The 56196-nt window shown below is 63.1% G+C and carries 51 protein-coding genes, 2 tRNA genes and 1 riboswitch (2 of these 54 only partly in view); of the genes, 37 read left to right on the forward strand and 16 right to left on the reverse strand.

The window, feature by feature from the left end:
• Positions 1 to 997: the 5' portion of an ROK family transcriptional regulator gene (locus FA04_RS00525; protein WP_034797247.1), read on the reverse strand. It extends 236 nt beyond the left edge of the window; 997 of the gene's 1233 nt are visible here — the first part of the coding sequence; the start codon lies at positions 995 to 997; its stop codon lies off the left edge, out of view.
• Positions 998 to 1339: 342 nt separating this feature from the next.
• Here FA04_RS00525 and FA04_RS00530 point away from each other — a divergent pair, with 342 nt between their 5' ends.
• The 7 genes from FA04_RS00530 to FA04_RS00560 all read left to right on the forward strand — a co-directional run bounded on the left by FA04_RS00530 (position 1340) and on the right by FA04_RS00560 (position 8011).
• Entirely contained in the window at positions 1340 to 2365 is a 1026-nt protein-coding gene (locus tag FA04_RS00530; RefSeq protein ID WP_034797243.1) for a sugar ABC transporter substrate-binding protein, read from the forward strand.
• A 198-nt stretch (positions 2366 to 2563) separates the two neighbouring features.
• Positions 2564 to 3649 (forward strand): ABC transporter permease, encoded by a 1086-nt coding sequence (locus FA04_RS00535; RefSeq protein WP_034797242.1) that lies wholly within the window; start codon positions 2564 to 2566, stop codon positions 3647 to 3649.
• Positions 3649 to 4431 (forward strand): ATP-binding cassette domain-containing protein, encoded by a 783-nt coding sequence (locus FA04_RS00540; protein WP_034797240.1) that lies wholly within the window; start codon positions 3649 to 3651, stop codon positions 4429 to 4431. The genes FA04_RS00535 and FA04_RS00540 overlap by 1 nt, the downstream gene beginning before the upstream one ends.
• Complete coding sequence (locus FA04_RS00545) at positions 4428 to 5048, forward strand: nucleoside triphosphate hydrolase (RefSeq protein ID WP_034797237.1); 621 nt, start codon at positions 4428 to 4430, stop codon at positions 5046 to 5048. Before FA04_RS00540 ends, FA04_RS00545 begins: the two co-directional genes overlap by 4 nt.
• A gap of 186 nt (positions 5049 to 5234) precedes the next feature.
• The gene (gene pyrC, locus FA04_RS00550; protein ID WP_034797236.1) at positions 5235 to 6272 is read left to right on the forward strand and encodes a dihydroorotase; all 1038 of its coding nucleotides are present in this window, start codon (positions 5235 to 5237) and stop codon (positions 6270 to 6272) included.
• Between the two features lie 27 nt (positions 6273 to 6299).
• Positions 6300 to 6992: an orotate phosphoribosyltransferase gene (locus tag FA04_RS00555; protein ID WP_034797234.1), complete on the forward strand. Its 693-nt coding sequence runs from the start codon at positions 6300 to 6302 to the stop codon at positions 6990 to 6992.
• Between the two features lie 92 nt (positions 6993 to 7084).
• Positions 7085 to 8011 (forward strand): carbohydrate kinase family protein, encoded by a 927-nt coding sequence (locus FA04_RS00560; protein ID WP_034797231.1) that lies wholly within the window; start codon positions 7085 to 7087, stop codon positions 8009 to 8011.
• A gap of 3 nt (positions 8012 to 8014) precedes the next feature.
• Here FA04_RS00560 and FA04_RS00565 read toward each other — a convergent pair whose 3' ends face one another.
• The 4 genes from FA04_RS00565 to FA04_RS00585 all read right to left on the reverse strand — a co-directional run bounded on the left by FA04_RS00565 (position 8015) and on the right by FA04_RS00585 (position 12773).
• Entirely contained in the window at positions 8015 to 8227 is a 213-nt protein-coding gene (locus FA04_RS00565) for a helix-turn-helix domain-containing protein (RefSeq protein ID WP_034797229.1), read from the reverse strand.
• Positions 8228 to 8230: 3 nt separating this feature from the next.
• The gene (locus FA04_RS00570; RefSeq protein WP_034797227.1) at positions 8231 to 8785 is read right to left on the reverse strand and encodes a DUF2975 domain-containing protein; all 555 of its coding nucleotides are present in this window, start codon (positions 8783 to 8785) and stop codon (positions 8231 to 8233) included.
• Between the two features lie 535 nt (positions 8786 to 9320).
• Entirely contained in the window at positions 9321 to 10946 is a 1626-nt protein-coding gene (gene pgi / locus FA04_RS00580; RefSeq protein ID WP_034797225.1) for a glucose-6-phosphate isomerase, read from the reverse strand.
• A gap of 126 nt (positions 10947 to 11072) precedes the next feature.
• Positions 11073 to 12773 (reverse strand): long-chain fatty acid--CoA ligase, encoded by a 1701-nt coding sequence (locus FA04_RS00585; protein ID WP_034797224.1) that lies wholly within the window; start codon positions 12771 to 12773, stop codon positions 11073 to 11075.
• Positions 12774 to 13109: 336 nt separating this feature from the next.
• Here FA04_RS00585 and FA04_RS00595 point away from each other — a divergent pair, with 336 nt between their 5' ends.
• The 8 genes from FA04_RS00595 (at position 13110) to FA04_RS00635 (ending at position 24075) form a co-directional block, all read left to right on the forward strand.
• Complete coding sequence (locus FA04_RS00595) at positions 13110 to 14345, forward strand: MFS transporter (RefSeq protein WP_156552923.1); 1236 nt, start codon at positions 13110 to 13112, stop codon at positions 14343 to 14345.
• 188 nt (positions 14346 to 14533) lie between these two features.
• Positions 14534 to 15694, forward strand: a complete 1161-nt coding sequence (locus FA04_RS00600; RefSeq protein WP_034797607.1) for an AI-2E family transporter — start codon at positions 14534 to 14536, stop codon at positions 15692 to 15694.
• 327 nt (positions 15695 to 16021) lie between these two features.
• The gene (kdpF, locus tag FA04_RS36655) at positions 16022 to 16108 is read left to right on the forward strand and encodes a K(+)-transporting ATPase subunit F (protein ID WP_034797217.1); all 87 of its coding nucleotides are present in this window, start codon (positions 16022 to 16024) and stop codon (positions 16106 to 16108) included.
• Between the two features lie 86 nt (positions 16109 to 16194).
• Entirely contained in the window at positions 16195 to 17904 is a 1710-nt protein-coding gene (gene kdpA, locus FA04_RS00615; RefSeq protein ID WP_034797214.1) for a potassium-transporting ATPase subunit KdpA, read from the forward strand.
• Between the two features lie 13 nt (positions 17905 to 17917).
• Positions 17918 to 20035, forward strand: a complete 2118-nt coding sequence (gene kdpB / locus FA04_RS00620) for a potassium-transporting ATPase subunit KdpB (RefSeq protein ID WP_034797212.1) — start codon at positions 17918 to 17920, stop codon at positions 20033 to 20035.
• Between the two features lie 2 nt (positions 20036 to 20037).
• Entirely contained in the window at positions 20038 to 20607 is a 570-nt protein-coding gene (gene kdpC / locus FA04_RS00625; RefSeq protein WP_034797210.1) for a potassium-transporting ATPase subunit KdpC, read from the forward strand.
• A gap of 82 nt (positions 20608 to 20689) precedes the next feature.
• The gene (locus FA04_RS00630; RefSeq protein ID WP_034797208.1) at positions 20690 to 23386 is read left to right on the forward strand and encodes a sensor histidine kinase; all 2697 of its coding nucleotides are present in this window, start codon (positions 20690 to 20692) and stop codon (positions 23384 to 23386) included.
• On the forward strand, positions 23383 to 24075 hold the full coding sequence (locus FA04_RS00635; protein WP_034797205.1) for a response regulator: 693 nt from the start codon (positions 23383 to 23385) through the stop codon (positions 24073 to 24075). Before FA04_RS00630 ends, FA04_RS00635 begins: the two co-directional genes overlap by 4 nt.
• Before the next feature lie 21 nt (positions 24076 to 24096).
• Here FA04_RS00635 and FA04_RS00640 read toward each other — a convergent pair whose 3' ends face one another.
• Together FA04_RS00640 and ampC are read right to left on the reverse strand one after the other, a co-directional pair.
• Positions 24097 to 25311 carry an alpha/beta hydrolase gene (locus FA04_RS00640; protein ID WP_051659371.1) on the reverse strand — a complete coding sequence of 405 codons (1215 nt, stop codon included), beginning with the start codon at positions 25309 to 25311 and terminating at the stop codon, positions 24097 to 24099.
• Positions 25312 to 25559: 248 nt separating this feature from the next.
• The gene (ampC, locus tag FA04_RS00645; protein ID WP_034797203.1) at positions 25560 to 26732 is read right to left on the reverse strand and encodes a class C beta-lactamase; all 1173 of its coding nucleotides are present in this window, start codon (positions 26730 to 26732) and stop codon (positions 25560 to 25562) included.
• Between the two features lie 539 nt (positions 26733 to 27271).
• Here ampC and FA04_RS00650 point away from each other — a divergent pair.
• From FA04_RS00650 to FA04_RS00680, 6 genes are all read left to right on the forward strand, one after another.
• Positions 27272 to 27523, forward strand: coding sequence for a glycine zipper 2TM domain-containing protein (locus FA04_RS00650; protein WP_034797201.1), 252 nt, complete (start codon positions 27272 to 27274; stop codon positions 27521 to 27523).
• 17 nt (positions 27524 to 27540) lie between these two features.
• Positions 27541 to 27891, forward strand: coding sequence for an EF-hand domain-containing protein (locus tag FA04_RS00655; RefSeq protein WP_034797198.1), 351 nt, complete (start codon positions 27541 to 27543; stop codon positions 27889 to 27891).
• Between the two features lie 396 nt (positions 27892 to 28287).
• Complete coding sequence (locus FA04_RS00665; protein WP_051659370.1) at positions 28288 to 29646, forward strand: DUF3300 domain-containing protein; 1359 nt, start codon at positions 28288 to 28290, stop codon at positions 29644 to 29646.
• Between the two features lie 20 nt (positions 29647 to 29666).
• Positions 29667 to 30623 carry a DUF2950 domain-containing protein gene (locus FA04_RS00670; RefSeq protein ID WP_034797196.1) on the forward strand — a complete coding sequence of 319 codons (957 nt, stop codon included), beginning with the start codon at positions 29667 to 29669 and terminating at the stop codon, positions 30621 to 30623.
• A 5-nt stretch (positions 30624 to 30628) separates the two neighbouring features.
• A complete protein-coding gene (locus FA04_RS00675) occupies positions 30629 to 31861 on the forward strand; it encodes a hypothetical protein (RefSeq protein WP_034797195.1) in 1233 nt (410 codons plus the stop codon).
• A gap of 194 nt (positions 31862 to 32055) precedes the next feature.
• A complete protein-coding gene (locus FA04_RS00680; protein ID WP_034797183.1) occupies positions 32056 to 32727 on the forward strand; it encodes a VOC family protein in 672 nt (223 codons plus the stop codon).
• 80 nt (positions 32728 to 32807) lie between these two features.
• Here the strand turns inward: FA04_RS00680 and FA04_RS00685 are convergent.
• Together FA04_RS00685 and FA04_RS00690 are read right to left on the reverse strand one after the other, a co-directional pair.
• A tRNA-Thr gene (locus FA04_RS00685) sits at positions 32808 to 32883 on the reverse strand.
• Positions 32884 to 32959: 76 nt separating this feature from the next.
• On the reverse strand, positions 32960 to 33970 hold the full coding sequence (locus FA04_RS00690) for an NAD(P)H-dependent flavin oxidoreductase (protein ID WP_034797180.1): 1011 nt from the start codon (positions 33968 to 33970) through the stop codon (positions 32960 to 32962).
• A 342-nt stretch (positions 33971 to 34312) separates the two neighbouring features.
• Here FA04_RS00690 and FA04_RS00695 point away from each other — a divergent pair, with 342 nt between their 5' ends.
• Positions 34313 to 35539 (forward strand): hypothetical protein, encoded by a 1227-nt coding sequence (locus FA04_RS00695; protein ID WP_034797177.1) that lies wholly within the window; start codon positions 34313 to 34315, stop codon positions 35537 to 35539.
• Between the two features lie 85 nt (positions 35540 to 35624).
• Here the strand turns inward: FA04_RS00695 and ppk2 are convergent, their stop codons facing one another.
• Positions 35625 to 36521: a polyphosphate kinase 2 gene (gene ppk2 / locus FA04_RS00700; RefSeq protein WP_034797604.1), complete on the reverse strand. Its 897-nt coding sequence runs from the start codon at positions 36519 to 36521 to the stop codon at positions 35625 to 35627.
• Between the two features lie 232 nt (positions 36522 to 36753).
• Here ppk2 and phoR point away from each other — a divergent pair, with 232 nt between their 5' ends.
• The 7 genes from phoR (at position 36754) to phoB (ending at position 44626) form a co-directional block, all read left to right on the forward strand.
• Positions 36754 to 38019, forward strand: a complete 1266-nt coding sequence (phoR, locus tag FA04_RS00705) for a phosphate regulon sensor histidine kinase PhoR (protein ID WP_034797603.1) — start codon at positions 36754 to 36756, stop codon at positions 38017 to 38019.
• Between the two features lie 195 nt (positions 38020 to 38214).
• Complete coding sequence (locus FA04_RS00710) at positions 38215 to 39249, forward strand: substrate-binding domain-containing protein (protein ID WP_034797176.1); 1035 nt, start codon at positions 38215 to 38217, stop codon at positions 39247 to 39249.
• A gap of 94 nt (positions 39250 to 39343) precedes the next feature.
• On the forward strand, positions 39344 to 40828 hold the full coding sequence (gene pstC / locus FA04_RS00715) for a phosphate ABC transporter permease subunit PstC (protein WP_034797175.1): 1485 nt from the start codon (positions 39344 to 39346) through the stop codon (positions 40826 to 40828).
• The gene (pstA, locus tag FA04_RS00720) at positions 40825 to 42147 is read left to right on the forward strand and encodes a phosphate ABC transporter permease PstA (RefSeq protein ID WP_034797174.1); all 1323 of its coding nucleotides are present in this window, start codon (positions 40825 to 40827) and stop codon (positions 42145 to 42147) included. Before pstC ends, pstA begins: the two co-directional genes overlap by 4 nt.
• 13 nt (positions 42148 to 42160) lie before the next feature.
• Positions 42161 to 42976 (forward strand): phosphate ABC transporter ATP-binding protein PstB, encoded by an 816-nt coding sequence (pstB, locus tag FA04_RS00725; protein ID WP_034797173.1) that lies wholly within the window; start codon positions 42161 to 42163, stop codon positions 42974 to 42976.
• A gap of 50 nt (positions 42977 to 43026) precedes the next feature.
• Positions 43027 to 43740 (forward strand): phosphate signaling complex protein PhoU, encoded by a 714-nt coding sequence (gene phoU / locus FA04_RS00730; protein WP_089043230.1) that lies wholly within the window; start codon positions 43027 to 43029, stop codon positions 43738 to 43740.
• 202 nt (positions 43741 to 43942) lie between these two features.
• A complete protein-coding gene (gene phoB, locus FA04_RS00735; RefSeq protein ID WP_034797168.1) occupies positions 43943 to 44626 on the forward strand; it encodes a phosphate regulon transcriptional regulator PhoB in 684 nt (227 codons plus the stop codon).
• A gap of 69 nt (positions 44627 to 44695) precedes the next feature.
• On the opposite strand, the gene FA04_RS00740 is transcribed toward phoB, so the two are convergent.
• The gene (locus FA04_RS00740; protein ID WP_034797167.1) at positions 44696 to 45217 is read right to left on the reverse strand and encodes a GcrA family cell cycle regulator; all 522 of its coding nucleotides are present in this window, start codon (positions 45215 to 45217) and stop codon (positions 44696 to 44698) included.
• A gap of 421 nt (positions 45218 to 45638) precedes the next feature.
• Between FA04_RS00740 and FA04_RS00745 the strand changes: the two genes are divergently transcribed.
• From FA04_RS00745 to FA04_RS00755, 3 genes are all read left to right on the forward strand, one after another.
• Positions 45639 to 46838 (forward strand): aspartate aminotransferase family protein, encoded by a 1200-nt coding sequence (locus FA04_RS00745; RefSeq protein WP_034797165.1) that lies wholly within the window; start codon positions 45639 to 45641, stop codon positions 46836 to 46838.
• 104 nt (positions 46839 to 46942) lie between these two features.
• Positions 46943 to 47860 carry an ornithine carbamoyltransferase gene (gene argF / locus FA04_RS00750; protein WP_034797163.1) on the forward strand — a complete coding sequence of 306 codons (918 nt, stop codon included), beginning with the start codon at positions 46943 to 46945 and terminating at the stop codon, positions 47858 to 47860.
• A gap of 300 nt (positions 47861 to 48160) precedes the next feature.
• Positions 48161 to 49150: an Hsp33 family molecular chaperone gene (locus FA04_RS00755; RefSeq protein ID WP_034797161.1), complete on the forward strand. Its 990-nt coding sequence runs from the start codon at positions 48161 to 48163 to the stop codon at positions 49148 to 49150.
• Between the two features lie 58 nt (positions 49151 to 49208).
• Here the strand turns inward: FA04_RS00755 and apaG are convergent, their stop codons facing one another.
• On the reverse strand, positions 49209 to 49601 hold the full coding sequence (gene apaG, locus FA04_RS00760; RefSeq protein WP_034797159.1) for a Co2+/Mg2+ efflux protein ApaG: 393 nt from the start codon (positions 49599 to 49601) through the stop codon (positions 49209 to 49211).
• Here apaG and FA04_RS34950 point away from each other — a divergent pair.
• On the forward strand, positions 49600 to 49773 hold the full coding sequence (locus FA04_RS34950) for a hypothetical protein (RefSeq protein ID WP_156552925.1): 174 nt from the start codon (positions 49600 to 49602) through the stop codon (positions 49771 to 49773). The genes apaG and FA04_RS34950 overlap by 2 nt on opposite strands.
• Positions 49774 to 49828: 55 nt before the next feature.
• Here the strand turns inward: FA04_RS34950 and FA04_RS00765 are convergent, their stop codons facing one another.
• A complete protein-coding gene (locus FA04_RS00765; protein WP_034797156.1) occupies positions 49829 to 51013 on the reverse strand; it encodes an O-succinylhomoserine sulfhydrylase in 1185 nt (394 codons plus the stop codon).
• A 44-nt stretch (positions 51014 to 51057) separates the two neighbouring features.
• A riboswitch (SAM riboswitch) is annotated at positions 51058 to 51136 on the reverse strand.
• 74 nt (positions 51137 to 51210) lie between these two features.
• Here FA04_RS00765 and FA04_RS00770 point away from each other — a divergent pair.
• The 3 genes from FA04_RS00770 to FA04_RS00780 all read left to right on the forward strand — a co-directional run bounded on the left by FA04_RS00770 (position 51211) and on the right by FA04_RS00780 (position 53442).
• Entirely contained in the window at positions 51211 to 52308 is a 1098-nt protein-coding gene (locus tag FA04_RS00770) for a 2'-deoxycytidine 5'-triphosphate deaminase (protein ID WP_034797155.1), read from the forward strand.
• Positions 52309 to 52389: 81 nt separating this feature from the next.
• A tRNA-Gly gene (locus tag FA04_RS00775) sits at positions 52390 to 52464 on the forward strand.
• Between the two features lie 144 nt (positions 52465 to 52608).
• Positions 52609 to 53442, forward strand: a complete 834-nt coding sequence (locus tag FA04_RS00780) for a transporter substrate-binding domain-containing protein (protein ID WP_034797152.1) — start codon at positions 52609 to 52611, stop codon at positions 53440 to 53442.
• 34 nt (positions 53443 to 53476) lie between these two features.
• Here FA04_RS00780 and FA04_RS00785 read toward each other — a convergent pair whose 3' ends face one another.
• The 3 genes from FA04_RS00785 to FA04_RS00795 form a co-directional block, all read right to left on the reverse strand.
• Positions 53477 to 53887, reverse strand: coding sequence for a tellurite resistance TerB family protein (locus FA04_RS00785; protein WP_034797150.1), 411 nt, complete (start codon positions 53885 to 53887; stop codon positions 53477 to 53479).
• Between the two features lie 127 nt (positions 53888 to 54014).
• A complete protein-coding gene (locus FA04_RS00790; protein ID WP_034797148.1) occupies positions 54015 to 54827 on the reverse strand; it encodes a thermonuclease family protein in 813 nt (270 codons plus the stop codon).
• A 13-nt stretch (positions 54828 to 54840) separates the two neighbouring features.
• Positions 54841 to 55494: a S24 family peptidase gene (locus tag FA04_RS00795; protein ID WP_034797146.1), complete on the reverse strand. Its 654-nt coding sequence runs from the start codon at positions 55492 to 55494 to the stop codon at positions 54841 to 54843.
• Positions 55495 to 55681: 187 nt separating this feature from the next.
• On the opposite strand from FA04_RS00795, the gene FA04_RS00800 reads away from it, so the two are divergent.
• Positions 55682 to 56196, forward strand: the start of a protein-coding gene (locus FA04_RS00800) for a calcium:cation antiporter (protein WP_034797145.1). It continues 568 nt past the right edge of the window; the window shows 515 of its 1083 coding nt (coding positions 1-515); the start codon lies at positions 55682 to 55684; its stop codon lies off the right edge, out of view.

Raw genomic sequence — 56196 nt, forward strand, 5'->3', positions numbered from 1 at the left:
AAACGGCGGAGACGACGGCCTGGGCGAGGGCTGCGCCGCAGTCGTCGATCCAGATGTCGAGCGGTTCGCCGAAGTCGATCCAGTCGTCGGCCGAGTACCAGAGCGGCCGCGGATCGATGCCGCGTTCGCGCAAGAGGTTTTCGAGCACGAAGACCGAGGCGATCTTGAGCAGCTGGATGGTCTTGCCGTCCTTGCCCGAGACCGGCAGCGGACCGACGGCGCCAGCCGTTCCTGTTCGCCCGGAGAAGAGTGCGGAGTTCAGCACAACACCGCCGCCGATGAACGAGCCGATATAGAAATAGACGAAATCCGGATAGCTGGCGCCGACGCCGAAGGCGAGCTCGGCACCGCAGGCGCTGGTGCCGTCGTTCTGCAGAAACACCGGATAGGTGGTACGGGCAGCGACCGCCGCCTGCAGGTCGACGTCGCGCCACCTGTTCATCTCTTCGCGCGGCGCGCCCACTTCTTCGGCCCAGTTCCAGAGCTCGAAGGGGGTGGCGATGCCGATGCCGGCGATGCGCTTGCGCTGGTCGGGGCCAAGCTGCTGTTCGAGCTTCGCCATGCCGGAAATGATGAAATCGACGAGGTCGCCGGGCAGTGGGTAGGCATGCACGTGGTGCAGATGCAGCCGGATGTTGCCGACGAAATCCATCAGCACCAGATCGGCGCTGCGCCGGCCGATCTTGACGCCAAAGGAATAGACCGCGTCTGGGTTGAGCCGCATCGGCGTCGAGGGCTGGCCGACCTTGCCTCTGACGGGATCGCCTTTGACCAGAAGGCCGTCGCTTTCGAGCGCGCGCATGATCACCGAAACGGTCTGCGCCGACAGGCCGGAGCGCCGGGCAATGTCGGCCTTGGAGAGGCCGCCGTGGCGCCGGACCAGCGACATGACCAGCCGTTCGTTGTAGGCGCGCACGCGCGTCTGGTTGGCGCCGCCGCTCGGATCGATGACTTCAGGTTGCGTCGGTCCCCGGTCGGGGCCGTCTGTCAGTGACATGCCACCGTCTCCTCCCGTTGGCATTGGATTATGTGAGCGGGATGCGGGCGCAAACCGCCTGCATAGTTCCTCACCCCGTTCTGCCGCCCGCTTGGCGCAGGTCTCTTGTTTCCACTTGTCGCGGCTCTGTCAATTTGGTCGGCGCGCCAATCCTCCGGTGGAGCGCTATCATCCCAAGAATGCCACATCGAAATAATAATTCAATTTGATTTATTTATTGACACTCCGGAAATTTAGTGTTTGTTTTTGTCTCGGAAGCGCCAGTTGCAGCGGAGGAGAATGCTGCGGTGGTGTAGCCAGGGCCGGTCCGCCGGCACGATTTTCAATCCTTGGGAGGATTTCATGAAGAAGACTGTTCTTTCCGCTGCTTTTGGCGCGCTGTCGCTTGGCGTTGTCTTCGCCATGCCCGCGCAAGCCGCCGATGTCGGCGCCTGCCTGATTACCAAGACCGACACCAATCCCTTCTTCGTCAAGATGAAGGAGGGCGCGACTGCCAAGGCCAAGGAACTCGGCGTGACGCTGAAGTCCTATGCCGGCAAGATCGACGGCGACCATGACAGCCAGGTGGCTGCGGTCGAATCCTGCATTGCAGACGGTGCCAAAGGCATCCTGATCGCCGCCTCCGACACCAAGGCGATCGTCGATCAGGTCAAGAAGGCGCAGGAAGCCGGTCTGCTCGTGATCGCGCTCGACACGCCGCTCGATCCGGCAACCGCCGCCGACGCGACCTTTGCCACCGACAACCTGCTCGCCGGCAAGCTGATCGGCCAGTGGGCAGCCGCCACCATGGGTGATGGTGCCAAGACCGCCAAGATCGGCTTCCTCGACCTGACGCCGTCGCAGCCGACAGTCGACGTTCTGCGCGACCAGGGCTTCATGATGGGCTTCGGCATCGACACGAAGGATCCGAACAAGATCGGCGACGAGGACGATCCGCGCATCGTCGGCCACGACGTCACCAACGGCAACGAGGAAGGCGGCCGCAAGGCGATGGAGAACCTTCTGCAGAAGGATCCTGATATCAACGTCATCCACACCATCAACGAGCCGGCCGCCGTCGGCGCTTATCAGGCGCTGAAGGCCGTCGGCAAGGAAAAGGACGTGCTGATCGTTTCGGTCGACGGCGGTTGCCCGGGCGTCAAGTCGGTCGCCGAAGGTGTCATCGGCGCAACCTCGCAGCAGTACCCGCTGATGATGGCGGCTCTCGGCATCGAGGCGATCAAGAAGTTCGCCGATACCGGTGAGAAGCCGAAGCCGACGGAAGGCAAGGACTTCTTCGATACCGGCGTCTCGCTCGTCACCGACAAGCCGGCAGCCGGCGTCGAATCGATCGATACCAAGGTCGGCACGGAGAAGTGCTGGGGCTGATTGCCCGCCTTCTACCGTCACCATGTAAAGGCAACGGAAGGGCGGCCCCGGCCGCCCTTCGCGTAAGCGCCGATGTCTTTGACAAGGCGACGAAAACCGCGCAGCTTTTAAAGAGTGCTATTGCCCGCGTCATTGTGGGCGGGCTGTGCACGACACCATCGCAACCCCTTGGGAGTGGGGTTCACGGGAGGAAGGTCCATGGGCGAGCCCAACACAGCCGCGCAGCCATCCCAGGAATTCGAGAAAGTCCTGGTCAACAGTTCGACGCAGGTCGCGTCGTTCGATACGCATGACAAGACAGCGGTCCAGAAGATCCAGCATTTCCTGCATTCGACGCCGGCCGCCGTGCCGTTCATCGTGCTGATTGCAGCGATCCTGATCTTCGGCATCGCCATCGGGGGTAAGTTCTTCTCGTCCTACACCCTGACCCTGATCCTTCAGCAGATCGCCATCGTCGGCATTCTTGGTGCCGCACAGACGCTGGTGATCCTGACCGCCGGCATCGATCTTTCGATCGGTGTCATCATGGTGCTGTCGGCTGTGATCATGGGCAATTGCGCCGTCACCTACGGCCTTCCGGCACCGATCGCGATCTTCATCGGCTTCGTCGTCGGCGGCGCCTGCGGCTTCCTCAACGGCTTCCTCGTCTCCAGGGTCAAGCTTCCGCCGTTCATCGTCACGCTCGGCACCTGGTATGTCATCATGTCGACGAACTTCATCTATTCGGCCAACGCGACGATCCGCGAGGCCGACGTGACGGCCGTCACCCAGATGCTCCACCTCTTCGGCGTCAGCTTCAAGGTGGGCTCCGCCGTCTTCACGCTCGGCGTGGTGATGATGGTCGTGCTGGTCTTCGGCCTCTGGTACGCGCTGAACCACACCGCCTGGGGCCGCCACCTCTATGCCGTTGGCGACGATCCGGAGGCGGCGAAGCTCTCGGGTATCCGCACCAGCCGCGTGCTTCTGAGTGCCTATACGCTTGCCGGCCTGATCGCGGCACTTGCCGCCTGGGTCTCGATCGGCCGCAATGGCTCGATCTCGCCGTCCGCCGCCGTCACCGACTACAATCTGCAGGCCATCACCGCAGCCGTGATCGGCGGCATCTCGCTCTTCGGCGGCCGCGGGTCGATCCTCGGCACACTGATCGGCGCGATGATCGTCGGCGTCGTCTCCATGGGGCTCAACATGCTCGGCGCCGATCCGCAGTGGAAAGTCTTCCTCACCGGCGTCTTGATCATCACCGCCGTCGCAATCGACCAATGGATCAGAAAGGTAGCAGGCTGATGGCTCAGGAACCCATTCTCACCGCGCGCGGCCTGGTCAAGCGTTACGGTCGCGTCACCGCCCTCGATCATGCCGATTTCGATCTCTATCCCGGCGAGATCCTCGCCGTGATTGGCGACAACGGTGCCGGCAAGTCCTCGATGATCAAGGCGATCTCCGGCGCTATCACGCCGGATGAGGGCGAGATCCGGCTTGAGGGCCAACTGATCAACTTCCGTTCGCCGATGGAAGCGCGAACGGCCGGCATCGAAACGGTCTATCAGAACCTGGCGCTGTCGCCGGCGCTGTCGATCGCCGACAACATGTTCCTCGGCCGCGAAATCCGCAAACCTGGCATCATGGGCAAGCTTTTCCGCACCCTCGATCGCGCGGAAATGGAAAAGCGGGCGCGGGCGAAACTGTCCGAACTCGGGCTGATGACGATCCAGAACATCAACCAGGCGGTGGAAACGCTCTCGGGCGGCCAGCGCCAGGGCGTGGCCGTGGCGCGGGCCGCGGCCTTCGGCTCCAAGGTGGTGATCATGGACGAGCCGACGGCGGCACTCGGCGTCAAGGAAAGCCGGCGGGTGCTGGAGTTGATCCTCGACGTGCGCTCGCGCGGCCTGCCGATCGTCTTGATCTCGCACAACATGCCGCATGTGTTCGAGGTGGCCGACCGCATCCACGTTCACCGTCTCGGCAAGCGTCTCTGCGTCATCAATCCGAAGGAGCATACGATGTCGGATGCGGTTGCCTTCATGACCGGGGCGAAGGAGCCGCCGCGCGAGGCGCTTGCGGCATGAATGTCGAGCCGATTGCAAACGAAATCCTGAAACGGGCGGCCGGTGCCGCCCGCTTCGTCGTCGCCATCGCCGGGCCGCCCGGTGCCGGGAAGTCGACGCTGGCCGAGGCGCTGGCCGAAACCCTGGTTGCCGGCGGCGAAAGGGCGGCGGTTCTGCCGATGGACGGCTTTCACATGGACAATGCCGTTCTTGAGGAAAAAGGTCTCCTCCCACGGAAGGGGTCGCCGGAGACATTCGACGTCAGGGCTTTTCTTTCGACGGTCGCCGCGGTGCGCGCCAATGACGGCGAGGTGCTGGTTCCGGTCTTCGACCGCTCGCGCGAGATCGCGATCGCCTCTGCCAGGATCGTTGCGCCCGAGACCCGCATCATCCTGGTCGAGGGCAACTACCTGCTGCTCGACGAGGCGCCGTGGGACAGGCTCGAAGGCGCCTTCGATTTCTCGATCTTCATCAATCCCGGCGTGGCAGAACTGGAGCGGCGGCTTTTGCAGCGCTGGTTCGATCACGGCTATGACGAGGAAGCGGCGAAGCGCAAGGCTCTCGGTAACGACATCCCGAACGCGCATCGCGTGGTCGACCATCAGCGGGCGGCGGATCTGGTGCTTGCGGATTTCTGAGCGATGGTCGGATTGCGGATTGTGTTTGCGGGCGCATTGGTGATATCGAGACGCGGTTCCACCACATGAGAAACCGCCCGCCACCCGCGTACCCGCCGGCTCGCAAAGCTGCGCGCGCGGATCGGGCGCGAGCCCGGGGCTGCGGTTTTCCGTCTGCGCCTGCTCTGACCTAGGAGAACGCTGACCATGCAAGACCTCGTTATCCGCCGCCCGGATGATTGGCACCTTCATTTGCGCGACGGCGACATGCTGAAGGGCGTTATCGCCGATACCAGCCGCCATTTCGCCCGCGCGATCATCATGCCCAACCTGGTGCCGCCTGTCGTCACGACCGCAGACGCCTCCGCCTATCGCGAACGTATCGTCTCAGCGATCCCGGCCGGGGACCGGTTCGAGCCGCTGATGACGCTCTACCTGACCGCAGGCACCAATCCCGACGACGTCGAAGCCGGCCACAAGAGCGGTCTCGTCAAGGCGGTCAAGCTCTACCCGGCAGGTGCGACGACCAACTCGCACAGCGGCGTGCGCAACATCGACGAGGCGATGCCGGTGCTGGAGCGCATGGCAAAGATCGGCCTGCCGCTCTGCGTGCATGGCGAAGTCACCAGCTCTGATGTCGACATCTTCGACCGCGAGGCCGTGTTCATCGAGACCGTGCTCGATCCCTTGCGCAAGCGCCTGCCGGAACTGAAGGTGACGATGGAGCACGTCACCACCAAGGACGGCATCGACTACATCAAGGCGTCGAAGGCGAACCTCGCGGGTTCGATCACCACCCATCACCTGATCATCAACCGCAACGCCATTCTCGTCGGTGGGATCAAGCCACACTATTACTGCCTGCCGGTCGCCAAGCGCGAGAACCACCGCCTGGCATTGCGCGCGGCTGCCGTCTCCGGCGACAAGCGCTTCTTCCTCGGCACGGACTCCGCACCGCACGTCGATCCGCTGAAGGAATGCGCCTGCGGCTGCGCCGGCATCTACACCTCGATCAACACCATGAGCTGCCTGGCGCATGTGTTCGAAGAGGAGGGCGCGCTCGACAAGCTCGAAACTTTCGCCTCGCTGAACGGTCCCGCCTGGTACGGGCTGCCGGTGAACGAGGAAACGATCACGCTCAGGAAACAGGCAGAGGCTGTCACCTATCCCAAGAAGATCGAGACCGGTGCCGGTCCGGTCACCGTTTTCGATCCGATGTTCCCGCTGCACTGGGCCGTCGTTTGATCGCTTGAAGTTTTGAAGGAGAGTTTGATGTTTTCCAACGCGTTCACCGACAAGGCCGTCATGGCCGAGCTGGTCGCCAAGATGCTCTGGGAGATCAAGGCCGTGCATTTCAGCGCCGACAAGCCCTACAAGCTGTCGTCCGGCATGGCGAGCCCCGTCTATATCGACTGCCGCAAGCTGATTTCCTATCCGCGCATCCGTTCGGCGGTGATGGATTTTGCTGCAGCGTCGATCCTGCGCGAAGCCGGTTTTGAGAAGTTCGACATGGTTGCAGGCGGCGAAACCGCCGGCATTCCCTTCGCCGCCATGCTTGCCGAACGTCTCGGTCTGCCGATGATCTATGTGCGCAAGGCGCCCAAGGGCCACGGCCGCAACGCCCAGATCGAAGGCCATATGCCGGAAGGCGCCCGCGTTCTCGTCATCGAGGACCTGACGACGGCTGGTGGCTCGATGTTCAAGTTCATCGACGCGATCCGCGCAGCCGGTGGCATCGTCGACCACGGCATTGCGCTCTTCTACTACGACATCTTCCCGGAAGCGGTCGGCGAGATGAAAGGCAAGGGCGTCGACCTGCACTGGATCGCCACATGGCGCAACGTGCTTGCGGTCGCCCGCGAGCAGAAGCTGTTCGACGAAAAGACGCTCGGTGAGGTCGAGGCCTTCCTCAACGCGCCGCTCGCCTGGTCGGGCCGCAACGGCGGCGTCAGCGCCTTGGCGTAATCTCTGGCGAGGCCTCGGTTCTGCCGGGGCCTCGTAGCGTCTTCAGTCATAATTTTTAAATCGATTGAAAATCTGTCGAGGAGGATAAGCCGATGATCGTATGCTGCGGAGAAGCGCTGATCGACATGCTGCCGCGGGACACGACCGCGGGCGAGAGTGCCTTTGCGCCCTATGCCGGCGGCGCGATCTTCAACACGGCGATCGCCCTTGGCCGCCTCGGCATCCAGACCGGCTTTTTCACGGGTCTCTCCGACGACATGTTCGGCGATATCCTGCGCGACACGCTGAAGGCAGCGAATGTCGATTTCGGCCCCTGCGCGACGCTGTCGCTGCACACGACGCTTGCCTTCGTCAAGCTGGTCAACGGCCATGCCAGCTACGCCTTCTTCGATGAAAACACTGCCGGCCGCATGATCACCCGCGAGCACCTGCCAACGCTCGGCGATTTCTGTGAGGCACTGCATTTTGGCGCGATCAGCCTGATCCCCGAGCCCTGCGGCTCGACCTACGAAGCATTGATGACGCGCGAGCATGAAAAGCGGGTCATTTCTTTCGATCCGAATATCCGCCCCGGTTTCATCAAGGACCGAGAGGCTCATCTCGCCCGCATGAACCGCATGGCGGCGATGTCGGATATCATCAAGTTCTCCGACGAGGATCTTGCCTGGTTCGGCATGGAGGGCAGCCACGACGATCTCGCCGCCGATTGGCTGAGGCGCGGCCCCAAGCTGGTGCTGATTACCAAGGGCGCCGATGGCGCCGTCGGTTATACCGCCCGCCACAAGGTCGAGGTTGCCGGTGAGCGCGTGACCGTGGTCGATACGGTCGGTGCCGGCGACACTTTCGATGCCGGCGTGCTGGCATCGCTGAAGCTCGCCGGTCTCCTGAGCAAGGCCGATGTCGCCGGCCTCACTGAAACCGCCGTTCGCAACGCGCTGGCGCTCGGCGCCAAGGCGGCGGCCGTCACGGTCTCGCGCGCCGGCGCCAACCCGCCGTGGAAGCATGAAATCGGTCTTTGATCGTTAGTCCGGGTCCGGGCGGTATTCCAGGATATCGCCCGGCTGGCAGTCGAGTGCTGCGCAGATCTTTTCCAGCGTGTCGAAGCGCACGCCCTTCACTTTTCCGGATTTCAGCAGCGAGATGTTCTGCTCGGTGATCCCCACCTGTTCGGCAAGATCGCGTGAACGAACCTTGCGTTTCGCCAGCATCACATCGAGATTGACGACAATCGGCATGGGCTAGACGAAGCTCCTGTTCTCCGCCTCGACCCCTGATGCTATGACCATGACATGGCCGAGGCCGACGACGAGCCCGGCCATTAGAAGCACGATCATCGTGCCGCCATTGATGTCGAACATCACCGCATGTCCCGTGGTGCCCGGGTTGTCATAGGTGACAGCGAGGATGCCGATCCCATTGCTGACGGTCATGCACAGCGAGCCGAAAAGGGCGGTCAGTCCCACCCGCCGCAACAGCACGCCATTGCGGCCGGACAGGATCTCGCCGCGCTGGAAGCTGTCGAAAAGCTGCCAGGCGAATGCGAGGCCGGCAATGACGAGCGCGTTGTTGATCGCGGCCAGAAAGGCGACGGTCCCGATGGCTCGATAGGACAGAGTGATGATCTCGACCCGAGGGAAGACGATGTCGCGAACGCCCTGTTCGAAGCCTTGCCGGTCGAAGAAGATCTGCCAATGCGTGTAGACGACCGCCGAACAGAACAACGCTCCGCACAATATGATCATGAGCTTCATGAAGCGGCTGAGCTTGCGCAGCCTCTCGGCGGAGTTCGTCATACAAAGTCCCTTATCGTTTCACTTGTATTTTTATCGTAGAACAATAAATAATTGCCGTCAATTGTGATGTTGGATGCGGCCCTGGAGCTTTCCTGGCAGGAGGGGAGCGCGCCTGCGGAAAGCCAGAGCTATGCGCTCGACGTCCACGCGGGCAGTGTGCCGGCTGCGGCGCTCGGGAGCCGCGTGCCACCGGGAGAAACGCTCTATCTCCTGGCTCTCGCCGAAGCGGACGCTGCGCGCTTGCGGCTGTTGCAGGAAAAGATCGCACGCTCGAAACGGGGCGAGCCTAACCGCGGCAGCCTGTCGGCCGGTTCTCCGGACGTTGCCGAAAGGTCATGGTCAATGCCTGGATGCAGATGGGGTCGGACACGGACTATTTTCCGCTGCTGTTGAAGCTCGATCTGATGGAGGTGCTGAAACCCGGCGCCACGACGTTGCCGGGTTGTGCAAAATCACGAGGCCCGAGGCGCGAAAAGCGCCTCAGGCCTCTATCGTCTTCAGCGGTGCGGTTCCGGGGAGAACCCTGCGGATTTGTTTAATGGGCGGCTTTCAGCAAGGCTGCCACCAGACCCGCCGTCGACGAATCGTGACCTTCGGCGCTTTCCTTACCTTCGACGACGGGAAGCAGGCCGGTCGCCAGCTCCTTGCCGAGCTCGACGCCCCACTGGTCGAAGGAATTGATGTTGAAGAGCGCGCCCTCGACGAAGACGCGGTGCTCGTAAAGCGCGATCAGGCGGCCGAGCGCGAAGGCATCGAGCTGGTCATAGACGATCGTCAGCGACGGGCGATTGCCGGTGAAGACGCGGTGCGGCGCAATCTTGTCGGCCTTGGAATCGGCCATACCCTTGGCGGTCAGCTGCGCCTTGGCTTCCGCGAGCGTGCGGCCCTTCATCAGCGCTTCCGACTGGGCCAGGCAATTGGCGATCAGCAGCTCGTGCTGGTGACGCAGGTTCTTCTCGTGGCCGTTGGCGGCGATCATGAACTCGGCGGGAATGACGTCCGTGCCCTGGTGGATCAGCTGGTAGAAGGCGTGCTGGCCGTTGGTGCCGGGCTCGCCCCAGACGACCGGGCCGGTCGAGTATTCGACCGGCGTGCTCTCAAGCGTCACCGCCTTGCCGTTCGATTCCATATCGAGCTGCTGCAGATAGGCGGGGAAGCGCGACAGGCGCTGGTCATAGGGCAGGATCGCCCGCGACGGGTAGCCGAGCACGTTGCGATGGTAGAAGCCGAGAAGGCCGAGCAGGACCGGTATGTTCTGACGGATCGGTGCGGTGCGGAAATGTTCGTCTATGGCGTGGCCGCCATCGAGGAAGCGGCCGAAATTCTCCTTGCCGACGGCGATCATCAGCGGCAGGCCGATCGCCGACCAGATCGAGTAGCGCCCGCCGACCCAATCCCAGAAGCCGAAGACGCGGGCCTGGTCGATGCCAAAGGCGGCGACCTTGTCGAGCGCGGTCGAAACGGCTGCGAAGTGATGGCCGACGGCAGCCTCGCCGAGCTTATCGGCGATGAAGGCGCGGGCGGTCGCCGCGTTGGTCATCGTCTCGATGGTGGTGAAGGTCTTCGAGGCGATGATGAAGAGCGAGGTTTCCGGATCGATCAGCTTCAGCGTATCGGCGATATGGGCGCCATCGATGTTGGAAACGAAGTGCAGGCGCGGGCCGTCGTGGAAGGGCGCAAGCGCCAACGTCGCCATGACAGGACCGAGGTCCGAGCCGCCGATGCCGATGTTGACGACGTCGGTGATCTTCTTGCCGGTCGCACCTTTCAGCGCGCCCGAGCGGATGCCGTCGGCAAAGGCGCCCATGGCGGCAAGCACGCCGTTGACATCGGGCATCACGTCCTTGCCGTCGACGAGGATCGGGCGGTTGCCGCGGTTGCGCAGCGCCGTGTGCAGCACGGCGCGCTCCTCGGTGATGTTGATGATGTCGCCGCGGAACATGGCGTCCCGCTTCTCCTCGACCTTGGCGGCCCTGGCGACCGCCTCCAGTCCGTCCAGCACCTTGTCGTTGACGGCGCATTTCGAATAGTCGAGCAGCAGGTCGCCGAGCGTGGTGCTGAAACGCGCGAAACGTTCTGCGTCGGCGGCGAAGGCCGCGCGGATATCGGTTGCGTTGGTTTGAGCGGCGGTGGCTTTGAGTTGGTCGACAAGCGCTTTCATCGCGGGGCTCCTTGGTCGGACAATCGCCTGCGTAGCTATTCGCTTTAAGTGGACCAAATCAAGACTGGAAAACCGCCGAGGCGGCGGTTTTCAGGATTTTTTAAATCGTTTGAATTTCGGAGTAGTTTATCCGCGCAGATCCTTGCGCAGGATCTTGCCGACATTGGTCTTCGGCAGTTCGGTGCGGAATTCGACGAAACGCGGACGCTTGTAGTTGGTGAGGTTGGCGGCGCAGTGGCGCTTGACCTCTTCCTCCGTCAGTGCTGCATCCCTCTTGACGACGAAGAGCTTGACCGCTTCGCCGGAATGCTCGTCCGGAATGCCGATCGCCGCGCATTCGAGGATGCCCGGATGGGTCATCGCCACTTCCTCGATCTCGTTCGGGAAAACGTTGAAGCCGGAGACCAGGATCATGTCCTTCTTGCGGTCGACGATCTTGACGAGGCCGTCGGCGTTCATGAAGCCGATGTCACCCGAGCGGAAGAAGCCATCCGGCGAGATCGCCTTGGCGGTCTCGTCCGGCCGCTGCCAGTAGCCGGCCATCACCTGCGGCCCGCGGATGCAGATCTCGCCGACTTCGCCGATCGCCAGCGTATTGCCCTGGTCGTCGCGGATCTCGACGTCGGTGGACGGGATGGGCATGCCGATCGTGCCGGTGAACTCGGTCGCGTCGAGGATGTTGGCTGTTGCCACCGGCGAGGTCTCCGACAGGCCGTAACCTTCGGCGATCGAGCAGCCGGTCATCTGCTTCCAGCGTTCGGCGACCGGGCGCTGGATCGCCATGCCGCCGCCGAAGGTCAACATCAGCGACGAGAAATCGAGCTTCTGGAACTCCGCATTGTTCATCAGCGCGTTGAACAGCGTGTTGAGGCCCGGGAAGATATTGGTGTTGTGCTTGCCGAGTTCCTTGACGAAGCCCGGGATGTCGCGGGGATTGGGGATCAGGATGTTGTTGCCGCCGGTGGCAAGGCCCATCAGCGAATTCACGGTCAGCGCGAAGATATGGTAGAGCGGCAGCGCGCACATGAAGACGAGATTGTCCGGCCGGGTGCGCGAGCGGAACGCCGTCTGGAACCAGATTTCCATCTGCGCCATGTTCGACAAGAGGTTCGAATGGGTGAGCGTCGCGCCCTTCGAGACGCCCGTCGTCCCGCCGGTATATTGCAGGAAGGCGACGTCGCTCGCGGCGACGTTCGGCTTCGTCAGCTTGGCTCGCCCGCCCTTGGAAAGAACGTCCTTGAACGAAAGATGGCCGGGGATCGACCAGGCGGGAACGAGCTTCTTGACGCGGCGGACCACCAGATTGACGATCGCACCCTTCAGGCCCAGCATGTCGCCCATGGTCGCGACAACGACGTGCTTGACCGCGGTCTTGTCGACCACCTGCTGCACGGTGTGCGCGAAGTTTTCCAGAACGAAGATCGCCTTGGCGCCGGAATCGGTGAGCTGGTGCTGCAGTTCGCGCGGCGTGTAGAGCGGGTTGACGTTGACGACGGTAAAGCCGGCCCTGAGGATGCCGTAGACGATCACGGGGTTCTGGAGGATGTTCGGCATCATCACCGCGACGCGGTCGCCCTTGGCAAGGCCGATCGATTGCAGCCAGGCGCCGATCCTGGCGGACTGGGCGTTGAGGTCGGCAAAGGTCAGCGTCTTGCCCATGCAGGTGAAGGCCGGACGGCTCGAATAGCGGGCAACGGCGTGGTCGAAGAATTCGCCGATCGACTTGTAGGGCAGGGGGCCAATTTCGGCGGCTATTCCGGGTGGATAGGATTTCAGCCAGATCTTGCCTGGGCTGATACCCGTCTGTTGTGCGCTGACTTCCGCCATGACCTCTCTCCCTCTGGTCGCCACAGGCTGGCCTGATGCGGCCTGAGAAAATCCCTCCCGATCCTCTCACGCCGATGAGGATGATGCTTTTGCGACACCTCTTCAAGCTGAGATTCGGAATTATATAACTTTGACGTAAACGTCAACTGAGCTTACGGTTAACAGGCTTCTGCGAGCCTTGCGAAAAAGTATGACGAGAACCGCAAAAGCTTTGCCTGCCGCAGGAAAAACCTGTATTGCATTGCAGCATATCCCTGTTGGTCCAATCCGACATCCGCCGACATATCCCCCAGATTTTTCTCCGGCCGCAAGGCACGGCGACACTGGCCATTGCCCATGAGCGAACCCATGTGTGACGAAGCCTTCTCCTCAGCCGTCGATCCGCGCCGCGCCCGTGTTTCTGCCGCCGAAGTGGCGCTCGCCGTCGGCGGCTTCGGGATCGGTACCGGCGAGTTTGCGATCATGGGTCTCCTGCCGCAAGTCGCCGAAGACGTATCGGTATCGGTGCCCCAGGCTGTTGCGGTCATCAGCGCCTATGCGCTCGGCGTCGTCGTCGGTGCGCCGCTGATCGCGGTGCTTGCCGCCCGCTTCTCGCGCTTCCGGGTGCTTTTGGTCCTGATGCTGGTTTTTGCCGTCGGCAACTTCGCGAGCGCCGTCGCTCCGGATTTCTACACGCTGATTGCCGCGCGCTTCTTCGCCGGTCTGCCGCATGGCGCCTATTTCGGCGTGGCTGCCCTGGTGGCGGCCGGCCTTGCCGCGCCGAACCAGCGGGCCCGCGCCGTCGGCCGGGTGATGATGGGACTGACCATCGCCACTCTCTTCGGCACGCCGCTCGTCGCCTGGTTCGGCCAGGCGCTCGGCTGGCGCTCCGCGTTTGCCATCGTCGGCGCCATCAGCCTCCTGACCATGGCGCTCACCTTCGCCCACGTACCGCGGGACAAGGGCAACCCGAAGGCGACGCCGCTTCGCGAGCTGGGTGCGCTCGGCAAGCTGCAGGTCTGGCTGATGCTCGGCATCTGCGCCATCGGCTGTGGCGGCATGTTTGCCGTCTTCAGCTACATCACACCGGCGCTGACCGAAGTCGCAGGTGTTTCGCTTGGTAATGTGCCGATCATGCTTTCGGTCTTCGGTGCCGGCATGATCCTCGGCAACATCGTCGGGGCGCGGCTTGCCGACTGGGCGCTGATGCCGGCGATCGGTATCGCCATCGTCTTCAACATCTTGGCCTATGTGCTTTTCTATTTCACCATGGGCAATCCGTGGATCGCCATCGTCAACGTGCTCTTCATCGGCGGTGGCTTTGCCGTCGTCCCGGGCGTGCAGACCCGGCTGATGGATGTCGCCGGCGAGGCCCAGACGCTGGCTGCTGCCCTTAGCCACTCCGCCTTCAATCTCGCCAATGCGCTAGGCGCCTGGCTCGGCGGCGTTTCGATCGCTGCGGGTTATGGCTGGACCTCCACCGGTCTCGTCGGTGCCGTTCTCGGCGTTGCCGGCTTCGGTATCTTTCTCGCCTCAGTCTTCGTCGATCGCGCACAGCCTGCGCGTATGGCTGCAAAACCTGCGGCGGAATGACCGGCTTTATCGAAAGAAAGCCGGGGGCTCTTGAACCCTTCTAAATTTTTCTGTCATGTCCCGCCGCTAGCGTCGGCCACGGCCCTGAAACTACCGTAAAGCAGGGGCAAAGGGGCGGCGCGCGGTGTCAGAGTGGCTGGCAAGGCCGCGGGTTTGCTGTAAGCTCGTCGGAAGACGGAGGATCATTGGTGCAATTGGGTAATCGCGAACGAGAGAATTTCGCCGTGGAGCCACGGCTCCTCGGGCACACTGCCATTTCGCGCCATGCCCTTGTCGGCCCCATGACCGCTGCGCGCTGGATGCTGGTCTTCGTTCTGCTAGCCGGCGTCTATTTCTTCCATGGTTTCGTCGTTCCGGTTCTGGCCGCTGTCGTCATCGGGTTTGCCAGCTGGCCGATCTATCGCCGGCTGCTCGCCGGCGTGAACGGCAACCGGACGCTTGCCGCCACCATCGCGATCGTCTGCGTCATCTCCTTCATCGTCGTGCCGATCTCGATTGCCGCCGTCTATGCGGTCGACGAAGTGCGCGACTGGGTCGTCTGGGCCGTCGAGACCAATGCCAACGGTGCCGTCGTGCCCGCATGGCTGTCGAGCATTCCGATCGCCGGTGTCTGGCTTGGCGAGCAATGGGTCAAGCATATCGGCCATCCGGGCGCGCTCGGCGAACTGGTCCAGCTCGTCAGCGGCTCCAACATCGGCAATATCTACCGCGGCGTTCTGGTCGTCGGTGCCTCGACGTTCCATGCCTTCCTGACGCTGCTGTTCATGCTGATCACGCTGTTCTTCGTCTATCGCGATGGGCAGTCCTTCTCCGGCCAACTCGACAAGCTCGGCGAGCGTATCTTCCCGATGCGCTGGGAACGGCTGTCGCGCGTCGTGCCGCTGACGATCAGCTCGACGGTCACCGGCATGGGCATCATCGCCATCGGCGAAGGCATCGTGCTTGGCGTCGCCTATTGGCTTGCCGGCGTGCCGTCGCCGGTCACGCTCGGCATCATCACCGGCCTGATGGCGCTGATCCCCGGTGGCGCGCCGCTCTGCTTCACGCTGGTCTCGGTCTATCTCGTCGCCAGCGGTTCGCCCATTCACGGCCTGGCGCTGTTCACCTGGGGCACGACCGAACTCTTCATCGTCGACAAGACGCTGCGTCCGCGCCTCGTCGGCGGCCCGATCAAGCTTCCCTTCCTGCCGACCTTCTTCGGCCTCGTGGGCGGCGTGAAGACCATGGGTTTCCTCGGCCTCTTCGTCGGTCCGGTGCTGATGGCGCTGCTCGTTGCGATCTGGCGCGAATGGATGCGCGAAGCCACCACGCCCACCGAAACGAGCGTGAACGAGATTATCAAGGGCTAGGTGCTCTTTTGCCGAACCGGCGGTCGCATACGGGCGGCCTCGGGATCTCTTCAGCTTGTGGCAGATAGGCCGATACCGGACTGGTCCTGCGCCTATGAAGGTCGCCTCCCGCGCTCCCGAACGGATCTTTGCGGGCGTCTTTATCTTTTCCTTATGCCTCCTTCCGACCATCGCAATCGATAATTGACCCGCTGCGGGCGCAAGATCCGGACTTCAACAGTCCGGAGAATTTGCATGTCCGATGTTCTTTTTCTTGCCGCCGGAATCGGCGGCTTTGTCGTGTTCGCGCTTTATGCGCGCGCGCTGAGCCGGCTTTAGGAGGGCGTCATGTTCGAAGCCCTGCTCGGTCTTGCCGTCGCCATCGGTCTTGCGGCCTACCTCGTCGTCACCCTCGTTCGCCCGGAACGGTTCTGACCCGGTTGACGGGGATCGAACCCGTTGGCCGTTCGCATCAGCCGGGCGCCTTTGCGCCGTCCGGCCGCCCTTAGCGGAGTAATCTCATGTCTATCATCGGGTGGCTGCAGATCAGCCTCCTCTTCATCGCCGTCCTGATCGTCATCAAGCCGCTGGGGCTTTATATGGCGCGGGTCTTCTCCGGTGAACGCAACGTTTTTTCACCCGTCCTCGGTCCCGTCGAGCGCGGCCTTTATCTTGCGGCCGGTGTCGATCCGAAGAAGGAACAGGGCTGGCTCGCCTACACGATGTCGATGCTCGCCTTCAGCCTCGCCGGCTTTGTCTCGCTCTATGCGATCCTCCGGCTGCAGGCCCACCTGCCGATGAACCCGCAGGGCTTCTCGGGCATGCCGTCCGATCTCGCCTTCAACACGGCGGTCAGCTTCGTCACCAACACCAACTGGCAGAACTACGGTGGCGAAACCACGCTCAGCCATTTCAGCCAGATGGCCGGCCTGACGGTGCATAACTTCGTCTCCGCCGCGACCGGCATCGCCATGGCGCTTGCCGTCACCCGCGCCTTCGCCCGCTCGAACGCCTCGACCGTCGGCAACTTCTGGGTCGATCTCACCCGTTCGACGCTTTACGTGCTGCTGCCGATCGCCGTCGTCATGGCCCTTGCCATGGTCTGGACAGGCTTGCCGCAGACCTTCCACGCCGATCTGTCGGCAACCACGCTCGAAGGCGCCAAGCAGACGATCTCGCTCGGCCCTGTCGCCAGTCAGGAAGCGATCAAGCAGCTCGGCACCAATGGTGGTGGCTTCTTCAACGTCAATGCCGCCCATCCCTTCGAGAACCCGACGGCCTTCTCCAACTATCTCAACATTTTCGCCATGTTGTCGATCTCGGCGGCGCTCGTCTACACGTTTGGCCAGATGGTCGGTAACCGCCGCCAGGGTTGGGCCTTCATCGCCGTCACCGCGATCCTGCTGATCTCAGGCGTTGCGGTCGTCTACTGGGCGGAAGCCCACGGCAACCCGATCCTGACCGCCCTTGGTCTCGATGCCGCCCAGGGCAACATGGAAGGCAAGGAAGTCCGCTTCGGCCAGGCGATGACGGCGCTCTATGCCGCTGTCACCACCGGTCTGTCGGATGGCGGCGTCAACGGCATGCACGGCTCGCTGACGGGCCTCGGCGGTCTCGTGCCGATGTTCCTGATGCAGCTTGGCGAAGTCCTGCCGGGCGGCGTCGGCTCCGGCCTCTACGGCATGGTGGTCTTTGCGATCCTCGCCGTCTTCGTTGCCGGCCTGATGGTCGGCCGCACGCCGGAACTGCTCGGCAAGAAGATCGAATCCCGCGAGATGAAATACGCGATGTTCGCCGTCCTCATTCTGCCGGTGACGATCCTCGGCTTTGCCGCCGTCTCCGCGATGCTGCCTTTTGCCGTCGCAAGCATCGGCACGGCGGGCCCGCACGGCCTGTCCGAAATCCTCTATGCCTTCACGTCGGCGGCCGGCAACAACGGCTCGGCTTTCGGCGGGCTCACCGGCAACACACCCTGGTACAACACGACGCTCGGGTTCGCGATGCTGCTCGGCCGCTTCGCCTATGCGGTTCCGGTCATGGCGATCGCCGGTTCGATCGCGGTGAAGACCCGCGTGCCGGCGTCCAAGGGTACCTTCCCGACCGACACGCCGCTCTTCGTCGGCCTGCTTGTCGGCATCATCCTCATTCTCGGCGGGCTGCAATTCTTCCCGGCGCTCGCGCTCGGTCCCATCGTCGAGCATCTCTCGATGCTTGCCGGTCAGACCTTCTAAAGGAATTCGACACATGTCTTCCAAACCTATCGCACCCAGTCTTCTGGACCCGGCGATCCTGCTGCCGGCGATCAAGGCGGCGTTCATCAAGCTCGACCCGCGCCAGCTCGTGCGCAATCCGGTGATCTTCGTCACCGAAGTGGTCGCAGCCGTGGTCACCGGTCTCTTCGTGCGCGACATCGCCACCGGCACAGGCAGCCCGCTGTTCTCCGGCCAGATCGCCGCCTGGCTGTGGTTCACGGTGCTTTTTGCCACCTTTGCCGAAGCCGTCGCCGAAGGCCGCGGCAAGGCCCAGGCCGACAGCCTGCGCCGCACCAAGTCCGAACTGACGGCGCGCAAGCTCGTTGCCGACGAAGGCCGCGAGACCCAGACGATCCCGGCGACATCGCTGAAGGTCGGCGACCTCGTGCTCGTCGAGGCTGGCGAACTGATCCCCGGCGATGGCGAAGTCGTCGAGGGTGTCGCCTCTGTCAACGAGAGCGCCATCACCGGTGAATCGGCGCCCGTCATCCGTGAATCCGGTGGCGACCGCTCGGCTGTCACAGGCGGCACGCAGGTGCTGTCCGACTGGATCAAGATCCGCATCGGCGTGGCACCCGGCGACACTTTCGTCGACCGCATGATCGCGCTGATCGAGGGCGCGCAGCGCCAGAAAACCCCGAACGAGATCGCCCTGTCGATCCTGCTTTCGGGCCTGACGCTGATCTTCCTGGTGGCCGTCGTCACGCTCTGGGGGCTCGCCGGCTATTCCGGTACCGTGCTCTCGGTCACCGTGCTCGCAGCCCTGCTCGTCACCCTGATTCCGACCACGATCGGTGGCCTGCTTTCAGCCATCGGCATCGCCGGCATGGACCGTCTGGTGCGCTTCAACGTCATCGCCACCTCCGGCCGCGCTGTCGAGGCTGCTGGCGACGTCGATACGCTGCTGCTCGACAAGACAGGCACCATCACCTTCGGCAACCGCATGGCGGCCGACTTCATGCCGGTGCCCGGCGTTACCGAGGCCGAGCTTGCCGATGCCGCACTGCTTGCAAGCCTTGCCGACGAAACGCCTGAGGGCCGCTCGATCGCGGCGCTTGCCACCGGTGAATTTGGCCGCCAGACGCCAGATGTGTCGCTGCCCGCGTCCGACAAGGGCGAGGTCCTGGCGCTCGCCGTCGGCGGCGGCGCAAGCCGGGCCGGCGCGACCCGGATCGACGCGGTCATTCCCTTCGCTGCGGAAACGAGGCTTTCGGGCGTCGACTTCGGCGGCCGCCGGCTGCGCAAGGGTGCCGTCGACTCGGTCCTGAAGTTCACCGGTATCCGCGACGAGAACGTGCCGAACGAGTTTCGCCGCGCCGTCGACCAGGTGGCCCGCACCGGCGGCACGCCGCTTGCGGTTGCCGACGGTCCGCGCCTGCTCGGCGTCATCCATCTGAAGGATGTGGTGAAGCCCGGCATAAAGGAGCGCTTCGCCGCTCTTCGTGCCATGGGCATCCGCACGGTGATGGTCACCGGCGACAACCCGGTGACCGCTGCCGCCATCGCGTCCGAAGCCGGCGTCGACGACTTCCTTGCCGAAGCGACCCCGGAGGACAAGCTTGGCTATATCCGCAAGGAGCAGCAGGGCGGCCGCCTGATCGCGATGTGCGGCGACGGCACCAACGACGCGCCGGCACTCGCCCAGGCCGATGTCGGCGTCGCCATGCAGACGGGGACCCAGGCCGCCCGCGAGGCCGCCAACATGGTGGACCTCGATTCCAGTCCGACGAAGCTGATCGAGATCGTCGAGATCGGCAAGCAGCTGCTGATGACCCGCGGGTCGCTGACGACGTTTTCGATCGCCAACGACGTGGCCAAGTACTTCGCCATCATCCCGGCGCTGTTCATTACCACCTATCCGGCCCTTGCCGCGCTCAACGTCATGGGCCTCGCCTCGCCGCAATCGGCGATCCTCTCGGCGGTGATCTTTAACGCGCTCATCATCGTCGCCTTGATCCCGCTGGCGCTGAAGGGCGTCAAGTACCGGCCCGTCGGTGCGGCAGCCCTTCTGCGCCGTAACTTGGCTGTCTACGGCCTCGGCGGCATTGTCCTGCCCTTTGCCGGCATCAAGCTCGTCGACCTCGCCGTCAACGCACTCAATCTGGTGTAACCATGCTGAACCAACTTCGCCCCGCCATCGTCATGATCGTGCTCCTGACCGCGATCACCGGCCTTGCCTATCCCTTTGCAATCACCGGCGCGTCGCAGGTGCTGATGCCCGCGCAGGCAAATGGCAGCCTCATCGAGAAGGACGGTACCCTCATCGGTTCCGCCCTCATCGGCCAGAACTTTACTTCCGACAAATACTTCTGGCCGCGGCCCTCCGCGACCGGTCCGGACGCCTATAACGCGGGGGCTTCGAGCGGCTCCAACCTCGGTACCACCTCGGTCAAGCTCAGGGATCGTGTCGCAGCCGATGTCGAGCGCCTGAAAGCTGCCGGCCTTGCGGGAGAAATTCCTGTGGACGCGGCAACCACGTCAGGTTCCGGGCTCGACCCGCATATCACGCCGGCCTTCGCCGAAGCCCAGGTCGCCCGCGTCGCCAAGGCGCGGGGCTTGAGCCAAGCGGATGTCGCCGCCCTGGTCGCCAAGGCGACGGAGGATCGGCTGTTCGGGGTCGTAGGCGAGCCGCGCGTCAATGTGCTAGAACTCAACCTGGCCCTTGATGCGCCTCGAACCTAGAGCGGGATGAGGAAAAGTGCTTGCGGTATTCCGCCCGCATCCCGCTCTAAGCTATTAGAATCGATCACGCCTGAGACAATGCATGCCCGACAGTGAACGCGACGCCAAAGGTCGCCCGGACCCAGACGCACTGCTGGCGCTTGCCGCGCAGGACCGCCGGGGAAAACTGACCGTATTCCTCGGCGCCGCTCCCGGCGTCGGCAAGACCTATGCGATGTTGTCGCGAGCCCGCCGGCTGAAGGACGACGGTGTCGATATCGTCGTCGGGCTGGTCGAGACGCACGGGCGCAGCGAGACCGCTGCGCTCATTGACGGATTGGAGATACTGCCGCGCCGCGATGTGAACCATCGCGGCCGAATGCTTTCCGAGTTCGACCTGGATGCGGCCCTCGCGCGGCGTCCCCGGATCATCGTCGTCGACGAACTGGCCCACAGCAATCCGGCCGAAAGCCGGCACCCCAAGCGCTATCAGGATGTTGAGGAACTGATCGCCGCCGGCATCGATGTCTGGACGGCGCTCAATATCCAGCATCTCGAAAGCCTCTCGGATATCGTCGCCCAGATCACCGGTGTACCCGTGCGCGAACGGGTGCCGGATACCGTATTGAAGCGCGCTGACGACGTACTGCTTGTGGATCTGTCGCCGGCCGAGCTGATCGAGCGGCTGAAGGAGGGCAAGGTTTATCTGCCCGACAGCGCACAGCGCGCCGTCGACCGCTTCTTCCGCCTTGGCAACCTGACGGCACTGCGCGAACTGGCGCTCAGGCGGACAGCCGACCGGGTCGACGACCAGATGGTCGACTATCTCAAGCAGAACGCCATCGAAGGCATCTGGGCAAGCGGCGAGCGGCTGCTCGTCTGCATTGGTTCGGACCCGTTGTCCGAAAAGGTCGTGCGCACGGCAAGCCGGCTCGCCGAAGGATTGAATGCCCCCTGGATCGTCGTCTTCATCGAGCGCGCCGACCGCGAGAGCGGCGACGGCGAAGACGTGCGCCGGCTCGACGAAACCTTCCGTCTTGCCGAACAGCTCGGCGCCGAGACGCGCCGTATTATCGGCAACGACTTCGTCGAGGAAATCCTGAAGCTCGCGCGCCGGGAACACGCGACGCAGATCGTCATCGGCGCGCGCCGCCAGCCGTTCCCGATGCGGCTGTTTCGCCAGTCGCTTCCCGACGCCTTGGCCGAGCGCGTGTCCGGCATCGGCATTCACCTTGTGACCGATCGCGAGACGGTGCCCGTCAAACGGCGAACGAAGATGAAACGGACGCTGCCGCCGGGAAGTGGGCGCGCGATCGGCATCGCCGCCGGATCGGTGGTCGTCTCGACCGCCGTCGGCCTGCTGCTTGGCCGTTTCGTCGTCCTGCCCAACATCTCGTTGCTTTATCTACTCGCAGTGCTGGCCTCGGCGACCTATGCCGGTCACATCGCGGCAATCGCGGCAGCACTTTTTTCGGTGCTCGCCTATAACTTCTTTTTCATCAAACCGACCGGCACCTTCACCATCGCCGAGCCGCACGAGGTTTTTGCGCTCGTCGTCTTCCTCGCTGCCGCAGCCCTCGCCGGCAGCCTGGCGTCGCGGGTACGGGAGCAGGCAAAGACCGCCCGCCAGCGCGCCGCCGCGACTCAGGCGCTCTATGACTTTTCGCGCAAACTTTCAGGCACCGCCAAGGCCGACGACGTGCTCTGGGCGGCGGTGACGCAGATGCAGTCGACGCTGAAACGCAGTTCAGCGCTGCTTCTGCCTGAGGACGGAGACCTGCAGCTGAAAGCCGCCTGGCCGCCGGACACCGAGCTCGACGTCACCGACATCATGGCGGCGCGTTGGGCGATGGACAAACGCGAGCCGGCCGGCAACGGCACGGGAACCCTGCCGAACAGCCCTTTCCATTTCCGGCCGCTGACGAGCCCGCACGGCGTCGTCGGCGTCTGCGGCTTCGTCCAGGCCGACAAGCCACTGGAGATCAACGAGGAGCGGGCGCTGGCAGCGATCCTCGACCAGACGGCGATCGCCGTCGACCGCGCCCGCCTGTCACGCGAAAGCCTCGACCAGGCCGCAAAGCTCGAGGGCGAGCGCTTCCGCGCTGCCCTTCTTTCATCCATTTCGCATGATCTGAGAACCCCGCTTGCGACCATTACCGGCGCCGTCACCAGCTTGCGCCAGCTCGGTGATCGCATGCCGCCGGAAAGCCGCGACGACCTGTTGCAGTCGATCGAGGAGGAGGGCGGTCGGCTGACGCGCTTTGTCGCCAACCTGCTCGACATGACGCGCATCGAGGCCGGTACCGTCAATGCCAAGCGCGATTGGGTCGATGTCGCCGACGTGGTGCGGGCGGCGGTCGATCGCGCTCGCAAATATTTTCCCGAGCGCGAGATCGAAACCAGCATCGCCCCTGACTTGCCCCTGATGCGGGGCGACAGCGTGCTGCTCGGCCAGGTGCTCTTCAACCTGCTGGACAATGCCAACAAATATGGCGGCGAAGAGCCGATCAGCATCTATGCCCGTACCGACAGCAACGAGATCGTGCTGTCAGTGACCGACCTCGGCAAGGGTATTCCGCCGCGGGACCTCGAGCAGGTCTTCGAGAAATTCTTCCGCCGCGGCAAGGCGGATGGCCGCACTCCGGGAACGGGGCTGGGACTGTCGATCGCCAAGGGCTTCGTCGAAGCGATGGGCGGGCAGATCAAGGCGGAGAGCCCGGCGCTTCGCCGCCGCGGCACGCGCATTTCCATGCGCTTTCCCGCCGCCAAGGCTGAAATCTCCGAAAAGGACCGTGCATGAGCGTGGAGCGTATCCTCGTCGTCGACGACGAACCCCAGATCCAGCGTTTCCTGAAACCCGCGCTGAGTGCTGCCGGCTATGACGTTCGTGAGGCGATGACCGGCGCCGAGGCGCTGAAGGCGGCGGCGACGATGGCGCCGGATGTCGTCATCCTCGATCTCGGCCTGCCCGATATGGATGGCAAGGAGGTCATCGCCAACCTGCGCGGCTGGTCGCAGGTGCCGATCATCATCCTGTCGGCCCGCGACCGGGAAAGCGAAAAGATCGCAGCACTCGATCTCGGCGCCGACGACTACATCGAAAAGCCCTTCGGTATCGGCGAACTGACGGCCCGCATCCGTGCGGCCCTTCGCCACCGGGTGCAGATGGAAGGCGGCCAGACGCAGCTTTCCGCCGATGGTGTTTCGATCGACACGATCAAGCGGGTGGTGACGAAGGACGGCGAGCCCGTCCGGCTGACGCCAAAGGAATACGACCTCCTGGTGATGCTGGCGCATCACGCCGGCCGTGTCGTCACCCACAAGACGCTGCTTACCTCGGTCTGGGGCGTCGCGCACGGCGAAGACCTGCATTATCTGCGCGTCTTCATCGGCCAGCTGCGCGGCAAGATCGAGCGCGATCCGGCCGATCCGAAGATCATCCGTACGGAGCCGGGCGTCGGCTATCGCTTCGTCGGCGACGAGGGCTGACGGCGGGCTGCCGCCAAGCCCTTACTTTATCTTCACCGGCGTCGGCATGTCGGTTGCGAGCGTGTCTCCGACGACCACCTTCTTCTTCTTCGCCGGCTGCGGGTTTTCGAGGATCGACACAGGCGCCGAGACCGTCACGGCCGCGACGTTGCCGACGTTTCTCGCCGTGCCGGCGACGACCGCGGCAATGCCGGTTCCAACCGAGATATCGGAATCTGTGAGCGTCTGCCCCGTGGCGAGCCGCGTGCCGATGAGCTGGACGATCTCGGGGCTTTCCGCAAACTTTCCGTGGTGCAGGCCGTCCTCAGACTTAACCTTTGTCAAATCGATGGCAGTGATGCCGGCCCTTTCAAGCTGAGTGCGATAAGGCTCTGCCGACGGGTCGATTGCGCCAAGGCGTGAAACGTCGCCCGAGATGAAGCTCGAAAGCGCCAAGGCGCGGTCGTCCTGCGAAACGAAGATGGTGAACTTCGGCCGTTTCTTGCCCATCTCGACAAACTGCTTGGCGAAGACATCGAGATCGATATCGGGCGAGGCGAGGATGACGTTCTCGATCTTGGACGGCACGTTGCCGTCGCGGATGCCCATCTGCCGGAGCGATTCCATCGTCAGCCAGGTACCCATGGAATGGGCGAGGATGGTTATGCTTTTGACCTTCGGCGCGTCGGATAGCTTTTTCAGAATGTCTTCGAGCGCCGTGCGCGAATAGTTCGTGCTTTCCTTGTCGTAGTTGTAGTCGAACACGTTGGCGCGCGAAGGCCAGGTGAAGAGAACCGGCGTTGCCTGGACCTCCGAGTCATGCACGATCTGCGCCAGCCGGTAGACCGAATCCTCGTAGCGATTGTTGAAGCCGTGCACGAAGACGAAGGCATTGCCGCCGACATCGTGCTGCAGGAACCAGGACTTGGCTTCATCGAGCGACTTGAGCTCGTTCACCCGCGTGACGGCGAATTCCTTGGCCGGATCCGGCGGCAGCTTGCGCGGCCATTGCACCGTGCCCGACTTGCGTGCCGTTTCCGGCGGGATCGAAACCGCGACGTCGGTAAGGAAAGTATTGGCGTCGCGCTCGCCGGAAAAGAGCGTTGCCGGATCGCCGGAGGGTTCGCGCGTGGTTGCGACAAGCATGTCGACGGTGGATGCGCCCGGGACCGGAGTGGTGAGTGCGACGGGCGCCATCACACCCTTGGCATGGCCGCCGCAGCCGGCAAGCAGCGTCAGCGCCGCAAGCACGAACATTGTCCGCCCCCTGCCTGCGCCTCCCCGATGTAACGAACCCTGAACTCCCACCCATTCGAACATCGGCATCCCCACATACGCCTGAACTCGACTGCATCTGATCGCGCTTTCGCGAAATGCAGATGACAATACTCGGCGTCAATATGCAAGCAGGCGCTGATTGAAGATTCGCTACAGAGTTGTTGATGGATGTCGTTTCCCGTGTCGCGGGCTTGCCGCGACACGAAACCGACGCGGGCGATCTGCCGTTACTTCGCCGCCGCTTCCAGCGACTTCAGGATCGCGTGGGCAGCCTTGATCCTCTCGGGGTTCGGGTAGTTGCGGTTGGCAAGCAGCACGATTCCGATCTTCTTCTCCGGTACGAAGGCGACATAGCCGCCGAAGCCGTTGGTGGAGCCGGTCTTGTTGTAGAGCGTCGAGCCATCGGGGCGCTTCGGGGGATCCAATGCCTTGACCGGGTTGCTTTTCAGGGCCATGTCGCGCGAATTGCCGTCGAGCAGCCGCTCCAGCGAAACGGGGTAGGGGTATTGTTCCCAGCCCAGCCCCTGCACCATCTTGCCGCTGTCGAAATATCCGACATGGGTGCCTTCGACCGACTTGCGGATCGCGCCGTCGAGACGTTCAGGCTGGATGTTGGTCTCGACGAAGCGGATCATGTCTGCGGCCGATGACTTTACGCCATAGGCCTCCGCGTCGAACGTACCGGCAGTGACGCGAATTGGCTTGTCGGCCTTGCCGTAGCCCCAGGCGTAGCTGCCCATCTGGCTATCGGGAACGCGGACATAGCTGTGCTTCAGGCCGAGCTTGGGAAAGATCTCGCTTTCGAGAACCGCGCTGAAGCTGCCGCCCATCGCTAAAGCCGCGGTGTGGCCGAAGAGGCCGATGCTCGGGTTGGAATAGCGACGCTTCTTGCCGGGCTTGGCCTCCGGTTTCCATGTGCTGAAATAGCCGACCATGTCGGCGTTGCTCTTGACCGCATCGGGAAACTGCAACGGCAGTCCGCCAGCCGTATAGGTGGCAAGATGCAGGAGGGTCGCCTTGTCGATCGGCGTGCCCGCAAAGGCCGGGATGTACTTGCCGGGATGATCGTCGAAGGAGAGCTTGCCGGTGACCTGCGCATAGGACGCCAGTGTCGCGGCGAAGGCCTTGCTGATCGAGCCCAGTTCAAACAGCGTATTCTCGGTAACCGGTGCGTTCGTTTCCTTGGAAGCGACGCCGTAGTTCAGGAAATAGTGCCGGCCTTCAACGGTGACGGCGACGGCCATGCCCGGCACCTTGTGTTCGCGCATGATGGGGCGGATCGCCTTGTCCACGGCAGCGGCAATCTGCGCCCGCTCGCCACCTTCGGCAAAGGCGCTGGACGCCAGGGTCGCAAGGATTGCAGTAGAAAGACCTAATTTAATTGTCGCCATTCTATCCATTCGATGTGTTCTCTCTCGATATGCTGTCGGTGGCGCGGCGTGGGAGGGCCGCCGGCCACGGTCGGAGATGCTGTGTCGGGTCCGAGCTGGCGCTTTGCCGGCCCATGTCCCGCCAGGCCACGGAGACCCTGCAAGAAGTGCCCAACAGGACGGCAAAGAGCTAGACCGCCCGGCCCGACGGCACAAATGACGATATTTCGAGGGAGACCCTAGAAAATCTAAGGTGAGATGTCGCCGCGCGGGAGACGATTCCAGAGGCCGAAAGGGCGGCGGGGAGGGGCGCCGGCGCCGTGCGCTCTACAAAATCACGCTGTCCGTTGTCATCGGGGGTTCTCGGGCGTAGTATTCGCCGGCAGTTCAAGGCCCTGTTGTTGCCAGACTGCATGTCTAATATGTCTAATCCGCGAGCTGCTTCTGATCCAACAGAAGAGTCTCCCCCGATTCCGGGAGAATATTCGGAAGCTTATTTACATCCGACGCCACTCAATGGCGCCTCCGCCGATCTCTATTGCAATCAGACGGCCATATTGGAGGATAAGATGAGCAAGCAGACCATAACTATCGTTCTTGCCGGCGCCCTAGCCTTATCGGGGTGCCAATCGGCCTATATGTCCAAGAGCGGTTCGACCGGCAACGAATTCGGCTGCATTGCCGGAACCGTTGGTGGGGCCATTGTCGGCGGCCTGATCGGCTCGACCATTGGTTCAGGCACCGGTCAGCTATGGGCCGTTGGTGGTGGAGCGACACTCGGCGCTGCTGCCGGCAACGCGCTGACATGCCGCTATTATTGATCGAGGAACAGAGCAGAATGAAGAAAATCGTTCTTATGAGCGTGCTTGCGCTCGGCCAGATCACACCGGCGATCGCGCAGCAAGCTGCGACGATGAACCAGGGACAGATGAGCGCGCTCGACAGCGACAAGGACGGCGCGGTCGAGCGGTCCGAGTACGAGGCCTTCATGGCGGGCGCCTTCGACAATCTCGACAAGAACAAGGACGGAAATCTTACGTCCGACGAGACGAAGCAGGCGCTGAACGCTCAGCAGTTTGCCGCCACGGATACCAACAGCGACGGCAAGATCAGCCGGAACGAGTTTCTTGATCGGGTGATGGCGGATTTCAAGACCGCGGATCGAAGCGGCGACGGCAGCCTGAAATGATGCTCGGAGCCAATGCCGACCGCCCTTGATCCCGGTCGTTCGCGGCTGGCGGGCACGGGCTTCGGCCCGGCTCTCGCGCAAGCAAAGACGGCGTGCGCGCACGCACGTCCTCATTTTCCGGTTGCAATTGCCGGGCGTTCTGTTTCTCATGTCTAAAATTCACCGGCAGCTGGCCAGCTGGCTGCCGGTGCTCATGCCGCTCTTCCTGATTGTCCCATTCGGCTTTCTGACAAGCGACCAGGTTCTCCACGCAAGCGTGCGGAAGGGGACGTCGATGACAGCGAATGGGAATTCTCGCGATTGCCCCGCCGGCCGCGTATGGCCGGCGCCGTGACGTCCAAGCCGGGGGATCTCCCGGGCTCGTTTGTTGATCGTTGTGCCTGGATAGGAGAGACCATGTTCGACCGACCTCGTTCTTTGCGTGCGCCAACGGTGGCGTTGCTTGCCTTGCTGACGGGTTCGTTTGCGGTGGGCACTGCGCTGGCGCAGGAGCAGGCCGCCGCCCAGGCGGCGACCGAAGAGGCGCCGCAACCGCTCAGCGAAGATGAGCTCGAGGTCCTCGTCGCGCGCATTGCGCTCTACCCCGACGAACTCGTCGCACTCGTGACCTCTGCCTCGCTCTACCCGCTGCAGATCGTCGAGGCCGAGCGCTTCCTCGAGGTTTCGCAGACCAAGAAGGACATGAAGCCGAAGGACAGCTGGGACGGCAGCATCGTCTCGCTGCTGAATTATCCTCAGATCGTCAAGATGATGAGCGACGACCTCGACTGGACCCAGTCGCTCAGCGACGCGCTAGCCTATCAGCAGAAGGACGTGCTCGTCGCCATCCAGCAATTGCGCGACAAGGCCGTCGCCGACGGCGTCATCAAGTCGGACGACAAGGTGGTGGTGAAGCAGGAAAACGACAACGTCGTGATCCAGGCCGCCAATCCGGAGAAAATCTACGTCCCCCAATACGAGCCGCAGATGCTCTATGATCCAGGCTATCAGCCGGCCCCGATCGCCTATTATCCCGAGCCCTATCCGAACTATTACTATCCGACGGCGACCTTCTTTGCCGGCGTGGTCACGGGTGCTGCCTTTGCCGCGGTCGTCGACTGGGACGACTGGGGCGTCTGGGGCGGGCGCTGGAACGGCGGCGATGTCGATATCGACTGCAACAATTGCTTCAACAACATCAACGGCAAGGTGAAATTCAACGACGTCGACTGGAAAAATGTCGACCGCAGCAAGATCAGCTTCGACAAGAACCAGTTCGCCAAGATCGATCGCACCTCCATGGAGCGGGACTTCAAGTCCGCGAAAGGCAACAACATCGCCAACCGGGCGAAGGTGGCCCGCACCAACGAGATCGGCGCGGCGGCAAATAGATCCGGTAGCCGGATCTCGGTCGACGATGTCCGCAAGAGCAAGGTCGAGGCGCGCCAGCGGGAAAATCTCGGGCGAACCAACGCAGCTCCTGGCGACCGCAAACCGGGCAACCAGGTCAAGCAGAGGCCTCAGGGCGACAAGATCGGCAATGCCAAGCCGGCGGCCCGGGCCGATCGCCAGGTCGCCAAGCCGAAGCCGGGCGGCAAGATCGATCGTGGCGGTGGCGGAAAACCATCCGCCCTTGGTCAGGTCCAGAGCGGACGGGTGACCAAGATGCAGTCGGACCGCGGCCGCCAGGCGCTTGGTGGCGGCCAGCGCGGCGGTGGCCAGCCGCACCGTGAGATCAGGCGTGGTGGTGGCGGCGGCGGCGGACGGCACCGGTAACTCAAGGGAGGAGAACGAAAATGACCAAGCGCGTACATAATCTGCTCCTGTCTTCCTTTGCAGCCGCCGTGCTCGCCAGCGGCTCGGCGACGGTCGCTTCTGCGCAGGATCCCGCGGCGCACACGCCGCTCTCCGACTATGCGGCCGCAAGCGATCCGCCGGCGTTCGACACACCGGAACAGGCAATCGATGCGTTCAAGGCCGCCGTTGGTTCGGGCGATTTCGACAAGCTCGCGAACCTGGTGGGGCTGGATGCGGCCAAGGCCAAGACCAGCGACGGGGTGATGGACGCCTACGCCGATATCCAGGCGGGCGTAAAGAAGAAGGTGGCCGTACAGGACGTCGAAAACCGAAAGGTACTGGAGATCGGCGAAGTGCTCTGGCCCTTCCCGTTCCCGATTGCCAAGGGCGACGACGGAAAATGGGCCTTCGACACCTATACCGGTCTCGAGGAGATCGCCAATCGCCTGGTCGGCCGCAACGAACTCGACACGATCGCGACGGTCCGCGCCTATGTCGAGGCGCAGGAGGAATATGCGCAGGAAGATCATGACGGCGACGGCGTGCTCGAATACGCGCAGAAGCTGATCAGCAGCGAGGGCAAGACCGACGGGCTCTACTGGCCCGCGGGCGAGGGCCAGCCACAGAGCCCTGCGGGTGAAGCGCTCGCCGATGGCGCAGTGCTTGCCAGGGCCCAGGCCGGCAAGGGCTATTTCGGCTATCGCTACCGCGTGCTGACGAGCCAGGGCGACAACATCGCCGGCGGCAAGTTCGACTACATCATCAACGGCAACATGATTGCGGGCTTCGCTCTGGTCGCCTGGCCGGTGAAATATGGCGCAACGGGCGTCCACACCTTCGTCGTCAACCGCAACGGCACCGTCTACCAGGCCGATCTGGGCGACAAGACCGAGAGCGTTGCTGAAGGGATCCGGCAGTTCAATCCCAACGACAACTGGCAGGTCGTGGAGGATTGAGCGCCATGAGCGGAGCGGACCCAGGCGCCAAGGCATCCGGCGGCGACGCGGCGGATGCCGCGCCGGCAGCTCGGCAGGGAAAGATCGCCGAGTACCTCGCGTCCCATGGCGGCCCGTTCTTCGAGCTGCAGGCAAGGCTGAAGCTGTTGCGTGCGAACGCGCTGCAGTCAGGAAAGCGGGCTTTGCTTTTCGTCGCGCTTGCCTGGGGCGTTCCCTTTCTGCTTGGCCTGCCCGACAGCCTGTCGCTCGACCATAGCCAGGGCGCCTATCTGACCGATCCGGGCGTGTGGGCAAAGTTCTTCGTCGCGATTGCCGCTTTTGTGCTGGCCGAACAGCAGGTCGAGCGGGGGCTTCGCATCAAGCTCGGACAGTTTTCGCGCGCGCCGCTCATCGCTCCGACCTCGATGCCATCAGCCGCGCGCGCGATTTCCAACGCGCTGAAACAACGCGATTCCGGGCTGGCGGAAACCGTCTGCCTGGCACTCGCCGCGGTCGCGGCGCTGCTTTCCTTCCTGAACTTCCATACGACAGACGTCTCGTTCTGGGCCGTCGAGCACTCGGCCGAGGGCAACAGGATTACCGCTGCCGGCTGGTGGTCGATCTGCGTCAGCCTACCGCTCTTCGTCTTCCTGTTCCTGCGCGGCGTATGGCGGCACCTCGTCTGGGCGCGACTTTTGCGCAAGATCGCTCAACTGGAGCTTCGCCTCGTCGCCGCCCATCCCGACGGCAAGGGTGGCCTCGGCTTTCTGTCGCAATATCCGAACGCCTACATGTTCTTCGTCTTCGGCATGAGCGCGGCGATCGCGGCAGCGGTCATGAAGCACCTGCTGCAGGAGACGCTGTCGATGACGACGTTCAGCATGATCATGAGCGGGTGGCTGGCGATCGTGATCGCCTTCTTCGCCTATCCGTTATCGGCCTTCTCCAAGCCGCTGGCACGGCTGAAGGAAACCGGGCTGCTGATGTTCGGCGTGCAGGCGACCCGCTTCCAGCGCGCAGCAGAGCGCAAGGTGCTCGGCCGCAACGTGGCAGCCGACGCGACCGAGGAACCCGACGACGACGTGGCCGACCCCGGCAAACTGTTCGACGCGACCAAGAAGCTTTCGACCATGCTCATCAGCCGCGACGCCGTCGTGCCGGTCGCTGCCGCCGCTCTCATTCCCTTCGCCGTCGCAGGCGCGACAAGGCTGCCTTACAAGGAAGTGTTTTCGGTGCTGAAGAAGCTGTTGCTGCTGTGACGAGCGTCGCTTCGTCGGGGAGGCCGTACCCCGATCAGGCTCGGCCTGTCTGTTTGGGCCCGTTGTGGTGAGGTTCGAAACAGAAAATCCGGCTTTCCGTGGTCCAGGATAGGGAAGCGTCTTGACCTCAACTTAAGTTGAGGTCTTATGAACTTGTCCGATAGAGCCAATTGCCATGTGACGGATCGGACTTCATGCACATCTCCAGATTAATTCTGCCGGCATCGGACGTCGCCAATAGTGCTGCCTACTTTCGCGATGTCCTCGAACTGCCGACGGCCGGGAACTCCATCCAGGTGGGCTGGAGCGAAATCCAGCTGATCCCGGCCGCTGAGGGAGCGCCACACGGCGTGCACCTGGCCTTCAACATCCCCTTTGCGCGTTTTGACATGGCCGTCGCTTGGTTGGAGGGGCGGACATTGCTCCAAAAGGAGCCGGGTGGAGAAGCGTGCTTTGCCCTTGAAGGAGATTGGCAATCAAGGTCGATCTACTTCGACGGCCCCGACAATGCCGTGCTCGAATTGATCGGCCGCCGCAGGCTGATCCATCCCGCGGACAAGCGACCGTTCAGCGGCGCTGACCTGTCCTGCCTGAGCGAGGTCGGCGTTCCCTCCGATGATGTCGAGGGCATGGTGGCCGAGGCGGCCTGGACGTTTGGTGTCGGAACGGTCGGGCCAGCCTCGTCCAGCTTTGCCGCGATCGGCAATGATGAAGGCATGCTAATTGCCGTCGACCCGAACCGGCCGTGGTTTCCGCAAAAGCGTCAACGACCGGGTGCCAATGGACTGGAGATTTGGGTGACCGACGTGAAGTCACCTGGAACCGTGTCTGATGCCAAGCACGGCTGGAAAGTCCGAGCGAGATAGGGCAATCTCGGCGATCGTTTGTCCGACGACAGAGTGGTACTTTCGCCGTTGGCGATCGTGCTTTTCTTTTCAAGGAGGAATGGTGCCGCTTACGTGACTCGAACACGTGACCCCATCATTACGAATGATGTGCTCTACCGACTGAGCTAAAGCGGCCCGGAGGCAGTTCCGCGGAAGCCCGCGGAACGAATGTGAGGCGCTGATAAACGCAAAGCGCCGAGATTTCAAGCCATCAGTTGCGAGAACTTGAAAATTCCTTGTTGGCTGTCGCTGCGGGTGCGGAGTGCAGGCCGAGGCGGGTGCGCGCTGCATCGTATTCGCGCTCGAGCCGGTCGACCATGCGGGCGACGGATGTCACTTCCTTGACCGCGCCGATGCCCTGGCCGCATCCCCAGATGTCCTTCCAGGCCTTGGCGCCGTCGGTCGCAGCGCCGAAATCCATTTTCGACGGGTCGGCTTCGGGCAGATTGTCCGGATCCATGCCGGCGGCCGAGATCGAGGGCTTCAGGTAGTTGCCGTGGATGCCGGTGAAGTAATTGGAGTAGACGATGTCTGCGGCGTTGCTGTCGACGATCATCTGCTTGTAGGCGTCGCTGGCGCGCGCTTCCTCCGTTGCGATGAAGGGCGAGCCGATATAGGCCATGTCAGCGCCCATCGCCTGGGCCGCCAGAATGGCGCCGCCGGTAGCGATCGCGCCCGAGAGAAGCAGCGGCCCGTCGAACCAGGAGCGGATTTCCTGGACAAGCGCAAACGGGGAAAGCGTGCCAGCATGGCCGCCGGCGCCGGCGGCCACCGCGATCAGGCCGTCGGCGCCCTTGCGGATCGCCGAATTGGCGTGACGGTTGTTGATGACGTCGTGAAGCACGATGCCGCCATAGGAATGGATGGCCGCATTAACCTCGGGCACGGCGCCGAGCGAGGAGATGACGACCGGCACCTTATATTTGATGCAGAGCATCAGGTCCTGCTCAAGCCGCGCATTGGATTTGTGCACGATCTGGTTGACGGCAAAGGGGGCGGCCCGCCGGCCGGGATTCTTGGCGTCGTGGTCGGCAAGCGTCTCGGTGATCTCGGCCAGCCATTCGTCGAGCTGCGATTGCGGGCGAGCGTTCAGCGCCGGGAAGGCGCCGATCACGCCAGCCTTGCACTGCGCGATCGTCAGCTTCGGATTGGAAATGATGAACAGGGGGGCGCCGACAACTGGCAGTCTCGTCGTTCCGGAAAGAATTGGCGGAAGCGGCATCGGTTTCTCCATCCCTCGGTAAGGCGCGCCAAATTTTTGACGTTTGCGTAAACGTCAAAATAGATAGCAGCAAGTTTGCCGCTTGCAAAGGGCGGTTTGGCCGCGATGTCGCCGCCTCTTTTTTCGCACCGGCGCCGTGAAGGAAAGCGTTTTCCCCGGCCTTGGCCGGTCGCGCCCGTCGCCGGACTTGCGGATTCTGGCAGCAGCGGTTACGCAATTGTTAACAAAACCAACGGCGTGCCTCCAGATTTAACCCTTATGCCCTTGCGGTTGGATCGAGAGCGGTGGTCAACCGCGGCGCGCCGGCAGGTCCAAAGCCCTGCCTACACAGAAGGACTTGATGTGAGCGGACTTGAGACTGCAATCAGAAATGCCCTTGAGCGCTCCGATCGCGCCAATGCGGAAACGCGGGCGCGCATTTATCAATCTGCCCGTCAGGCGCTCGAAACCGGGTTGCAGAAACAGGGGATCGAGGACGGCAACGTCATCGCCCAGCAGCGCCATCGGCTCGAAGCCGTCATTCATGCGATCGAAACGGAAGAGAGAGCGGCACTGAGGACGCGACAACCGGCACCTCCGGTGGTCAGCCTCGACGATGCCGCGCGGGCGCGCGGGCCGGCACAGCCACGGGTCGAGCCGCAAGTCCGGTCACCGACGCAGGCCCAACCCCAACCTCAGACCCAGGCTCCACCTCAGAGCCAGCCACAGGCCCCGGCGGCCGGTCGTCGGGAACCCGGTTTTGCCGGCGACGCGCCGCGCCAGGCGGCGAGCGATGGCGGTCTCGGTGGTCTGCGTGCCGATCGCGACGGTCCGGTGGTATCGACGCGTGCAGCCGCCGAGAGCACGGCAGATGGTGGCGAAACTGCGAGCATCGCGCCCACGGTCCGCGGAGATACGCGCAAACGCCGGCGCAAGCGCAGCCGCTTTCTGTCCTTCACCATGGTCGTCGTCACGCTTGCCGCCGCAGCAGGGGCCGCGGCCTGGTGGGTGCAGACCAATGACCTGCTGAAATCTGCCGCCGAGCGCGACACGAATGTTGCCAATCCCCCGGCATCGGTTGCGTCGGAAGACTTCGATGGCGCGGCGGGATTGCGGACACTCGGCGCGCAGCAGGGCTTTACCGGCGATTGGGTCGAGGTCTTCACGCCCAAGGAAACCGGCGCGATCGCACCCGGAGCGCAGGCAAAGGTCGAGCCGGTGGACGACGAAGGTGGGCGACGCGTGCAGCTGACATCGGCGGTCGCCGACGCGGAAGGGGATATTACCATCGAAATCCCGGCCTCGGTCCTGGCGGAACTCTCCGGCAAGACGTCGACGCTGGCGTTGACCGTGCAGGCCGAGCCCGGCAAGACCACGGAGTTCGCGGTCGAGTGCAATTTCTCCTCGCTCGGCGAATGTGGGCGCCATCGCTTTACCGTGCATGACGAGCGGCTCGACATGCTTTTCAAGATCACCTTCGACCGTAGCCTGGCGCCGAGCTCGCCGGGCCAGATCGTGATCAACAGCGATATCAGCGGTGAGGGCAAGAGCCTCAGCCTCTACGCCATCCGCGTCCTGCCGGGGCAATAAGGCTGGTCGCCAAGGCTTTCCGAGGTGGGGCGGCGGGAAAACCTGCCGGCCCCATCGGCGTCATCGGTTTTGACAGGGCAGGCGTCTATTTCAGGAAACCGGGGCCGGATCCGATGATCTTGTCATCGACCTCGCCGATCGCGCCCTTGTCCTTGCCCTCGTAATCGAGCGAGGAAAGGATGTGGCGGATCAGGTTGAGCCGGGCTCGCCGCTTGTCGTTGCCGCGTACCACCGTCCAGGGTGCATGGTCCGTGTGGGTCTCCTTCAGCATCTCGTCGCGCTTGGCGGTATAATCGTCCCATTTGTTGAGCGCCGCGATGTCCATCGGCGACAGCTTCCAGATCTTCAGTGGGTCGTGGCGGCGATCGTGGAAGCGTTTCAGCTGCATCTCGCGGCCGATGTTGATCCAGAATTTGAAGAACTGGATGCCCTCATGCACGATCATCTTCTCGAAGCGGGGAGCCTGCTTCAGGAACTGCTTATGCTCTTCGGGCGTGCAGAAGCCCATGACCGGTTCGACGCCGGCGCGGTTGTACCAGGAGCGGTCGAACAGCACGAATTCGCCGGCCGTCGGCATGGTCGCGACGTAGCGCTGGAAATACCATTGCCCGCGTTCGGTTTCGGTCGGTTTGGTCAGAGCGACGACACGCGCCCAGCGAGGGTTGAGGTTGTCCATAGTCGCATGGATCGCACCGCCCTTGCCGGCGGCGTCCCGGCCCTCGAACAACGCCATCATGCGCTTGCCTGTCTTCTGCTGCCAGAGCTGAACCTTGACCAGTTCGACCTGCAGCTTTTCCAGCGTTTCCAGATATTCGTCGTCGTCGAGCTTCTTCTTGTAGGGGTAGTCGTCGGAGGAAAATGCCGCGTCGTCGATCCACTTCGGCAACTCGGGATTGTCGATGTCGAAAACGCGACTCTTGCCGCCGATTTCGAGTTCCACCGCGCGGTTCTCCGCCTTGTCCGCCGTATCCGTCGCTGCCATCGGTTCGCCCTTTCGGCTTGGCGCACGGGCCCGAAAACCGGCTTCGATCATCGGAAGGATCATGCGCGTTTTCAAACTTTCGGGCCTGCGCCTGTCATCGGATAAACAAGGCGCTCGCGACCCGATTTCGTTGGAGGAGGCCATAATTGCGTTGCGGATTCAAGCCGGTCGTGAAAATCATGTCATGAAGGATCGCTATTCCTCGACCATTTTGGTCCGGGAGGAAAAGAAAGTGATTCATGAGGATGTCGAGGTGGACGGTTCGAAGGCGTTCTGGCGGAACCTGGTTCCGCGGCTGAAAGCAGAGCGCTGGCTGCTGGGGCTCACCGTGCTCCTGGCGATCCTTGCGACCGTCGCGGGTATTCATTTCCTCATTGTCCTGCCCTTCTGGATCGTTCTCGTCGCCGCGTTGCTCAACCGTAGCGCGCCAACCTCGGTTATTCTGAGCCCGGCCAAGGCGGTGGTCGCTGCCGGCCCGGCGAGCGACCCGCTGGTGCCCGCGCTGAACGCGCTCGACATGCCGGTTCTGGTGATTGCCGCCGACGAGACGGTGGTGTTCCAGAACATCGCTGCCGAGAAGGCCTTTGGCACCATCCCGCCAAACACCTATCTTGCAGCAAGGGTGCGTTCGCCCGGCATCCTCGACATGGTCCGCGAGACGATGGCGACCGGCAAGGCGAACCAGATCGAGCATAACGAGCAGTTGCCGTCCGACGCCGTTTATGTGGTGCGGGTCGCTCCGGCTGAAATTCCGGGCGACGGGCCGGTCAAGCGGATCTTCCTGTTGACCTATCGCGACATCTCTCAGGCGCGCCGCATCGACCGCATGCGCTCGGACTTCGTCGCCAATGCCAGCCACGAGCTGCGCACGCCGCTAGCCTCCTTGCGCGGCTTCATCGAGACGCTCCAGGGTCCGGCGCGCAACGATCTGAAGGCGCAGGAAAAGTTCTTCGGCATCATGCACGAGCAGGCGACGCGCATGAGCCGGCTTGTCGACGATCTGCTGTCGCTGTCGCGGCTGGAGTTGCGCTCGCATATCGCCCCCGATGACCCCGTCGATCTGGCGCCGCTGCTCGGGCATGTCCGCGACAGCCTGCTGCCGCTGGCGAAGGATCTGGATGTCACCGTCTCGCTCGTGGTGCCGGACAAGCCCGTGGTCGTCCGCGGCGAACGCGACGAACTCATCGAGGTCTTCGAGAACCTGATCGAGAATGCGTGCAAGTACGGCCAGGAAGGCAAGAAGGTGGACGTAATCCTGCATGGCGGCGAGGGAGGCGAGGCCGAAGTCGTCGTGAAGGACTATGGCCCGGGCATTCCGGCCGAGCATGTGCCGCGCATCACCGAGCGGTTTTACCGGGTCAATGTCGAGGCCAGCCGCTCGAAGAAGGGCACCGGCCTGGGCCTTGCCATCGCCAAGCACATTCTCACGCGGCATCGTGCCCGGCTCCTCATCCATTCAGAGGTCGGCAAAGGCACGACCTTTACGGTCCGCTTCTGACATATTGGCGCGGGAAAACCCGGGGGTGTTCATTTTTCATTAGCATTTTCAATGACATGAGCTGTCATAAATGTTTCGTCGAACTGACATAAAAGGTGTGGCCATCGGCAGCTAGTTAGGGGCAGCCGATAAGACGGCGAAGAGCGCTGCAACGCTTGGCGCACACCAACACAAGCCCATTCCGGGAGAACTTTTATGAAAGCTCTTAAACTCACTGTCGCGGCGCTGGTCGCTTCGGCCGCATTTGCCGGCGCAGCCGCCGCTCGCGATCAGGTTCAGGTCGCTGGCTCCTCGACCGTTCTTCCCTACGCCAAAATCGTCGCCGAGACGTTCGGCGAGACGTTCCCCGACTTCAAGACCCCGGTGGTCGAATCCGGCGGCTCCTCCGCTGGCCTGAAGGAATTCTGCAAGGGCGTCGGCCCTGATACCATCGACATCGCCAACTCCTCGCGCAAGATCAAGGACAGCGAAGTCGAGGCCTGCAAGGCCGCTGGCGTCACCGAAATCCAGGAAGTGAAGATCGGTTATGACGGCATCGTCTTTGCGACCGACGCCGGCAATGCCGACCTCGCCCTGAAGCCGGAAGACCTCTACAAGGCGCTCGCTGCTGAAGTCGTCGTCGACGGCAAGATCGTCGCCAACCCCTACAAGAAGTGGTCCGAAGTCAACGCCGCCCTGCCGGCCGTCGAAATCGCCGCTTACATCCCGGGCGAAAAGCACGGCACCCGCGAAGTCTTCGAAGAGAAGATCCTCGCTGCAGGCTGCAAGAACGCTGGCGCCGTTGACGTGATCAAGGCTGCCGTTGCCGATGAAAAGCAGCAGCACAGCAAGTGCGTCGCAGTCCGCAAGGACGGCCTGGCTGTCGACATCGACGGCGACTACACCGAAACGCTCGCCCGTATCGCTGCCAACAAGAACGGCATCGGCGTGTTCGGCCTGTCATTCTACGAAAACAACGCCGACAAGCTGAAGGTCGCGACCGTCAACGGCATCGTACCGTCGACCGAAACGATCGCTTCCGGCGAGTACCCGGTTTCCCGCCCGCTGTACTTCTACGTCAAGAAGGCACATCTCGGCGTTATCCCGGGCCTCAAGGAATATGTTGAGTTCTTCCTCGACGACCAGATGATCGGCCCGGAAAGCCCGCTCGCCGAATACGGCCTCGTTGCCGCTCCGGACGCTGAGCGCGAAGAAATCCGCAAGGCTTTCTCTGCCGGCAACATGCTCTGATAATGACAAGCCCCGGCGCGATGTCTTCGCGCCGGGGCATGCCTTCATTCGATTTGCCGGCACCCATGACGGGCGATGCCGGGGAGACGTGCGGATGAGTACTTCGCTCCTTCTTTTGCTCATTATTGTTATTGGTTTCATTGCTTATTTTGCAGGCCGCGCCCGTTCGCTGGCGCAGTCCGGCGGCAAGCTCTCCAACCTGCATTCACTGCCGGGCTATCACGGTAGCTACGTCGCCATCTGGGCGATGCTTCCGGCCGCACTCGTTCTCGGCACCTGGCTGTTCGCCGCTCCCGTCTATATCGACGGAAGCACGCGCGCGGCCCTGCCGGATACCGTCCAGAGCCAGGGCCCTGCCGCCGTGCAGCTCGCGCTCGGTCAGGTCAAATCCGTTGCCGGTGGCCTTCTGCGCCTGAGCGGCGAGGAACTCGCAGCCCTTGAGAGCGGCTCCGCCAATCTTCGCGCGACGCTCGCGTCCAAGGGCGTTGCCCTTGCTGGCGAAGGCGATCCCTACATGGTCACCGTCGCCAAGCACTTCAACGCGATGACCGCGACCAACCGCTGGCTGATGACGGTCGCCGTTCTGCTGATCGCGATTGCCGGCGGCGTCTACGCCATCCGCAACGTCGCGACCCGCTTCCGCGCCCGCAACCAGGTCGAGCGGGTCATTCTCGGCTCACTGATCGTCGCGTCCTCCATCGCCATCCTGACGACGGTCGGCATCGTCGCCTCGATGCTGTCGGAAGCCGGACGCTTCTTCACCATGGTCTCGCCGTTCGAGTTCTTCTTCGGCACGGTCTGGGATCCGCGGTTTGCCGCTGCCGGCAGCGGCGGCGCTTCGGGCCAGTTCGGCCTCATCCCGCTTCTTGCCGGCACGCTCTACATCGCCTTCGTCGCCATGCTGTTTGCGGTGCCGATCGGCCTCTTCGCGGCGATCTACATGGCGGAATATGCAAGCCCGCGCCTGCGTTCGACCGCAAAGCCGCTGCTCGAAGTGCTCGCCGGCATCCCGACCATCGTCTACGGTTTCTTTGCGCTGGTGACCGTTGGCCCGTTCCTGCGTGACATCTCCGCCCAGATGAACGGTCTCATGACCGGCAACTACCAGAACTTCATCCAGGCACAGAGCGTTCTGACGGCGGGCATCGTCATGGGCATCATGCTGATCCCATTCGTGTCGTCGCTGTCGGACGACATCATCACCCAGGTGCCGCGGGCACTGCGTGACGGCTCGCTCGGCCTTGGCGCCACCCGCTCGGAGACGGTCAAGAAGGTCATCCTCCCGGCAGCCCTCCCGGGCATCGTCGGCGCGCTGCTGCTCACCGCCTCGCGCGCCGTCGGCGAGACCATGATCGTGGTGCTGGCAGCCGGTGTGGCGGCCCGCATGCAGATCAATCCCTTCGAGCCGATGACGACGGTGACCGTTAAGATCGTCAACCAGCTGACAGGTGACCTCGAGTTCACCTCGCCGCAGACGCTGGTGGCCTTCGCACTGGGCATCACGCTCTTCGTCATCACGCTCGGCCTCAACATTTACGCGCTCTACATCGTGCGCAAATACCGGGAACAGTACGAATGACCGACATCGCTTCCCCGACCGTCCGGATCTCCGCCCGTCCCGCATCCGCCAAGCGCGATATCGGCATCAAGCGTCGCTATGCTGCCGAACGCCGGTTCCGCTTCTACGGCATGGCCGCGATCAGCACCGGTCTCTTCTTCCTGGCATTGCTGTTGTGGACCGTCTTTTCCAACGGCTACACCGCATTCCAGCAGACGACGATTACGCTGCCGATCGAATTCACCGAAAAGGTCATCGACCCCAAAGGCGAACGCGCGACCGACGGCAAGGTGCTGATGACCGCCAACTATCCGCTGTTGGTGCGCGACGCGCTCGTCAAGCAGCTCGGCATCGACGCCACCAAGCGGCCGCAGGTCAAGCAGGCGACCGACATGGTTTCCGCGAGCTCCCGCACGCTCCTGCGCGACATGGTCGCCGCGGACCCGTCGATCATCGGCAAGACGGTTCCCGTCACGCTGCTGGCCGAGGCCAACATCGACTCCGCCTTCAAGGGCCAGATCGATCTCTCGGTCGATGAGGGCAAGCGCAAGGTCAAGGACCAGCAGGTCACCTGGATGAACGAGCTGGCGAGCGCCGGCATCCTGAAGAAGAGCTTCAACACCGGCATCTTCACCTTTGGCGCCTCCAGCCGTCCCGAAGCGGCAGGCGTCGGCGTCGCGGCCCTCGGTTCGCTCTACATGATGCTGATCGTGCTGGTGCTGTCGCTTCCGATCGGCGTCGCCGCCTCGATCTACCTCGAGGAGTTTGCGCCGAAGAACCGGCTGACCGACCTGATCGAGGTCAACATCAACAACCTCGCGGCCGTTCCGTCGATCGTCTACGGCCTCCTGGGTCTCGCCGTCTTCATCAACTTCGCCGGCATGCCGCGCTCGGCAGCCGTCGTCGGTGGCTTCGTGCTGACGTTGATGACCCTGCCGACGATCATCATCGCCACCCGTGCGGCGTTGAAGGCGGTCCCGCCGTCGATCCGCTCGGCGGCCCTCGGTCTCGGTGCGTCGAAGATGCAGACCATCTTCCACCACGTGCTGCCGCTGGCGATGCCGGGCATCCTGACCGGCACCATCATCGGTCTTGCCCACGCGCTTGGTGAAACCGCGCCGCTGCTCCTGATCGGCATGGTCGCCTTCGTCGTCGATTTTCCCGGTTCGCCTATGGAACCGTCGACGGCACTGCCGGTGCAGATCTACATGTGGGCCAACGAGGCGGAACGCGCCTTCGTCGAGCGCACCTCCGGCGCAATCATCATTCTTCTCATCTTCCTGGTCGTCATGAACCTTGGAGCCATTCTGTTGCGACGTCGCTTTGAGCGCCGCTGGTAGTGAGGTAATTACTATGAACATCATGTCAGAAGCAGCAGTCGAGAAGGCTCTGGATCAGAAAATGAACACCGTGCCCTACAAGATGATCGGCAAGGATGTGTCGGTCTATTACGGCGAGAAGCGTGCGCTTTTCGACGTCAACCTCAACATCCGCGAGAACACGGTCACGGCGCTGATCGGTCCTTCGGGTTGCGGCAAGTCGACCTTCCTGCGCACGCTGAACCGCATGAACGACACGATCGAGAACTGCCGCGTCACCGGCAAGATCACGCTCGACGAGGACGACATCTACGACCCGACGATCGACGTCGTCGAACTGCGCGCCCGCGTCGGCATGGTCTTCCAGAAGCCGAACCCGTTCCCGAAGTCGATCTACGACAACGTCGCCTACGGCCCGCGGATTCACGGACTTGCCCGCACCAAGGCCGACTTTGACGAGGTGGTCGAGACCAGCCTGCAGAAGGCCGGTCTGTGGAACGAGGTAAAGGATCGTCTGCAGGAGCCCGGCACCGGCCTTTCCGGTGGTCAGCAGCAGCGTCTCTGCATCGCGCGTGCCGTCGCCGTGAGCCCGGAAGTCATCCTCATGGACGAGCCGTGCTCGGCTCTCGATCCGATCGCGACGGCCAAGGTCGAGGAACTGATCCACGAGCTGCGCACGAACTTCACGATCGTCATCGTGACCCACTCGATGCAGCAGGCCGCCCGCGTTTCGCAGCGCACCGCCATGTTCCACCTCGGCAATCTCGTCGAGGAGAACGACACCGACAAGATGTTCACCAATCCGGATGACCAGCGCACCCAGGATTACATCATGGGCCGCTTCGGCTGAGGCCGCATAAGGCTGCAACAGTAACTGCAAAGCGCCCGTAAGGATCGACGATCATGTCCATGCATATCATGTCCGCCTATGACGAAGAACTGAAGTACCTGACGCGCCGCATCTCGGAGATGGGCGGCCTCGCCGAACAGATGGTCGCCGAGTCCGTTCGCGCGCTGGTCAACTCCGATCTGGCTCTCGCACAGAAGGTGATCTCGGACGACACCGTCCTCGACGACGCCGAGCGCCAGATCGGTGAGAAGGCGATCGTCACGATCGCCAAGCGTCAGCCGGTCGCCGCCGACCTGCGTGAGATCATGGGGTCGATCCGCATCGCCTCCGATCTGGAACGCGTCGGCGACCTCGGCAAGAACACCGCCAAGCGCGTGATCGCGGTCGCCGGCTCCGGCATTCCGCGCAAGCTCGCCCGTGGCCTCGAGCATCTGGCAGAGCTCGCTCTCGTCCAGCTCAAGGAAGTGCTCGACGTCTACGCCTCGCGCTCGCCGGAAAAGGCCAACAGCATCCGCGAGCGTGACGAAGAGATCGACGCGATCTACACCTCGCTGTTCCGTGAGCTCTTGACCTACATGATGGAAGATCCGCGCAACATCACGCCCTGCACGCATCTTCTGTTCTGCGCCAAGAACATCGAGCGCATCGGCGACCACGCGACCAATATCGCTGAGACGATCTATTACATGGCGACGGGTGCTCAGCCGGAAGGCGAGCGTCCGAAGGATGACACCACGTCGACGCTGGGCTCGGTCAACGACTGAGCGCCAAGCGCGCCGTAAGCATGCATGCCCTTTGAAATCTGATCCGGTCGCGGCTTCGGTCGCGGCCCCGAATTCCTGTATCTGAAGCATGCGGTTTTCGCCCCGCCTTTGAAAACGGCGGATGTGCTCCAGATTTAGAGTGTCTGAGCGCCGGCCGGGCCGATGAGCCCAAAGGCCGCCCGCGGTAAGGAGACGTTACCTGATGTTGCCAAAAATCGCCGTAGTCGAAGACGAAGAGGCGCTGAGCGTTCTGCTGCGTTACAATCTGGAAGCCGAGGGCTTCGACGTCGATACGATCCTGCGGGGCGACGAGGCGGAGATCCGGCTTCAGGAGCGGCTGCCCGACCTGCTTATCCTCGACTGGATGCTGCCCGGTGTTTCCGGCATTGAACTTTGCCGTCGGCTGCGCCAGCGTCCGGAGACCGAACGTCTGCCGATCATCATGCTGACGGCGCGAGGCGAGGAAAGCGAGCGCGTCCGGGGTCTGGCGACGGGTGCCGACGACTACGTGGTCAAGCCCTTCTCGACGCCGGAGCTGATGGCGCGCGTCAAGGCGATGCTGCGCCGGGCAAAGCCCGAGGTGCTCTCGACGCTGCTTCGCTGCGGCGACATCGAACTCGACCGCGAGACCCACCGCGTTCATCGCCGCAGCCGCGAAGTGCGCCTCGGCCCGACCGAGTTCCGTCTTCTGGAGTTCCTCATGTCCTCGCCGGGCCGCGTCTTCTCTCGCTCGCAGCTTCTGGATGGCGTCTGGGGGCATGACATCTATGTCGACGAGCGCACCGTCGACGTGCATGTCGGTCGTCTGCGCAAGGCTCTGAACTTCTCGAACATGCCCGACGTCATCCGCACCGTTCGCGGCGCCGGCTATTCGCTCGAAAGCTGAGCGGTCTGAAAGTCGCCAACAAAAAAAGGGGCCGATCGGCCCCTTCCTTTATCAATGCGGTCCAGCTTCTTAGCGAGCCCTGCGGCGCTCCCCCGACGGCTGGTAGGCCAGCCGAGCATGGAAGGTGCAGTAAGGCGAGGCTTCCGGGGAATCGTTGCCGCAGAAGTGAAACTCTTCCTTCAGCGGGTCGCCGATCGGCCACTTGCAGGTGCGCTCGGTGAGCTGGGTCAGCTCGAGGCGGCGCGACATCGGCACGACAACGTCGGTGCGGGTGCTGAAATCCTGCTCGGCAACGAGATCGACTTCGATTTCTTCCTTGAGAACGACAGCGCCGGCCGCGCGTGCAACCGGGCGGGTCGAAACGCGCGAAGCGTAGTTCGGTGCGCGCGGTGCCGAAGTCGGGCGCTTCGGACGGGCTGCCGTCGTGGTGCTGCCGCCGGCCTTGGCGCGACCTGGCAGGCTCAGGCGGTGAACCTTGCCGATGACAGCGTTACGGCTGACGCCGCCGAGCTGTGCCGCGATCTGGCTTGCACTCAGGCCCTCGGACCAAAGCTTCTTCAGTTTCTCCACCCGCTCGTCAGTCCAGTTCATTTCTGCACTCTCCGTTCTCAGCGTTGGGGATGGCAGAATCCCTCACCGCACCCCGGCTAAACCCCGGGGTTGCAAACGCGATAACTCTTTTGGTGACTAGGTCCGCCGCATGCGTCTAGTAATTGAATGTTAACGTACTGACCGCTGGACTCTGTGGCAAGAGTCCCGGGAATCAGGCCGAATCGATTTCGTAGTTTTCCCCAACTTGCTCGGCCAGCGTTGCATTTTTGCAAGCCCTCCCGGACGATTTTTCTGCTGCCAGGAATCGACCCTTGATGTTGCGCTGCAAGGCTTGGTTTTGTTGACATTGCAGCGCGAAATGGGAATAGTGCCTGCGCCGCCGAAAGGCGGCATTTTTGATTTTTATCGGCCCGCGTGAGGCGCGGGATCGATGTCGATCTGGAGTGAAGGAGAGCCTCGCATGACTGCAACCACGCCGCTTTATGATACCTACATGCGCGCGCCGTTGCGTTTCGAGCGAGGAGAGGGCGCCTGGCTGATCGCCGAAGACGGCACGCGTTATCTCGATTTCGGTGCCGGCGTTGCCGTGAACTCGCTCGGCCACGCGCACCCGCACCTGGTCGAAGCGCTGAAGGCGCAGGCCGACAAGGTCTGGCACCTGTCCAACCTTTATGAAATTGCGGGCCAGGAAAGCCTCGGCCGCCGGCTGACGGCGGTGACCTTTGCCGACAAGGTCTTCTTCACCAATTCGGGCGCGGAAGCGCTGGAATGCGCCATCAAGACGGCACGGCGTTACCACTTCTCCAAGGGCCACCCGGAGAAGTTCCACGTCATCACCTTCGAAGGCGCCTTCCACGGCCGCACGATCGCGACGATCGCCGCCGGTGGTCAGCAGAAATACATCGAAGGTTTCGGGCCGAAGGCGCCGGGCTTCTACCAGGTTCCGTTCGGCGACATCGCCGCGGTCAAGAATGCGATCACCGAGGAAACCGCAGCGATCCTGATCGAGCCGATCCAGGGCGAGGGCGGCATCCGTCCGGCGACCAAGGAATTCATGCAGGAACTGCGCGCGCTCTGCGACGAGTTCGGCCTGCTTTTGATCCTCGACGAGGTCCAGACCGGCGTCGGCCGTACCGGCAAGCTGTTTGCCCATGAATGGGCGGATATCCGTCCGGATATCATGGCGGTCGCCAAGGGTATCGGCGGTGGCTTCCCGTTCGGCGCCTGCCTCGCGACTGAGGAAGCCGCATCTGGTATGGTGGCGGGCACGCATGGCTCCACATATGGCGGCAACCCGCTGGCCATGGCCGTCGGCAACGCCGTGCTCGACGTCGTTCTGGCCGACGGATTCCTGACGCATGTGCGCGATGTCGCGCTGGTCTTCCGCCAGGGCCTTGCGTCGCTCAAGGACCGCTTCCCTGATGTCATCGAGGACATCCGCGGTGACGGTTTGATGCTGGGCATCAAGGTGAAGGGCCCTTCGGCCGATCTGCTGAAGGAAATCCGCGCCGAAAAGCTCCTGGCCGTGCCGGCGGGCGAAAATGTGCTGCGTCTGCTGCCGCCGCTGACCGTGACGGCGGAAGAGGCGCGCGAGGGGCTCGCACGTATCGAACGCGCCGCCGAGGCGGTTCGCAAGGCAAGCGGCAACGCCGCGGCCTGAAGGTAGCGACCCAGGGACGACTAAGGCGTTAGAATGACCTTCGTGCGGGCACGTCGATAGCGTGCCGCACCAGGGACCGATTTTTCAGACAGGAACCGAGTACGATGGCAGGCACCAGACATTTTCTCGATCTTTCGGCCATGACGGCCGCCGACCTCCGGACGATCATCGACGATGCGCGCGTCCGAAAGGCGGCGACCAAGGCCGGAACTGCCGAGAAGCCGCTCGCCGGCAAGATGCTGGCGATGATCTTCGAAAAGCCCTCCACCCGCACCCGCGTTTCCTTCGATGTCGGCATGCGCCAGCTCGGCGGCGAAACCCTGTTTCTGTCAGGCACCGAAATGCAGCTCGGCCGCGCCGAGACGATCGGCGACACGGCCAAGGTGCTCTCGCGTTACGTCGACGCCATCATGATCCGCACCACCGACCATCGCCGCCTTCTGGAACTGGCCGAGCATGCGACGGTCCCGGTCATCAACGGCCTGACCGACGATACGCACCCCTGCCAGATCATGGCCGATATCCTGACCTTCGAGGAGCATCGCGGTCCGGTAAAGGGCAAGACGATTGCCTGGACCGGCGACGGCAATAACGTGCTGCATTCGCTGATCGAAGGTTCTGCCCGCTTCGGATACCGCATGAACATGGCCGTGCCGCTCGGGTCCGAGCCGCAGGACAAGTTCCTGAACTGGGCGCGCAACAATGGCGGCGAGGTCCTTTTGTGTCATGACGCCGAACAGGCCGTCGCCGACGCCAATTGCGTCGTGACCGACACCTGGATCTCGATGAACCAGGAACATCGCGCCCGCGGGCACAACGTCTTCCAGCCCTACCAGGTCAATGAAGCGCTGATGAAGCGTGCGGCCTCCGATGCGCTGTTCATGCACTGCCTGCCGGCGCACCGCGGCGAAGAGGTCACCGACGAGGTCATCGACGGCCCGCAGTCGGTGGTCTTCGACGAGGCGGAAAACCGGCTGCACGCACAGAAGTCGGTCATTGCCTGGTGCATGGGGCTCGTCTGAGCCGGCTGCCCGGTCGCGCGCGACGGCGGCGAAGAGGCTTCCGTGCGCTCCGCCGAGCGTGCGCCATATAGGGCGTGTTCACCGCACTTGACATTGTCCACGTGCGACACGATTTAGGCGGCATACGGGCGCTCCTGAAAGTAGTGAGCGCGCAACCGTCGAGGTGGTGCGTTGCTATGGCGGCGGCACATACCTGGTGGACAATCCGTTTATCGCGGGATCAACTGAGACAGCGAGCACGTTGCGCGGGGATAGCAATATCTCTGGTGCAGCTTGGTGGCGGAAGGCAAGGAGCAAGACATGACTGACATGACGCCAGGGCTTGGTGAGTTCGACTTTGCCGGTGACGATCACGTCGTGCCTTTCCAGGTGGAAGGCCTCGACGTGCGCGGCCGCGCCGTGCAGCTCGGCCCCATGCTGGACGCAATCCTCGAGCGCCACAACTATCCGCTTCCGGTCGCGCGCCTGGTTGCTGAAACCGTCGTACTCACCGTGTTGCTCGGGACCTCGCTGAAGTTTGAAGGCAAGCTGATCGTCCAGACCCAGGGCGATGGCCCTGTCGATCTGGTGGTCGCTGATTTCTCGACGCCGGATCGCGTGCGCGCCTATGCCCGCTACGATCAGGAAGCGCTTGCCGCTGCCGAAAAGGACGGCCGGACCCTTTCGCACGAGCTGCTCGGAAAGGGCGTGCTCGCCTTCACCATCGACCAGGGCGCCCATACCCAGCGTTACCAGGGGATCGTTGCGCTCGACGGAGCGACGCTGGAAGAAATCGCCGGCGTCTATTTCCGACAGTCGGAGCAGATCCCGACCAAGGTGCGCCTTGGCGTGGCCGAGCTTCTCGATCGCGACGAAAACGGCAAGCCGCGCCATCGCTGGCGCGCCGGCGGCATGGTCGCCCAGTTCCTGCCGGAAGCGCCGGAACGCATGCGCCAGCCCGACCTTTCCGGCGGTGATGGCGATGATGGTGAAAGCGCGTTCGGGGACGACGATCTCTGGGCCGAAGCCAAGGTGATGGTCGAAACGATCGACATGGACGAGTTGACCGATCCGATGGTCGGAACCGAGCGGTTGCTCTATCGCCTGTTCCACGAGCGCGGCGTCCGCGTCTACGAACCGCAGGCGGTCTACGACCGTTGCAGCTGCTCGCGCGAGAAGCTGCAGTCGGTGTTGTCCAATCTGAGCACGGACGACCTCGAAAGCACCATCGACGATGGCGAAGTCAAGGTGACCTGCGAGTTCTGCTCGACGACCTATCGCTTCGAAGCAAGCGAGGTGCGCCCGCAGTAGCGGGCGCTTCCGGTCGACTGGCCGCGATTAAGAGCGACGCTAGTCCGAAGGACGCGCTTCAGTTCAGGGTGCGCACGAGCCCGGGTGAATCGAGCGAGAAGGCGGGGATGGCAACGTTGAAGGTCTCTCCGCCTTCCGATTCCATGCTGTAGTGGCCGAACATGACGCCTGAGGGCGTATCCAGAGGGCATCCGGACGAATACTCATAGGTATCGCCGGGATTGAGCAGCGGCTGCTCGCCGATGACGCCCGGACCGCTGACCTCGTCGACTTGCCCGTTCTCATCGGTAATGTGCCAGTAGCGCGTCATCAACCGCACGGATGCGTCCGAGTGGTTTGAGATGACGATGCGATAGCCCCAGACATAGCGGCCGTCATCGGGATCCGACTGCTCTTCGAGATAGTACGGCTCCACCGTAACTTCTATGTCGCGGGTCAAAGCGCGATACATGGGCATCACCTTGCTTCAGGTCTTTCAGGGTATTCTACAGCAAGATGGTTTCGTCAAGAATAACGGCAAGATTGTGCGATCCCATGATGGGACGGATGGCCGTGCTGACGCGATCGAGCGGGTGAAACGTGCCTGGCACCTTGGCGCCGCGCCGCCGGAAACCATCTCGTGACGGCCGGCAAGGGGCGTCGGCCGCCGTTGATCACGGCGGCCGTGTCTTCGTAAAATCAGGCCTTCACGGCCTTCAGCGCGCGGGCGAAATCTTCCACCACATCGTCGCTGTCCTCGATGCCGGCCGAGAAGCGCACGGTTCCGGCGGAAATGCCGAGCTCTTCGCGGGCCTCGTCGGTCAGGTTCTTGTGCGTGGTCGTTCCCGGATGGGTGATCAGGCTCTTGCTGTCGCCGAGGTTGTTGGAGATGCGCACGATCTCCAGCGCATTCTGCAGCGCGAAGGCTGCATCCTTGCCGCCCTTCAGTTCGAAGGCGACGAGCGTCGATCCGCCGGTCATCTGCTTGGCGATGATGTCGGCCTGCGGATGATCCTTGCGGCCAGGATAGATGACCTTGGCGACCTGCGGCTGTTCTGCCAGGAAGTCGGCCACGCGGCGGGCCGTTTCCGTCTGCTGACGCACGCGTAGCGGCAGCGTCTCGATGCCCTTCAGCAGCGTCCAGGCGTTGAACGGCGACATCGCCGGGCCGGTGTGGCGGAAGTAGTCGTGCAGGTGCTCGTTGATCCATTCCTTGTCGGAAAGCACGACACCGCCGAGGCAACGGCCCTGACCGTCGATATGCTTGGTGGCGGAATAGACGACGATATGGGCGCCGAGTTCCAGCGGCTTCTGGAAGAGCGGCGTCGCAAAGACGTTGTCGACGACGACCTTGGCGCCGATCTGGTTGGCGAGCTTGGCAACGCCGGCAATGTCGATGACTTCGAGCGTCGGGTTGGTCGGGCTTTCGAGGAAGAAGACCTTGGTGTTCTTCTGGATCGCCTTTTCCCAGTTGGCGAGGTCGCGTCCGTCGACCAGCGTGCACTCGATGCCGTATTTCGGCGCCAGCGTCTCGACCACCCAGCGGCAGGAGCCGAAGAGGGCGCGGGCGGCGACGATGTGGTCGCCGGCCTTCAGCTGGCAGAGAATGGCGGCGGTGACGGCAGCCATGCCCGATGCCGTGGCGCGCGCATCCTCGGCGCCTTCCAGCATGCACATGCGCTTTTCAAACATGTCGTTGGTCGGGCTACCGTAGCGGGCGTAGATGAAGCCTTCGGTCTCGCCCTTGAAACGAGCTTCCGCAGCTTCCGACGTCTCGTAGACAAAGCCCTGGGTAAGGAAGATCGCCTCGGAGGTCTCTCCGTGCTGGGAACGGGTGGTCCCGCCATGGACCAGTTGCGTTGCGGGGCGCCAGTTTTTGCTCATGTGACGGTCACTTTCAAAAACAAAAAAACCGGCCGCGTGAAGGGCCGGTTTGACACCCGGCCTTTTTAGCTACTTGTTTAACGTGGCTGCAAGCCGACCGGCCAAATCACCACGGGATAAAGCTTCAATACTGCCAGGGTACGCTTGCGTCAATTCCCGGAGTTTGGTTTTGTCTCGCAACTGAAAAGAGGACTGCAATGGGCCGCGACACTGGGATTTTGGCCGATCGCGCGATCGCCGCGCTGTTAGAATCGGGACGCCTCAAAAGCGAGAAGCCGCTGGATGACGATCAGATCCAGCCGGCAAGCCTCGACCTGCGCCTAGGCTCGAAGGCTTTCCGCGTCCGCGCAAGCTTCATGCCAGGCCCGTCTCACCTCGTTGCCGACAAGCTCGACCGGCTGAAGCTGCACGTCGTCGATCTGACCGATGGCGCGGTGCTGGAAACGGGCTGCGTCTACATCGTGCCGCTGATGGAAAGCCTGGAACTGCCTGAGGGCATGTCGGCCTCGGCCAACCCGAAAAGCTCGACCGGTCGCCTCGACATCTTCACCCGCGTCATCACCGATCGCGCCCAGGAATTCGACAAGATCCCGACCGGCTACAGCGGTCCGCTCTATCTCGAAATCAGCCCGCGCACCTTCCCGATCGTCGTGCGCCGCGGCTCGCGCCTGTCGCAGATCCGCTTCCGCATGGGCCAGTCTATCCTGTCGGAGCAGGAACTGCAGGCGCTGCACGAGAGCGACGTGCTGGTGGCGAGCGACAAGCCGAACGTCAGCGGCGGCGGCATCGCGCTGTCGATCGATCTGAAGGGCACCGGGCCCGAAGGCCTGATCGGCTATCGCGGCAAGCATCACACCGCCGTCATCGACGTCGACAAGAAAGCGCAGCACGCGATCTTTGATTTCTGGGAGCCACTCTACAGCCGCGGCCGCGATGAACTGATCCTCGATCCGGATGAGTTCTACATTCTCGTCTCGCGGGAGGCGGTGCATGTTCCACCGCTTTATGCGGCCGAGATGACGCCGTTCGATCCGCTGGTCGGCGAGTTTCGCGTGCATTATGCCGGCTTCTTCGATCCGGGCTTCGGCCATGCCTCGGCCGGCGGCACGGGCAGCCGGGCCGTGCTCGAAGTGCGCAGCCACGAGGTGCCGTTCATCCTCGAACACGGCCAGATCGTCGGCCGCCTGATCTACGAACACATGCTGGAACGGCCGGATGGTCTCTATGGCCTCGGCGTCGGCTCCAACTACCAGGCGCAGGGCCTGAAGCTCTCGAAGCATTTCCGCGCCGAGTAGGGGATTTCGAAGCGCCCCTTACGCAATCCCGCGCAAGGGTGCTTGACAGATCGCCCCGGTTCGGGAAATTTCGCAGGCACCGCGGGTGTAGTTCAGCGGTAGAACGCCAGCTTCCCAAGCTGGATGTCGTCGGTTCGATCCCGATCACCCGCTCCATTCTTCCTCGTCCCGTTCCTTGTGTAACCGCGTTCTCGTGGTGGCCTATGGTCAGCTGCGCTGCGGCCGGTTACTTTACCGCTCGATGAATCACCGCGGTTCCAAGGGCCGCCCCTGCCACATGAGACGTGCCGGCCGCTGCCCATGAAAGTTCTTTCCCTTTTCGCCCTTTGCGCATCCTTGATCGCGACGCCGCTTGCGGCCGAGGCTAAGGATCTGCCGCTGCTGTTCGACGCGCGCGAACGCATCGCCAAGCCCGATCTCACGGGCCTGGCGCGCCTGCGTTTCTTGACGACGGTGGATTTTCCGCCGTTCAACTTCATCGACCAGTCCGGCAAGCTTTCGGGATTTCATGTCGATCTCGTGCGCGAGATCTGCCGCGAGCTCGACATCGAGGCCAAATGCCAGATCCAGGCCGTGACCTATGCGGAGCTGCTGCCGGCACTGGAAGAGGGGCAGGGCGAGGCGGTGGCCGCCGGTATCGCCGTCGGTCCGGAACTGCGCCAACGCTTCGGCTTTTCCCGCGCCTTCATGCGGCTTCCAGCGCGCTTCGCCGTCAATACGAAGGCGGCCGGCGCAGTCTCGGCACCGAGCGATCTCAAGGGGAAGCCGGTCGGTGTCGTCGCCGGAACCACGCATGAGGCGATGTTCAAGGCGTTTTTCCCGAAGATCGAGGCCAAGGTCTATCCCGACCGCGAGGCCATGCTGACGGCTCTGCAGAAGGGCGATGTGCCGGCGGTGTTTTCCGACGGCATGCAGCTGTCCTTCTGGATCTCGGGTAGCGCTGCTGGCGGCTGCTGCACGCTTGTCGATGGCGCCTACTTCTCGCAGCGCTTCCTCGGTGAAGGCCTGACGATCATGAACCGCAAGTCCGAGCCTGCCCTGACCCAGGCGATCGATCACGCGCTGCTGGCGCTGTCGCGCAGCGGCCGCTTGGAGGAAATCTACCTGCGCTACTTCCCGAACGGAATCTACTAGGCGCCAGAACTTTTCGGCGTGATCACCGGCCGGCCTATCGGCGGAAGCGGGCGAGCGCGCCGCGCTCGATAGCGGCGCAGGTCAGCTTGTCGAGGCCAAGCCGGTCGCGCAGCAACTGCAGCAGGCGGATTTCTTCGTTGCGGATGCGCTGGTCGGCGGCCGCGATCTCGACGGCGAGCGCATAGGCCGTCTCGTGGAACTTCTCCGGCAGCGCTTCGCGCACGATCTCGAGCATGATGTCGAGCCCCTCGGGCGCCGCCAGCTGCGCCGAGCATTCATGGCCGATATGGACGAGGCTGTCCTCGTCGAAGCCGTCGAACACGGGCAGGAACTGAACCAGCCGGCCGATGCGGGCAAACTCGTCGTCGCTCATCTCGCGGTCGACCGCCGACATCATCACCATGACATAGATGAGAGCTTCGTGGTGGCTGAGGCTTGGTTGCATGGGCTTTCCGGCGGTAGAGCGATTCCAGGGATGGGACGGTTCCTGATCCGGAATTGCGTCGTTTCAAAGAGTTGAGCCGTCTGCCGCTTTCGGCAGACGGTCGAGAGCTGGGAATTGTCGCGGCTATTTACAAGTCCGGCTGCGAAGCGTCCACTCCGATGCCGAGGGTCGGATCGTCGAATGTCATCGGCGTGTGGCTGAGGTCGCGCGGATCGTCACCGTAAAAACCGAGCTTCGCCTGGCGTGCTGCGTCGGCGCGTTTTTCGAGGGTCGAGCCGGGAACCGGCGTTGCCCAGCCATTGTCGACGAGCCAGGTGGCAAGATCCTGTCCGCCAAGCGTGCAGGAGGCGGTGGCCGAAGGGCCGGAATCTCCTTCGGGCAGATCGCAGCTGACCGCACGTGCGCGCAGGAAGTTTCTGAAGGCGGTTCGCGCGACGATGCCGCAGGGCCAGCTCTTGCCGGCGCTTTCGCAGGTCCGCTCCGCTTGTTCCGGCTCGATGCCGTCGATCTGCAGCGTCAGCTTGTCGAACTGGATCACACCGGCGGCGACCGCGACCGGGCGATAGAGTACGGTCGGCCCGGCGGCCTTCGCTTCCTTCTTCGGTTCCGACAACGGCGCGCGCGGTTCCACCCGTTCGAGCGGCGCACTGGTGACCGTATCGGGCAGGCCGAACTGCTGTGGCTCGATGGCGCGCGCCGCATTTTCCGTCGTGGGCGATTGTTCGCTGGTCGTCGCCGCGCCGCCGGGGTCGAGCGGGACCTCGTCGTCGGCCTGATCCGGCGTCGCCTCGAAATCTGTCATGTCGGGCGTTTCGAGAACGAGTTCCGGTGTGGCGGCGGTCTCACGGTCGCGGATGGCAACAGCGCCCGCATAGAGGATGCCGGTGAAAAGGGCGATTGCGGCGATGCCGCCGGCAAGGGTGTAGAAATGCTGCCGCATCAGGAAGGACGTCCTATTGGCTGGCCCAGATAATTCGGGCGATCCATTCGATCTGGCTGGTCTCGAAGCTCCGGTTCGGATGCTCGGGATTGAGCGATAGAAGTTCGATCACACGCGGCGTCTGGCGCGTGAGCACCTTTGCCATGACCTCGCCCTCCTGCGTCTTCACCACAACCCGATCGCCACGCCGGATCGGCGCGCTGGGGTCGACGATCAGGATGTCGCCGTCGCGGTAGAGCGGCAGCATGCTGTCTCCCTGGACCCCGAGCGCATAGGTGCCGCTGCGCTTTTCCGCATCCGTCGGAAAGTCGATGACGTCCCAGCCCTGACCGGCGGGAAAGCCGCCATCGTCGAAGTAGCCGCCGGCACCCGCCTGGGCAAAGCCGATCAGCGGGATCGTGGCAGCGGCCACCGGCTCGGAAGGCGCTGGGACCCCCTCCGGCTGCAGTAGGCTGGTGAACTGGTCCATGGTGGCGCCCGTCGCCCCCAGCACCTTGGCGATCGATTCTGTCGAGGGCCAGCGCTCGCGCCCGTCGGCGGAGCGACGTTTGGATTTGTTGAAGGAGGTCGGGTCGAGGCCGGCACGGCGCGCGAGGCCGGACGGCGAGAGCTGGTGGCGCTCGGCCAGGGTGTCGATAGCGTGCCAGATCGTGCCGTGAGACAACATGACGAGAGATCCAGGCCGGGCAGGCGGCCACTTGCTGCTTTGGTTCCCGGCCACACTACCGAAACGCTGCAGGGCGGTAAAGAATCGGGAGGAAAATAGTCCTCTTTCCGTCATTTGATTTGCGGGACGCGGCCCCTATAGTTCCGGTGATGGGCAGGACAGGCTTTCGGTGGAGGGCGTTTTGTTGATGCGCATGAAAGCGGAACGCCTGCTGATCGTCGCCATGCTTGCCGCGGTCGCCGGGCTTGCGCTCGAAGATCGCCTGCTTGAGATGGGGCGCCTCGCAACGCTTCTCGGTGCCGCCGGTCTGGTGGTTGCGATCGTGCTTGCATCGCTGCGGGTGTCGCATCACGCCGAGGTTCTGGCATCCAAGGTCGGCGATCCCTATGGCACGATGATCCTCACGCTCTCGGCGGTGCTCGTCGAAGTCGTCGTTCTGGCGATCATGATGACCAGCGAGACCTCGCCGACGCTGGTGCGCGACACGATCTATGCGGCCGTCATGCTCGACATCAACGGCATCCTGGGCCTTGCAGCCCTTCTCGGAGGTCTGAAGCACGGCGAACAGCCCTATAATGACGATTCCGCCCGCACCTACAGCGTGATGATCCTGACGGCGATGGGGATTTCTATGATCGTGCCGGAATTCGTGCCGGCGGCGAAATGGCATCTCTACTCGGCCTTCACCATCGGCGCGATGAT

The organism is Ensifer adhaerens (genome assembly GCF_000697965.2).
In the GTDB taxonomy this organism is placed as follows: Bacteria; Pseudomonadota; Alphaproteobacteria; order Rhizobiales; family Rhizobiaceae; genus Ensifer; species Ensifer adhaerens.

Coding starts and splice junctions, on each gene's coding strand:
- FA04_RS00780 (WP_034797152.1), top strand. CDS start 52,609: ATGAAAGTTCTTTCCCTTTTCGCCCTTTGCGCATCCTTGATCGCGACG.
- FA04_RS00665 (WP_051659370.1), top strand. CDS start 28,288: ATGTTCGACCGACCTCGTTCTTTGCGTGCGCCAACGGTGGCGTTGCTT.
- FA04_RS00545 (WP_034797237.1), top strand. CDS start 4,428: ATGAATGTCGAGCCGATTGCAAACGAAATCCTGAAACGGGCGGCCGGT.
- FA04_RS00770 (WP_034797155.1), top strand. CDS start 51,211: ATGGGCCGCGACACTGGGATTTTGGCCGATCGCGCGATCGCCGCGCTG.
- FA04_RS00790 (WP_034797148.1), bottom strand. CDS start 54,827: ATGCGGCAGCATTTCTACACCCTTGCCGGCGGCATCGCCGCAATCGCC.
- pgi (WP_034797225.1), bottom strand. CDS start 10,946: ATGAAAGCGCTTGTCGACCAACTCAAAGCCACCGCCGCTCAAACCAAC.
- FA04_RS00595 (WP_156552923.1), top strand. CDS start 13,110: ATGAGCGAACCCATGTGTGACGAAGCCTTCTCCTCAGCCGTCGATCCG.
- FA04_RS00675 (WP_034797195.1), top strand. CDS start 30,629: ATGAGCGGAGCGGACCCAGGCGCCAAGGCATCCGGCGGCGACGCGGCG.
- FA04_RS00680 (WP_034797183.1), top strand. CDS start 32,056: ATGCACATCTCCAGATTAATTCTGCCGGCATCGGACGTCGCCAATAGT.
- FA04_RS00540 (WP_034797240.1), top strand. CDS start 3,649: ATGGCTCAGGAACCCATTCTCACCGCGCGCGGCCTGGTCAAGCGTTAC.
- kdpA (WP_034797214.1), top strand. CDS start 16,195: ATGTCTATCATCGGGTGGCTGCAGATCAGCCTCCTCTTCATCGCCGTC.
- FA04_RS00535 (WP_034797242.1), top strand. CDS start 2,564: ATGGGCGAGCCCAACACAGCCGCGCAGCCATCCCAGGAATTCGAGAAA.
- pstB (WP_034797173.1), top strand. CDS start 42,161: ATGAACATCATGTCAGAAGCAGCAGTCGAGAAGGCTCTGGATCAGAAA.
- pyrC (WP_034797236.1), top strand. CDS start 5,235: ATGCAAGACCTCGTTATCCGCCGCCCGGATGATTGGCACCTTCATTTG.
- FA04_RS00555 (WP_034797234.1), top strand. CDS start 6,300: ATGTTTTCCAACGCGTTCACCGACAAGGCCGTCATGGCCGAGCTGGTC.
- FA04_RS00585 (WP_034797224.1), bottom strand. CDS start 12,773: ATGGCGGAAGTCAGCGCACAACAGACGGGTATCAGCCCAGGCAAGATC.
- FA04_RS00560 (WP_034797231.1), top strand. CDS start 7,085: ATGATCGTATGCTGCGGAGAAGCGCTGATCGACATGCTGCCGCGGGAC.
- FA04_RS00630 (WP_034797208.1), top strand. CDS start 20,690: ATGCCCGACAGTGAACGCGACGCCAAAGGTCGCCCGGACCCAGACGCA.
- FA04_RS00530 (WP_034797243.1), top strand. CDS start 1,340: ATGAAGAAGACTGTTCTTTCCGCTGCTTTTGGCGCGCTGTCGCTTGGC.
- FA04_RS00655 (WP_034797198.1), top strand. CDS start 27,541: ATGAAGAAAATCGTTCTTATGAGCGTGCTTGCGCTCGGCCAGATCACA.
- FA04_RS00635 (WP_034797205.1), top strand. CDS start 23,383: ATGAGCGTGGAGCGTATCCTCGTCGTCGACGACGAACCCCAGATCCAG.
- apaG (WP_034797159.1), bottom strand. CDS start 49,601: ATGTATCGCGCTTTGACCCGCGACATAGAAGTTACGGTGGAGCCGTAC.
- kdpC (WP_034797210.1), top strand. CDS start 20,038: ATGCTGAACCAACTTCGCCCCGCCATCGTCATGATCGTGCTCCTGACC.
- FA04_RS00740 (WP_034797167.1), bottom strand. CDS start 45,217: ATGAACTGGACTGACGAGCGGGTGGAGAAACTGAAGAAGCTTTGGTCC.
- FA04_RS00785 (WP_034797150.1), bottom strand. CDS start 53,887: ATGCAACCAAGCCTCAGCCACCACGAAGCTCTCATCTATGTCATGGTG.
- kdpF (WP_034797217.1), top strand. CDS start 16,022: ATGTTCGAAGCCCTGCTCGGTCTTGCCGTCGCCATCGGTCTTGCGGCC.
- FA04_RS00690 (WP_034797180.1), bottom strand. CDS start 33,970: ATGCCGCTTCCGCCAATTCTTTCCGGAACGACGAGACTGCCAGTTGTC.
- argF (WP_034797163.1), top strand. CDS start 46,943: ATGGCAGGCACCAGACATTTTCTCGATCTTTCGGCCATGACGGCCGCC.
- kdpB (WP_034797212.1), top strand. CDS start 17,918: ATGTCTTCCAAACCTATCGCACCCAGTCTTCTGGACCCGGCGATCCTG.
- pstA (WP_034797174.1), top strand. CDS start 40,825: ATGACCGACATCGCTTCCCCGACCGTCCGGATCTCCGCCCGTCCCGCA.
- FA04_RS00795 (WP_034797146.1), bottom strand. CDS start 55,494: ATGTTGTCTCACGGCACGATCTGGCACGCTATCGACACCCTGGCCGAG.
- FA04_RS00570 (WP_034797227.1), bottom strand. CDS start 8,785: ATGACGAACTCCGCCGAGAGGCTGCGCAAGCTCAGCCGCTTCATGAAG.
- phoB (WP_034797168.1), top strand. CDS start 43,943: ATGTTGCCAAAAATCGCCGTAGTCGAAGACGAAGAGGCGCTGAGCGTT.
- FA04_RS00745 (WP_034797165.1), top strand. CDS start 45,639: ATGACTGCAACCACGCCGCTTTATGATACCTACATGCGCGCGCCGTTG.
- FA04_RS00765 (WP_034797156.1), bottom strand. CDS start 51,013: ATGAGCAAAAACTGGCGCCCCGCAACGCAACTGGTCCATGGCGGGACC.
- FA04_RS00640 (WP_051659371.1), bottom strand. CDS start 25,311: ATGTTCGTGCTTGCGGCGCTGACGCTGCTTGCCGGCTGCGGCGGCCAT.
- FA04_RS00650 (WP_034797201.1), top strand. CDS start 27,272: ATGAGCAAGCAGACCATAACTATCGTTCTTGCCGGCGCCCTAGCCTTA.
- pstC (WP_034797175.1), top strand. CDS start 39,344: ATGAGTACTTCGCTCCTTCTTTTGCTCATTATTGTTATTGGTTTCATT.
- FA04_RS34950 (WP_156552925.1), top strand. CDS start 49,600: ATGGGCATCACCTTGCTTCAGGTCTTTCAGGGTATTCTACAGCAAGAT.
- FA04_RS00710 (WP_034797176.1), top strand. CDS start 38,215: ATGAAAGCTCTTAAACTCACTGTCGCGGCGCTGGTCGCTTCGGCCGCA.
- FA04_RS00670 (WP_034797196.1), top strand. CDS start 29,667: ATGACCAAGCGCGTACATAATCTGCTCCTGTCTTCCTTTGCAGCCGCC.
- ampC (WP_034797203.1), bottom strand. CDS start 26,732: ATGGATAGAATGGCGACAATTAAATTAGGTCTTTCTACTGCAATCCTT.
- FA04_RS00755 (WP_034797161.1), top strand. CDS start 48,161: ATGACTGACATGACGCCAGGGCTTGGTGAGTTCGACTTTGCCGGTGAC.
- FA04_RS00565 (WP_034797229.1), bottom strand. CDS start 8,227: ATGCCGATTGTCGTCAATCTCGATGTGATGCTGGCGAAACGCAAGGTT.
- ppk2 (WP_034797604.1), bottom strand. CDS start 36,521: ATGGCAGCGACGGATACGGCGGACAAGGCGGAGAACCGCGCGGTGGAA.